Source organism: Pseudomonas capsici (genome assembly GCF_017165765.1).
GTDB classification, from domain to species: domain Bacteria; phylum Pseudomonadota; class Gammaproteobacteria; order Pseudomonadales; family Pseudomonadaceae; genus Aquipseudomonas; species Aquipseudomonas capsici.
Genome location: NZ_JAFGZD010000025.1, coordinates 1 through 56,908, shown reverse-complemented (window position 1 = coordinate 56,908; position 56,908 = coordinate 1). Strand labels below are relative to the sequence as shown.

Below are 56,908 nucleotides of genomic sequence, written 5' to 3'. Positions count from 1 at the left end.
CAAGTGGGCGACGGCTGGCTGCGCCTGCTGGACGACTATGTGCTCAAGGCCATGCTCGATCAGTTGGGAGCGACCACCGAAACCATCGAAGCGCCCTTCCAGCCGGAACACGGTGCCTATGGCGGCGGTCATCATCATTCCCGGCCCGGCGAGGAAGACTTCAATTACGCGCCTCGCCTGCACCAGTTCGGCGTACGCAAGTGAACCGTGCCTGGGCGCTTCTGCGTCTGGCCAGCCCCCAGCTTCCGATTGGCGGCTACAGCTATTCGCAAGGGCTGGAAATGGCCGTTGAGCAATCCATCGTCGTCGATCCGCACACCGCTGCGCGCTGGATCGGCGATCAGTTGCTGCTCAACCTCGCGCGTTTCGAGGCGCCCTTGATGCTCGCCCATTGCACAGCCGCCGTCGATGAAGACTGGGGCCAGTTGCTGCAACTGAGCGAGCAACACCGTGCCAGCCGGGAAACCCGCGAGCTGCATCTGGAAAGCCGGCAGATGGGTTATTCCCTGCAACAGCTGCTCAATGGCCTGCCGGAACTGGATCGCCCTGCCCGCCGCTTTCTGGAACAGACCGGCGAGCCGCATCTGGCCCTGGGCTGGGCGCTGGCCGCACGCGCCTGGCAAATCAGCCCTCAGGACGCGCTCGCAGCCTGGCTTTGGAGCTGGCTGGAGAACCAGCTGGCGGTACTGATGAAAACCCTGCCGCTGGGCCAGCAGGCCGCCCAACGACTGACCAGTGAACTGCTGCCCTTGTTGCAGCAGGCCCAACACAACGCCACTGCTCAAGACAGCCAACAGATCGGCAGCGCCGCCTTCGGCCTGTCACTGGCGAGCATGGCCCATGAACGTCAATACAGCCGGTTGTTCCGGTCCTAGAACCCATGGAGAACTCAATGAACAGCCAACCTCTGCGCGTCGGTATCGGTGGCCCGGTCGGTTCCGGCAAGACCGCACTGACTCTGGCTCTGTGCCTTGCCTTGCGTGAGCGCTACAACCTGGCGGTCGTGACCAACGACATCTATACCCGCGAAGATGCCGACTTTCTGGTACGCAACGAAGCCCTGGCCCCGGAACGCATCATTGGTGTGGAAACCGGCGGCTGCCCGCATACGGCAATTCGCGAAGACGCCTCCATCAACCTCGAAGCCGTTGACCAGCTCAATCGCCGCTTCGAAGGCCTGGACCTGATCCTTGTCGAGTCCGGTGGCGACAATCTTTCCGCAACCTTCAGCCCGGAGCTGTCGGACCTGACCATCTATGTGATCGACGTGTCGGCAGGCGACAAGCTGCCGCGCAAGGGCGGTCCCGGCATCTGCAAGTCCGACCTGCTGGTGATCAACAAGATCGACCTGGCACCATTAGTAGGCGCCTCTCTGGAAATGATGGATCGCGATACCCGGAAGATGCGCGGCGACAAACCGTTCGTGTTCAGCAATCAGAAAACCGGCCAGGGTCTGGAAGAGATCATTGCCATTATCGAGCGCCAGGGTCTGCTGACGATCAACGCCTGAATTCAAACCTCCAAGGAAACCTGTTCATGAATTACCAAAAAGTCCTCGGCACCCTCGCCTTGCTGCTTACCCCGACATTGGCTCTGGCGCATCCGGGCCATGGCGATAATGGCCTGATCGCGGGCCTCGGCCATCCGGTCGGTGGCCTGGATCACCTGCTGGCCATGCTTGCGGTCGGCTTGTGGGCCGCACAACAGCAAGGTGCCGCACGCTGGGCACTGCCTTGCACCTTCGTGGGCACCATGCTGATCGGTGGCCTGCTGGGCTTTGCCGGACTGGAACTGCCTGCGCTGGAAAGCGGCATCGCAGCTTCGGTACTGGCGCTGGGCCTGGCCGTTGCGCTGGCTGTCCGTCCTCCGCTGGCACTGGCTGTCGTGGCCACAGCCGTGTTTGCCATGTTCCATGGCGTGGCCCACGGTCTTGAACTGCCAGACATGTCCAGCCCATGGGCTTACGCGGCCGGTTTCGTAGCGGCGACGGCTGCATTGCATGCGGCTGGCTATGCGGTCGTGCGCGTATTGCCTCAGGCAGCTGCACCACTGGTGCGGATCGCAGGTGCTGCTTCTGCGGCAACGGGTGTCTGGTTGCTGGCGGGCTGACAGGGGTTACTTCGCATTGTTAAGTGTTGTGGTGTCTCTGGTACAGCGCTGGTAATGCTGTAGGAGGCAGCTTGCTGGCGACAACAGAAGTCGCCAGCAAGCTGCCTCCTACAATCAGAAGTGCCGTCTTCGCGAATGAATTCGCTCCTACTCTCATATCCGTTAGCATGACGACTTGTTTTCCGTGGAAACGGTCATGCCCGATATCCAGCGACTGGTGCTGCCCAATGGCTTGAACGTGGTGCTGTGTCATGCACCACGGCTCCGGCGCTGCGCGGCATCGCTTCGGGTCGCGGCCGGCAGCCATGATGTTCCCCAGGCGTGGCCGGGGCTGGCGCACTTTCTGGAGCATCTGTTTTTCCTGGGCACCGAGCGCTTCCCGGCCGACCAGAACCTCATGGCTTTCGTGCAGCGCCATGGTGGGCAGATCAATGCCAGCACCCGCGAACGGACCACAGACTTCTTCTTCGAGCTGCCACCCTCGGCATTCGCCCAAGGGCTGGAACGGCTGTGCGACATGCTCGCGCATCCACGCATGTCACTGCCCGATCAGTTGCGCGAGCGCGAGGTGCTGCATGCCGAGTTCATCGCCTGGACTCAGGATGCCAAGGCCCGCCAGCAGATCTGTCTGCTTGAGCCCATCAATCCGCAGCATCCGTTACGGGGTTTTCATGCAGGCAATCGTTACAGCCTGTCAGTGCCCAACCCGGCCTTTCAACAGGCGCTTCACGGGTTTTATCAGCACTTCTATCAAGCCGGGCAAATCACCCTCTGCCTGAGCGGTCCGCAATCGCTGGACGAATTGAAGGCACTGGCCACAGAGCATGGCGCAAGCTTCAGGGCAGCAGGCAAAGTCACACAGCAAACGCCACCGCGCCTGATCGATAAACAATCAGATCGCAAAACAGCCAATACGCACCTGCTCTTTGCCTGTGAAGGCTTGGCGGCGAATACCGAAGAGGCTGTCGCATTTTTCTGTCACTGGCTGATGGGGCCACAGGCTGGCGGGCTGGTTGCCGAACTGGTTGAGCGGGAGCTGGCCGAATCGCTCAAGGCAACGCCGCTGTATCAGTTCAATGGCCAGTTGCTGCTCGATATCGACTGCGTGGGCGCAGCGCCTGATTCGTCCGGCACCCTGGCCACGCTGTTTTTCGACTGGCTCGCTTTCTTCAAGATCCACTGGCCCGGGCTGATCGATGAATACCGTCGCCTGCAACAACGACGTCTGCAAACCTGTGGCGCCTTGGAGCTGGCACATCATTTTTGCCGCAATGCTTCCGCTGACGGCCTTCAGGCGCTGGGCGCAGTGCTCGACCAACTGAAGCCCGAAACCCTTCTCACCGCGCAGCCTGTGGATAACCCGGCCTGTGGACAAGTCGAATGGTGCCTGCCATCCGCCAATCCGCTGCTGGCGACCGAAAGCACTGACGGTTCTGAAGCCGCTTTCTTTCTGCGCTGGCAGTTACAGGCCGCACAACCCCGACTGTGGCGGATGCTAAATGGCAGCCTGCAGAACCTGATCGAACAGGCACGGCAAGCCGGTGTGGCCGTGTCTTTCAGCGCTTATGGCACTTATTGGGAGCTCGGACTGAAGGGCATTCACGAACCGATGCCCGCCATCGTCGAACACGCCCGGCAAGTGTTGCTGCATCCTGACCCTCGCCATGAGCAGGCGCTGAACGGGCCTGCGCTGATTCCGATCCGGGAATTGCTCAAGGCGCTTCCCGATCGACTTCTGAACCCTGCTGTGGAACACGGCAGCGATGATATTCAGACGGTCTGGGCCAACTCTCGGTGGATCAGCCTTGCCGTCGGTCTGCCCGAGCACAGCCTGGCGCTCATCAATGCTGCCTTGCAAGACATGCCTGGAGTGGCAGATGACGTGTCAGATGGTGCGCCTTCAGTACAACCCGGCAAGCACTGGCAGACACAGAAAACGGATTCACCGGAAGATGCCGTGCTGGTGTTCTGCAGCGCTCCCGGCCTGTCCATCGAAGATGAAGCGGCCTGGCGTCTGTTGGCGCATTTGATACAGGCTCCTTTCTATCAACGCCTGCGAGTCGAACTGCAACTGGGCTATGCCGTGTTCAGCGGTCTGAGGCAAATCGCCGGACGAACCGGGCTGCTGCTTGGCGTGCAATCGCCCACATGCAGCTCCGGGCAGATTGTCCGGCACATCGAGACATTCCTCGGGGAACTGCCGAACCTGATCAACGACGCCGACCTTAACGGCCTGCGGCAGGCACTGGCCGGGCAGTTCGATACAGCGACGATGCTCCATGAACAGACGGCAGAATTGCTGTGGCAGGCTCACCTGGCCGGGCGTGACGCGAACGGTCCGGAGCCCTTGCAGAAAGCACTGTTACATCTGGAAAAACACTCGCTACTCGCCGCCGCCGGTCAGCTGAACGATGCCAGCGCAGGATGGCTCATTCTGTCCAACCGCCCTGTTCCCGAGGCCTGGGCCGGCAACACCGGGTTGTGACAGGCATCTTTCATGAAACTCCCGACCTGCCAGATCGTTAAATTAAGTAAGATAGCTTCCTAAGCATCTGAACGTATGCGCGTGCGTACGCACTAAGATGTAGTCACCAACCGCTGCAATCATCTGAAGGAGTCTCTCATGTGGACCAAACCTGCTTACACTGATCTGCGTATCGGCTTTGAAGTCACCATGTACTTCGCAAGCCGTTGATACCCATGCGGTGCAAAGCCTCGGTTCGCCGGGGCTTTTTTTATTGGCCGGACCATTTTTATTTCAGCGTTTCAGATCACGCGGTATGGAGCTGACATGTACATCCAGATTCTAGGTTCCGCTGCCGGCGGTGGTTTCCCCCAGTGGAACTGTAATTGTGTGAACTGCGCAGGCTTTCGTGATGGCAGTCTCAACGCCAGGGCACGCACCCAATCGTCCATCGCAATTTCCGACGATGGCGTCAACTGGGTACTGTGCAACGCCTCGCCGGACATCCGGGCACAACTGCAAGGTTTCGCCCCGATGCAACCGGGACGAGCACTGCGCGATACCGGCATCAGTGCCATCGTGTTGATGGACAGCCAGATCGACCACACCACGGGACTGCTCAGCCTGCGCGAAGGTTGTCCGCATCAGGTCTGGTGTACGGATATGGTCCACGAAGACCTGAGCACTGGCTTCCCGCTGTTCGAGATGCTCAAGCACTGGAACGGCGGTCTGGTCTGGAACCGTATCGAGCTGCAAGGCAGTTTCGTCATTCCCGCCTGCCCCAACCTGCGCTTCACCCCCTTCCCGTTGCGCAGTGCGGCACCGCCCTACTCGCCGCACCGCTTCGATCCGCATCCCGGCGACAACATCGGCCTGATCGTCGAAGACCTCAGAACCGGCGGCAAACTGTTCTACGCACCCGGCCTGGGCAAGGTCGATGAGGCGCTGCTGGAAAAAATGCACGCCGCCGATTGTCTGCTGGTGGACGGAACACTGTGGGACGACGACGAAATGCAGCGCCGCGGCGTCGGCACACGCACCGGTCGGGAAATGGGCCATCTTGCCCAGAACGGCCCGGGCGGCATGCTGCAAGTGCTCGAAGGTTTCGAACAACAGCGCAAGGTACTTATCCACATCAACAACACCAACCCCATCCTCGACGAAGATTCCCCGGAGCGCGCCGAGCTGGCTCGCCGTAACGTCGAAGTGGCTTATGACGGCATGAGCATCGAACTTTAGGAGCCAAGATGAGCGAAGCTGCGCTGTCCCGCGCCGAATTTGAACAGGCACTGCGCGCCAAGGGCGCCTATTACCATATCCATCATCCGTTCCATGTGGCGATGTATGAAGGCCGGGCGACTCGCGAACAGATTCAGGGCTGGGTCGCCAACCGCTTCTACTATCAGGTGAATATCCCGCTCAAGGATGCCGCCATTCTGGCCAACTGCCCGGACCGCGAGATCCGCCGCGAGTGGATTCAGCGCCTGCTGGATCACGATGGCGCCCCCGGTGAAGATGGCGGTATCGAAGCCTGGCTGCGTCTGGGGCAGGCCGTCGGGCTGGACCCGGACCAGTTGCGCTCCCAGGAGCTGGTACTGCCGGGCGTTCGCTTCGCGGTGGATGCCTATGTGAATTTCGCCCGCCGTGCCAATTGGCAGGAAGCGGCCAGCAGCTCGCTGACCGAACTCTTCGCACCGCAGATCCACCAGTCGCGCCTGGACACCTGGCCCCAGCATTATCCGTGGATCGACCCGCAAGGCTATGAGTACTTCCGCACTCGTCTTGGCCAGGCTCGTCGCGATGTGGAACATGGATTGGCGATTACACTGGATTACTACACTACCCATGAAGGCCAGCAACGGATGCTGGAAATTCTGCAGTTCAAACTCGACATTTTGTGGAGCATGCTGGACGCCATGAGCATGGCGTACGAGTTGCACCGCCCGCCTTACCACAGCGTCACCAACAAGAACGTATGGCACAAGGGAATCAGCCTATGAGATTCGATCGACAGTTAGTCCCCACCTGGCGTCAGGGTTATCGCTTCCAGTACGAAGATGCTCAGAAGCGTTATGTGCTGCTCTATCCCGAAGGCATGATCCAGTTGAATGAAAGTGCCGGACTGATTGGCGCTCTGATAGACGGGCAACGCAATGTGGCGCAGATCATCGCATCGCTGCAGGAGCGCTTTCCGAACATTCCCGAACTGGGCACCGATGTCGAAGACTTCATGAGTGTCGCCCAGGAAAAGAGTTGGATCGACCTTGGCTGAGACAGGACAGAACGTACTCATTCCGCCAACGCCACCTGTCGGGCTGCCGCTGTGGCTGCTGGCGGAGTTGACCTATCGTTGCCCGCTGCAATGCCCGTATTGCTCGAACCCGCTGGACTTTGCCCGACAAGGCCAGGAGTTGAGCACCGAGCAGTGGTTCACGGTGATGCAGCAGGCACGCCAGATGGGCGCGGCCCAGATCGGCTTCTCCGGCGGCGAACCGCTGGTGCGTCAGGATCTGGCCGTGCTGATCGCCGAAGCCAGACGCCTGGGTTACTACACCAACCTGATCACCTCAGGGATCGGCCTGACCGAACAGAAGATCATCGATTTCAAGAAAGCGGGTCTGGACCATATCCAGATCAGCTTCCAGGCCAGCGACGAGCAGGTGAACAACATGCTCGCCGGTTCGAAAAAAGCCTTCGCCCAGAAACTGGAAATGGCGCGTGCCGTGAAAAGGCACGGCTATCCGATGGTGCTGAACTTCGTCACCCATCAGCATAACATCGACCGCATCGACCGGATCATCGAGCTGTGCCTGGCGCTGGAAGCGGACTTCGTGGAGCTGGCAACCTGTCAGTTCTATGGCTGGGCGCACCTGAACCGTGTGGGGCTGCTGCCGACCAAAGAGCAACTGGTGCGTGCAGAAGCCGTCACCAACCAGTACCGGGAAAAACTGGCGGCCGAAAAGCACCCCTGCAAGCTGATCTTCGTCACGCCGGACTACTACGAAGAACGTCCCAAGGCCTGCATGAACGGCTGGGGCAACCTGTTCCTGACCGTGACCCCGGACGGCACCGCACTGCCCTGCCATGGCGCGCGGCAATTGCCGGTCGAGTTTCCCAACGTGCGCGACCACAGCATGCAGCACATCTGGTACGACTCGTTCGGTTTCAATCGTTTCCGGGGTTACGAGTGGATGCCAGAGCCTTGTCGCTCCTGTGACGAGAAGGAAAAGGATTTCGGCGGCTGCCGCTGCCAAGCCTTCATGCTGACCGGCGATGCCGCCAATGCCGATCCGGTGTGCAGTAAATCCCCGCATCACGGCATGATTACCCAGGCCCGTGAAGACGCTGAAACAGCGACCCAAACCATCGAAGAACTGGCCTTTCGCAATGAACGAAACTCACGCCTCATCGCCAAGTCCTGAACTGTTCAGCGCCGCCCAGGCCGTAGCAGCCGGCGTCGACTTCGCCGAGCTGGCGGCCAGTCCGGCAGGCCTGTTCTGGAGCGAGTTTCGTCCACAGGATGCGGCCAGCCGGATCTGGCACTGGTCTGCAGGCCAAGTCCGTTGTCTGACGCCCGAGGGTTTCAGCGTGCGCAGCCGGGTGTACGAGTACGGCGGCGGAGCCTTCTGCATTGCCGACGAGGCCGTGGTCTTCGTCAATGAACGCGACCAACAGCTCTATCGGCAAGCGTTGCACAGCAGCACGCCCGTGCAGTTGACCCATGGCGAGCGGCGCTATGGGGCGGTGCATTTCGCTGACGGGCAGATTCTGGCAGTAGAGGAAGAACACGACATTCATCGGCTGGTGGCGATTGATCTGACTGACGGCCAGCGTCATCTGCTGGCCGAAGGCGCGGACTTCTATTCATCTCCCATCCTCAGCCCGGACAGACAGCGGCTGGCCTGGATTGAATGGCAACGCCCGCACCAACCCTGGACCTGCACACAGTTGATGTGTGCCGAACGGCTGAGCAATGGTGGCTGGTCGTCGGCACGCTGCGTGGCGGGCAGTGGCCCGGAGCAGGAATCACTGCAACAACCGCGCTTCGATGCAGAAGGAAGACTGTGCTGCCTGACGGACCGCGATGGTTTCTGGCAGCCTTGGGGTGAAACCCCTTCAGGTTTCGCGCCTTTCCCTGCCGTTGCTGCCGACCACTCGCCAGCGCCATGGCAACTGGGCGGTTGCACCTGGTTGCCGGTAGACAGCGGCTACCTGGCCAGTTGGTCGCAAGACGGCTTTGGCGTATTGGGTTTGCGTCATGTAGATGGCTCGGTAGAAGCATTCAGCGGCGATTACACCCGGTTCCGCAGCCTGGCCATTGATGAGCAGTTCATCTATTGCATCGCGGCATCGGCGGTCAGCCCTTCTGCCGTGCTGGCCATTTCCCGCAAGGACCGCACTACGCAAATATTGGCAGGAGGTGTGGCCCCCTTGCCGCCCGAGCGCATCAGCCGTCCGCAGTCGCTGTGTTACGCCAGTGGCGGTGCCGAGGCGCATGGTTATTTCTATCCGGCCATGGACGGCACCGAAAAACCGCCGCTGGTCGTATTCATCCATGGAGGTCCCACTTCGGCCTGCTATCCGGTGCTGGACCCGCGCATTCAATACTGGACCCAGCGCGGTTTCGCCGTCGCCGATCTCAACTATCGGGGCAGCACGGGCTATGGCCGTGCCTATCGACAAAGCCTTCACTTGAACTGGGGTGTCGCGGATGTGGAAGATGCCTGTGCGGTCGTGGAGCATCTGGCACAGCAAGGCCTGATCGACAAGGACCGGGCGTTCATCCGTGGAGGAAGTTCAGGCGGCTATACGACACTCTGCGCCCTGGCCTTCCACAAGGTATTCCGCGCCGGAGCGAGTCTCTATGGCGTCAGCGATCCCATAGCCCTGGGCAAGGCGACTCACAAGTTTGAAGGGGACTATCTGGACTGGCTGATTGGCGATCCGGTGGAGGATATCGAACGCTATCAGGCAAGAACGCCCGTGCTGCATGCGCAGAACATCAGCGTGCCGGTGATTTTCTTTCAGGGAGAGCTGGATGCCGTGGTAGTCCCGGAGCAGACACGCGCCATGCTCAAGGCCTTGCAGGACAACGGCATCCCGGCTCAGGCGTATTTCTATCCCGACGAACGCCATGGTTTTCGCAAGGCAGAGAACCTGGCGGATGCACTGGAGGCTGAATGGCGGTTTTATCGGGATGTGGTTCGCGAATGAGTCCGCTATGGGAGCGAATTCATTCGCTAAGGACAGAAATCACTTACGGCTGGCGATGATGTATACCGCATGCACGATGCCCGGAATATAGCCCAGCAGCGTCAGCAGGATATTCAGCCAGAAGGCCCCCGCGAAGCCGACTTGCAGGAAAACGCCCAGTGGAGGCAGCAGAATAGCGAAGATGATACGAATGATGTCCATGGGCAAGCTCCTATTGGATGACCTTTTGCAGGCCTGGTAGCTAATCGACCCTGGGCATCAACAAGGGTTCCACGCGGTCTGGCACACAGCCATTATTAAATCGCGGGCACAAAGAAAACCCCGCCTAAGCGGGGTTTTCCAGACTGTTTCCCTGATATCCCTTTCGTCCCGCCGTCCTGGCAGGTATCCCTTCGTGTCCCTGTTATGTCTTATTGCGCATCCTGCGCTACGTCCATGGATTTAGAGTAACTTTGGATCCATTTTTAGGGAAGAGGCAAAAAGCCAACACGTCATGTAAGCAAATGCTTACAGATCATGACTTCAAAATTGTGAAGCCTCCATCAGGAACAAGGATTCGCTACCCGCCCGCACACTGGCATCGAGGGAATGGATACGCGGCAGCAAACGGGCGAAGTAGAAACGCGCAGTACCCAGCTTGCTGGCATAGAACTCTTCCTGCCCTTCCTTGCCCAGCGCCGCCTTGGCCATCTTCGCCCACATGTAGGCATAGGCGGTGTAGCCGAACAGGTGCAGATACTCCACCGAAGCTGCGCCGATTTCGTTGGGGTTGGAGCGCGCACGGTCCATGACCCAGCGAGTGAGTTCATTGAGCATGTTCAGCGCGGCCCCCAGAGGCTTGGTGAACTCGGCCAGTGAGCTGTCGGATTCGCTGATGAACGCCTGCACTTCGTCGGCGAACAACTGATAGAACGCACCGTTCGATCCGACAATCTTGCGGCCCACCAGATCCAGCGCCTGGATACCGTTGGTGCCTTCGTAGATCTGGGTGATGCGCACATCGCGTACCAGTTGCTCCTGGCCCCATTCGCGGATGTAACCATGGCCGCCGAACACTTGCTGACCGTGAACCGTGGTTTCCAGGCCGATATCGGTCAGAAAGGCCTTGGCGACCGGCGTGAGCAGTGCGACCAGATCATCGGCACGCTGACGAGCCGCCTCGTCTTCGCTGAACTTGGCGATATCCAGTTGCAGGGCCACATAGCTGGAGAAGGCCCGGCCAGCTTCATTGAAGGCTTTCATCGTCAGCAGCATGCGACGCACGTCAGGGTGAACGATGATCGGGTCCGCCACCTTGTCCTTGTTCTGCGCACCGGTCGGCGCACGGCTTTGCAGGCGGTCGCGGGCATATTCCACGGCGTTCTGATAGGAGCGCACGCCGGAAGCCAGACCCTGGATACCGACCCCCAGGCGCTCGTAGTTCATCATGGTGAACATGGCCGCCAGGCCCTTGTTGGGCTCGCCGATCAGATAACCGACGGCATCGTCGAAGTTCATCACACAGGTAGCCGAAGCCTGGATACCCATCTTGTGCTCGATGGAGCCGCAACTGACGGTGTTGCGCTCGCCCAGGCTGCCGTCCTCGTTGACCATGAACTTGGGCACCAGGAACAGCGAAATGCCTTTGGGTCCTGCAGGTGCATCCGGCAGTTTGGCCAGTACCAGATGGATGATGTTCTCGGTCAGGTCGTGCTCGCCACCGGTGATAAACACCTTGCTGCCGGTGATCTTGTAGGAATTGTCTGCCTGAGGCACGGCCTTGGTGCGGATGATGCCAAGGTCGGTACCGGCATGGGCTTCGGTCAGGCACATCGAGCCGCACCAGATACCTGAGTACATGTTCGGCAGGTAGATCGCCTTGAGTTCTTCGCTCGCGTGAGTATTGATCGAGACGCAGGCACCGGTGGTCAGCATCGGATACAGCCCGAACGCCAGGCTGCCGGAGTTGAGCATTTCCTCGACCTGGGCCGACACCACCTTGGGCATGCCCATGCCACCGAAATCCGGGTTACCGCCAACGCCGACCCAGCCGCCTTCGGCGTAGGTCCGATAGGCCTCGGGGAAACCTGCCGGAGTGGTGACAACGGTATCGTTCCAGTGGCAACCCTCTTCGTCGCCGTTACGGCTGAGCGGGGCGATGGTTTTACTGCAGACCTTGCTGGCCTCTTCGAGGATCGCATCGACCGTCTCGGCGTCGACTGTTTCAGCAAGCGCGGGCAACTGAGCCCAGAGTCTGGAAACCTCGAACACTTCATTGAGGACGAAACGCATATCGCGCAACGGCGCTTTGTAGTCAGCCATGGCAAACCTCACAAGCAGGGAGCAAGAAAAAACCTGAAAGAAGATCCGGACATGCTGCATGCCTGGAATCAGGTGGCAATGAACAAGAGTCTAACCGAACAACGATTCAGAGACATAGGGTCATGGCGTGACTATAAACAAATTAAAAGTCACAAACACATCTGACAGACGAAATGACACGACGCATCCGACAGCCTGCGCCGCTCATTGTCTGTCCGTCCAGCTCAGCTTACGGCGTCAGCGGTACGTACCGCTCCGCGCTTGTTGTGCTGACCGTGGGATATGACGCAGTTACGTCCGGCCCCCTTGGCGGCGTACAGCGCCTGGTCGGCACATTTGAGAACTTCCTCGGGAGTGCGGTGCTCCGGCTGACGCTCGGCAACGCCGATACTGACCGTTACCGAAACACTGTTGGAAACAGTCGCTCCGCGCTTCTGCCGACCTTGCTGATCGTCCTTGGGGCGGCTGTCCTTGTTGCGCAGCAGGATTTCGTAATTGGCGATGCTCTCGCGAATGGCCTCCAGATGCGGCAGGCACTCTTCCAGGGTCTTGCCCGCGAAGACAATGGCGAACTCTTCACCGCCATAGCGATAGGCCTTGCCGCCACCATTGGTGATTCTCGACAGTTTGCTGGCCACCAGACGCAGCACCTGATCGCCCACATCATGACCGTGCGTGTCATTGAATTTCTTGAAGTGATCGACATCGCTCATGGCCAGCACGTAATTGCGCCCGAGGCGCTGCATGCGCTCATTGAGCGCCCGACGTCCCGGCAGCCCGGTGAGTTCGTCGCGGAACGCCATCTGATAGGCCTCATGGGCGACGGCTGCGGCAATCATCAGCATCACCTGGCTGCACATGATATTCAGGGTGAACGGCAGGATGAAGGTTTTGGGCAGCGCCCAGAAAAGTCCCAGCAAGCCAACGATCTGCGCCGCATGCAAAGGCCGTGGCTTTTCCAGGTATTGCCAGATCAACAGGCCGAACGAGCCCAGGAACATCGCATACGACAGCTGAATCAGGCTCATCCACGAGCCATGCAATGCCGGCCAGCGAATATCCGCCAGCCAGGTCTGCACGGCTTCGGGATAGCTTTGCTCAAGCCCGAACGCAACGCTGCCCACGGCAATCAGCACGGCAACCCGCGCCACCAGATCCTGAAACAGATGGGTGCGCTCTTCCCAGGCTGCATACAGCCCGAACAGCAACGGCAACAGCAGGCAGACAAGATGGAACACCACGGCCGCATCTTCGCGAACCTTGCCATGATCGCGGTAATAATCGGTCTGGGTATCGAGCAGAAAGTAGGCGATATAGACGGTGATCATCAGAAACAGCTCGCGCTGACGCCGATACACACCGCAATACGCACCGCCCAGCAACAGCACCAACGTCGGCAGCACGTTGAACAGGGAGGTGAAGAAGACGTTCAGGTCTTTGACGTAGGCAGCCGCCAGCCCTGCAAATAACAATGCTGCAGAAGGGAGAAAATGACTCAATCGTGCAGCAGATGGACGCAACAAGGGGGATATCTCCTACTCGGCATCGGAGTGAATATCTGGAGTGATGGCATTGTGCCCTTCTCCAGCGAACAATGCATACAGCAGGATTGATAGCTGGCTACTTTTCTGTAACGGCAGGAGATCGAAAAGGTTTATTGATTGCTTGAGCAAAGAAAGCGCTTTTTCAAGCTTTTTCATCAACCTACGAAAAAGCCGCCTGACCCGAAGGGCCAGACGGCTTTGAACAACGACCGGATTTATCAGTAAGCCAGGCCGAAGTCTTCCTCTTTCATGTCCATCAGGTTGCCCGCACCGGAAAGGATGGCGGCAACATGAGTACGGGTACGCGGCAGGATGCGCTGGAAGTAGAAACGCGCAGTCTGCAGCTTGGCGGTGTAGAAGGCCTGCTCGGACGTACCGGCTGCCAGCTTCTCGGCCGCCAGACGCGCCATGTCGGCCCAGAAGTAAGCCAGGCAGGCATAGCCGGAGTACATAAGGTAATCCACCGAAGCGGCACCGACTTCTTCACGATCCTTCATGGCAGCCATGCCCACTTTCATGGTCAGCTCGCCCCACTCCTTGTTCAGAGCAGCCAGCGGCGTCACGAATTCCTGGACGCTTTCGTTGCCTTCGTTGGCCTGGCAGAACTTGTGCACGATCTTGGTGAAGCCCTTGAGCGCTTCGCCCTGGGTCATCAGAACCTTGCGGCCCAGCAGGTCCAGCGCCTGGATACCGGTGGTGCCTTCGTACAGCATCGAGATACGGCTGTCGCGGACGTTCTGCTCCATGCCCCACTCGGCGATGAAACCGTGGCCACCATAGATCTGCACGCCATGGTTGGCAGCCTCGAAGCCCACTTCGGTCATGAAAGCCTTGGCAATCGGCGTCATGAACGCCAGCAGTGCGTCGGCGGCTTTCTTCTGGTCTTCGTCTTCGCTGTACTTGACGATATCGACCTGCTTGGCGGTGAAGTACACCATGGCCCGCGTACCTTCGGCGAATGCCTTCATGGTCAGCAGCATGCGGCGCACGTCAGGGTGAACGATGATCGGGTCAGCGGCCTTGTCGGGCGCTTTCGGGCCGGTCAGCGAGCGCATCTGCAGACGGTCGCGAGCGTATTTCAGGCCACCCTGGAACGCGACTTCGGCGTGCGCCAGACCTTGCAACGCAGTCCCCAGACGAGCCGTGTTCATGAAGGTGAACATGCAGTTCAGGCCCTTGTTCGGCGGACCGATCAGGAAGCCTTTGGCCGAGTCGAAGTTCATCACGCACGTGGCGTTGCCGTGGATGCCCATCTTGTGTTCGATGGAACCACAGGTCACGGCGTTGCGCTCACCGATGCTGCCGTCGGCAGCAGGCAGGAACTTGGGCACGATGAACAGCGAAATACCCTTGGTGCCCGCCGGAGCATCCGGCAGACGCGCCAGCACGATATGGACGATGTTGTCGGCCATGTCATGTTCGCCAGCGGAAATGAAAATCTTGGTGCCGGTGACCTTGTAGGAACCATCGGCCTGAGGCTCGGCCTTGGTGCGCAGCATGCCAAGGTCAGTACCGCAGTGAGGTTCGGTCAGGCACATGGTGCCGGTCCATTCGCCGGACACCAGTTTGGTCATGTAAGCCTCTTGCTGCTCAGGCGTACCGTGCTCGGAAATGGTGTTCATCGCGCCATGAGACAGGCCCGGGTACATGCCCCAGGACCAGTTGGCCTCGCCAACCATCTCGCTGACGGCCAGACCCAGAGACTCGGGCAGACCCTGACCGCCGTGATCGACGTCATGGGCCAGGCTCGGCCAGCCGCCTTCGACGAATTGCTTGTATGCCTGTTTGAAGCCGGTCGGCGTCTTCACGCCCGACTCGCTCCAGGTACAGCCTTCGGTATCGCCGACCCGATTCAGGGGAGCCAGTACCTGTTCGCAGAACTTGGCACCTTCCTCAAGAATGGCATCGACCATGTCTGGCGTTGCGTCCTGGCAAGCCGGCAGACTCTGATAGTGCGCCTCATAACCGAGCAGCTCATCACGAACGAAACGAATATCACGCAAGGGGGCCTTGTATTCAGGCATAGCGATAAACCTCTGCTGATGAATCCTGGAACGAATGACCGGGCGGTCGCCGGGAGCATACTCCCAGGCACCAGACAATCTCGTATGCCTTACGGTCAAACAGGTGTTTGAAACATACGTTTACGCCTAAATCTTGTCAATAGCGCTTCACACACCGTTTGTCATCGATGCAGTACAGACCGCGCACGCAAAGGCATACAGCGCCGAGAAAACGATACTGTGAGTCTAGGTGAGGGAAAAGAGGTTGAGCAGGCGATACAGGCTGCTGATAAGGGGAAATTCAGAAAATGACGCCGTGCACGGAAGGCACGGCGCGGGGAGATCAGGCGTAAGTGTCGATCAGTGTACCCAGCGCTTCATCGCTGGCTTTCTGTGCGGCCAGACCCGCCTGGATCTGTTCTTTGCCAACCGCCAGCTCAACGATGTTGGCAGGCAGATCGGAACGCTGACTGCGGTCGACCGAGCGCAGGTTCTCGAGCTGGAAATCAGAAGACTGGCTTCTGCCGGAAATTTCGATATTGGTGCTGGCGATCTGGGTGGCCGCCTGATCGACACGCTCCTGCCCAACCTGAATCGCGCTCAGGCCTGGATAGAGAGTATTGTTCATGGTGATTTGCATAAGCCGGTCCTCAGTTCAAATAGCGAACAGGTGCTATTGAACCAGTAAATGCAGCGGAATACTCGACAAAAAGACTAATGGCACATAGCCGGATAATAGGTTATGCCTTGAGCCGGGCAAAAGCGCCTTGTGTATCAGCGACATAGTGAATGTGTTTCAAAATCAGTCGAGCAGTTCCAGATGCAGGTGTTCCGCAACGGCTTCTGCACTCGCTTTCTTGAGACGCGGTACACGCCCGATGCAAGGCGCTGGCAGACGCTCGGACAGGGTCGCAAGGTTTTCTTCCAGCCGCGAGGTCTTGGGATCGACGATGTTGGCAACCCAGCCCGCCAGTTGCAGCCCGTCCTGAGCGATGGCTTCGGCAGTCAGCAGCGCATGATTGATACAGCCCAGGCGCACACCTACCACCAGAATGACCGGCAACCCCAGGCCCATGGCCAGGTCGGAAAGATTGCTCTGATCCGCCAGCGGAACACGCCAGCCACCCGCTCCCTCAATCAAAGTGAAATCGGCGTTTCGCTCCAGCAAGCGACGCATGGGCTGCTGCAGGGCATTGACCGTCAGCGACACACCGGCTTCCCGCGCCGCCAGATGCGGCGCGATGGCGGGCTCGAAGGTAAACGGGTTGATGTCGTCGTAGCCAAGCTCCAGCGAACACTCGGCCTGCAAGGCCAGGGCATCGGCATTGCGCAGCCCTTGGGGAGTGATGGCACTGCCGGAAGCGACAGGCTTGCCTGCCGCCGTACTCAGTCCGGAAAGTCGGGCAGCATGCAACAGACCCGCGGCGACAGTGGTCTTCCCCGCATCCGTATCGGTTCCAGTGATGAAATACGCAACACTCATCTCGGCATCCTTCCCTTGTCTCGCAAGCCCATCAGTTTTTTTCCAGTACCCCGTAGACCACTTGATAAGTCGCGGGCAACCCTGGTGCCTGACGGAACCTTTCGTAAGCCTCGACCAGACCGCGAATCCGCGCCCTCCCCGTCAGACCGCCGGGACGTCCGGGATTGAGATTGTGTGCACCCAGGGCCTTGAGCTCATGGGTCAGGCTGCGCACATCCGGGTAATACAACACATGGGGCCGAACCTCAAGACTGCGCACCCGCAAACCACTGGCAGCACACAACTGCCGATAGTCATCCCGCTCGCGGAAGCGATTGACGTGTACCAGACCATCGACGCTCTGCCAGCTTTCCCGCAATTCCTGAAGTGTGCCGACACACAGACTGGAAAACGCAAAGACACCGCCGGGCTGCAGGACGCGACTGGCTTCAGCGAGCACGGCAGCAAAGTCTGCACACCATTGCACCGCGAGACTGGAGAAAACCAGTTCACAACTGTGCGCCTGCAACGGCATGCGCTCGGCATCGCCTGCCACGAAATAACGTGCACCGCCCAGTGGGCGAGCATGACGCAACATGCCTTGGGCGATATCCAGTGCAACGCCTTCGCCTTGCGGGAAAGCCTGCCCCAGCACGCGGCTGAAATAACCCGTGCCGCATCCCAGATCCAGCCAGCGCGAGGGGTTCAGCGTTTCAGGCAGGCGAGCGAACAGTTCATGACCGACAGCCCGCTGCAAATCGGCCACGCTGTCGTAGCTGCCGGCAGCACGGGAAAACGATTCGGCCACCTGACGCTTGTCAGGCAGGCTGCCCGGTAATTTGACATGGGAAAGATCAGTCATCGCCCGACTCATGCAAGAAAGCCTGGATCGCCGCAGCCACTCCGTGGGGGTTTTCCAGGATGAAGGCATGGCTGGCCTGTTCAATCAGACCAACTTCAATATCCGGCAACAAGGCCAGCAGATCGCCCGCAGCCTCGGCCGGCACGAACGCATCGTGCCCCGCGAACAGATGCAATTGCGGACCACGATAAGTCTGCAGGGCACTGCGGGTATCGAGTTGCCCCAGGACTTTCAGGCCATCGACCAGCGTATGGGTCGACGTCTGGGGCGCACCGGCCTTGAGCAGCCGTGACAGGCCGCGCGGGTCTTCAGCGCCCTGGGTACATAGCAGACTGAAGCGTTTCAAGGTGGCATCGGAATCCGCAGAGCAACCGGCCAGAAAAGCCGAAAATTCGCCCTCCGCCATCGCATTGGGCCACGCACCACGGGTCACGAAACTGGCATTGCTGGCCAGCGTCAGCAGTCCGCAGCAATCGTCGCCGCGTCGCGCCGCCAGTTCAGCAGCCAGCATGCCGCCCAGCGACCAGCCGCCCAGCCAGACACCGCTCGGGATGTTGGCGTCCAGTTCGTCGAGCCATTCCTGAACGTCGCAGCTGTCGATATCCGGCAAAGGCTCGATCTCGACCCGCAGATGCTCGTCCAGCCCGCGCAACGCGGCCGCCAGAGGTTCAAGTGGCGAGACACCAAGGCCCCAACCGGGTAGCAGGATCAAACGATCACGCATGCTCGGACTCCATCGATTCACTTGCGCCCAGCAGCGGGTAACACTGCTCCAGTGCATTCAACAATAGCTGCACTTGCTCGGCACTGTGCGCGGCAGACAGCGTCACCCGCAAACGGGCGCTGCCAGCAGGCACGGTCGGTGGACGAATCGCCGTGACCAGCAAGCCCCGCTCGCGCAGCATCTGCGAGAGACGCAAGGCACGGTCGGAATCGCCAATAACGATCGGCTGGATCGGCGTGAAGCTGTCCATCAGTTGCAGACCGAGCTGCTCGGCGCCACGGCGAAACTGCTGGATCAAGCGCCCCAGATGCTCGCGACGCCAGTGTTCGGTACGCAGCAGCTCCAGGCTCTTGAGGGTGGCGCAGGCCAGCGCGGGCGGCTGGCTGGTTGTATAGATGTAGGGCCGGGCGAACTGGATCAGGGTTTCGATCAGTTCCTCGCTACCCGCCACAAAGGCACCCGACGTGCCGAACGACTTGCCCAGCGTGCCGACCAGCACCGGCACCTCTTCGATGCCCAGCCCGAAATGCTCAACGATACCGGCCCCGTTGGCCCCCAGCGGTCCGAAGCCATGGGCGTCGTCCACCATCAGCCAGGCGCCTCTGGCTTTCGCGGCCTGCGCCAGCGCGGGCAGGTCGGCGATATCGCCATCCATGCTGAAAACGCCATCGGTCACCACCAGCGTATCGCCGACGGCTTTTTCCAGCCGGGCACGGAGGCTGGCCACGTCGTTGTGCAGATAACGGGAAAAGCGCGCACCGCTGAGCAGGCCGGCATCCAGCAATGACGCATGATTGAGGCGGTCTTCCAGCACCGTATCGCCCTGCCCCACCAGCGCCGTGACGGCACCGAGGTTGGCCATGTAGCCATTGGAAAACAGCAGCGCTCGCGGGCGGCCGGTCAGTTCGGCCAGGGCTTCTTCCAGTTCGTGATGCGGGCCGCTGTGGCCGATCACCAGATGCGATGCTCCACCACCCACGCCCCAGCGCGCAGCCCCCGCCTGCCAGGCGGCGATCACCTCGGGATGATTGGCCAGGCCCAGGTAATCGTTGTTGCAGAAAGCTACGAACGCTTGGCCATCGACCGTTACCTGCGGACCTTGCGGGCTTTGCAGCAGCGGGCGCTGGCGGTAGAGGTGTTCGGCGCGACGAGCCTCAAGGCGCGTGCGGAGATCGAAAGACATGCAAGCCCCGGTCTTCGAAAAGAGGATTCAAACCGGGCCGCTCGCAAACGGCCCGGTCACGAGGATCAGGCAGACGCTGCGTCGTAGAACATGGCACTGCTCTTCTGCTCGACCAGCGCCTGCTCGATGGCCGCCTGATGCACTTCATCGGCATGCTCTTCGCGGGCTTCGGGCTTGATACCCAGGCGCGAGAACAACAGCATGTCCTTGTCGGCCTGCGGGTTGGCGGTGGTCAGCAGCTTCTCGCCGTAGAAGATCGAGTTGGCACCGGCGAAGAACGCCAGAGCCTGCATCTGCTCGTTCATCGCCTCGCGACCGGCCGACAGACGAACATGGGACTGCGGCATCAGAATCCGGGCTACGGCCAGCATGCGGATAAAGTCGAACGGATCGACTTCTTCGGCATTCTCCAGCGGCGTACCCGCGACCTTCACCAGCATGTTGATCGGCACCGATTCCGGGTGCTCTGGCAGGTTGGCCAACTGGATCAGCAGCCCGGCGCGGTCATCCAGAGATTCGCCCATGCCCAGAATCCCGCCCGAACAGATCTTCATCCCGGCATCGCGCACATACGCCAGCGTTTGCAGGCGTTCGCTGTAGGTGCGGGTGGTGATGATGTTGCCGTAGAACTCCGGCGAGGTGTCCAGGTTGTGGTTGTAGTAATCCAGACCGGCCTGGGCCAGCGCCTCGGTCTGATCCTGATCCAGACGCCCCAGGGTCATGCAGGTTTCCAGGCCCATGGCTTTGACGCCTTTGACCATTTCCAGCACATAAGGCATGTCCTTTGCCGATGGATGCTTCCAGGCAGCGCCCATGCAGAACCGGGTCGAACCGATGGCCTTGGCCCGAGCGGCCTCTTCCAGAACCTTCTGCACTTCCAGCAGCTTTTCCTTTTCGAGACCGGTGTTGTAATGACCGGATTGCGGACAGTACTTGCAGTCTTCGGGGCAGGCGCCGGTCTTGATCGATAGCAGGGTGGAAACCTGAACGCGGTTGGCGTCGAAGTGAGCGCGGTGCACGGTCTGCGCCTGAAACAGCAGGTCATTGAATGGCTGTAAAAACAGCGCCTTGACCTCGGCTAAAGTCCAGTCGTGACGCAGAGTGGCGGTGGTGCTGGCGCTCATCGGGCGGCTCCTTGGTTTTATTCAGGGCAGTGCGCCAAGGCGAGGAAAGCCCACAAGCGCTACACGGATGTTCGGCATATTTAAGGAAGAGCCATGCCCTGTCAACCCGATTGCAAACACGAGGTTTACATCTGGTTAAAAAACAAACAAACCTGTTTATTGTGCGATGAACACAGCGATGGTCCTCTTCCCGTTTGCGTGGCTTGTGAAACCGAATTGCCCTGGCTTGGCGATCACTGTCTGCAATGCGCCCTGCCGCTTCCGGCCCATGGACTGAGTTGCGGCCAATGCCTCAAACGGCCTCCAGCCTTCACGGAGGTCATCGCGCCCTGGCTGTACGACTTTCCGGTGGACAGCCTGATCACGCGCTTCAAACACCAGAGCCAATGGCCCATGGGCCGCTTGCTGGCGGAGCTGGCCGGGCAATTTCTGCAACACCGCTTCGACGAGGGCCTGACTCGGCCCGATTGTCTGTTGCCGGTTCCTCTGGCCACCCGGCGTCTGCGCCAGCGCGGCTACAACCAGGCAGGCATGCTGGCCGCCTGGCTGGGCAAAACCCTGAATCTGCCCGTGGACGATCGCCAGTTACTGAGGGTTCGCGAGACAGCGGCCCAGCAAGACCTGGATGCGAAAAGCCGCAAACACAATCTGAACGGTGCCTTCAAGGTGGTCGATGCAGCCTGGGTGCAAGGCAGGCATCTGGCCCTGGTCGATGATGTACTGACCACCGGCTCCACAGCCGATGTGATTGCCCGCACGTTGCTCAGGAGCGGGGCGCGGCGGGTGGATGTCTATTGCCTGGCCAGAACGCCCAGGCCGGAGGACTGATCCGCTTCTGGACCCCGACTTGCCTTACACTCCCCCTTCCCATCAGCCACACACCCAGTCGCCATGCCCTTACCGACTCTGCTGACGCAACACATGGTCCGCCGCCCACAGCGCATCGAGTTGCTGCAACACATCGCCGAACAAGGCTCGATCACACGGGCCGCCAAGAGCGCGGGCCTGAGTTACAAGGCGACCTGGGATGCCATCGATGAACTGAACAATCTGGCGCAAAAACCTCTGGTCGAGCGCAGTGTCGGCGGGCGTGGTGGGGGCGGTGCAAAACTGTCTGCCGAAGGTGAGCGTGTGCTGCGTCTCTATCAGCGATTGCAGGCACTTCAGGCCCAGGTGCTGGAAGCGACCGAAGAAAGCACAGACCTTGATCTGCTCAGCCGCCTGACCCTGCGCACCAGCGCTCGCAACCAGTTGCTTGGCCGCATCGTGAGCATTACGCGGCATGGGCACAACGACCATATTCGTCTGCGAATGGCCGACGAGGTATTCATCGAAGCGCAGATCACCCATGACAGCACCCAGCGTCTGGATCTGCAGATCGATACCGATGTCGTAGCCCTTATCAAGGCGGGCTGGCTTGAGCTGTACCCTCCCGAGCACCGAGAAACAAATGGAAACAATTGCCTGTTCGGGCTGATCGACAGCATTCTCGAAGCCGAGGACGGCCCCTGCGAAGTGCGCATCAATCTGCCCGGAGGCCAGACGCTGTGCGCCTTGACGCCCTCCGGGCAGCTTCGGGCCCATGGGCTGGAAACAGGCAGTCGGGTACAGGTGCGTTTCGCCCCGTCACAGGTCTTGCTGGGCACGCCTTTGTAAGCGGCTGTGTCGTCATTCCTGCGACACAATTTCGTCATATACGGCAATTATCGTGGCTGCCACCTCTGTGGGAGCCGTGATGATGAAACTATTAGAAGAAAATCAATCCACCGACCTCGAAAAGATGGTCGGCCTCACTCGCCGTGGATTCATCAGCGCAGGCGCCCTGTGCGGTGCAGCGATGTTTCTGGGCGGCAACCTGCTGACTCGCAGCGCACTGGCCAGCAGCGTCAGCGCCGCATCGAGCAAACTGCTGGGCTTTGAAAGCATCCCGGTCTCGACCGCCGACACCATCAGCCTGCCGCCGGGCTACAAATCCTCGGTTCTCATCAGTTGGGGCCAGCCCTTGCAGGCAGGCGGTCCGGCCTTCGACCCGAGCGGCAAAGGTACTGCCAAAGCGCAGGAAGTACAGTTCGGTGACAACAACGACGGCATGAGCCTGTTCCCGATGCCCGGTCACAAGGATCGGGCACTGATGGCGATCAACAACGAATACACCAACTACCGCTACCTCTTCGATCACGGCAAGGAGCCGCAATCGGCCGAAGAAGTACAGAAGGCATTGGCTGCCGAAGGCGTATCGGTCATCGAAGTCCAGAACAGGAACGGCCAGTGGCAGTTCGTGCAGGACTCCAGGTACAACCGCCGTATTCATGGCAACACGCCTATCGACCTGAGCGGCCCGGCTGCCGGTCATGAATGGCTCAAGACCGATGCCGACAAGACGGGCCGACATGCCCTGGGCACATTCCAGAACTGCGCCAATGGCAAGACGCCGTGGGGCACTTACCTGACCTGCGAAGAAAACTTCACCGACTGTTTCGGCAGCAGCAACCCGGAACAGAAATTCGATGCAGGCCTCAAGCGCTACGGCGTCGTGGCTGCCAGCAAGGACATCAACTGGCACCAGCACGACCCGCGCTTCGACGTCGCCAAAAACCCCAACGAGGTCAACCGTCATGGCTGGGTGGTCGAGATCGATCCGTTCGATCCGAAATCCACACCGGTCAAACGCACCGCGCTGGGCCGCTTCAAGCATGAAAACGCCGCACTGGCCGAAACCAAGGGCGGTCGTGTCGTGGTGTACATGGGCGACGACGAACGTGGCGAGTTCATCTACAAATTCATCAGCCGCGACAAGATCGATCACCAGGACCCCAAGGCCAACCGCACTCTGCTGGACCACGGCACACTGTATGTGGCGCAGTTCGATGGTGGCGACAACAACCCGGACCGCCCGAAAGGCAAGGGCCAGTGGATCGAGTTGACCCATGGCAAGAACGGTCTGGATGCCGCAGCCGGTTTCAACAATCAGGCCGAAGTGCTGATTCATGCACGTCTGGCCGCCAGCGTGGTGAAAGCCACACGCATGGACCGCCCGGAATGGATCGTGGTCAGCCCGAAAGACGGCCAGGTCTATTGCACCCTCACCAACAACGCCAAGCGCGGCGATGACGGCCAGCCGGTTGGCGGCCCGAACCCGAGGGCCAAGAACCAGTACGGGCAGATCCTGCGCTGGAAAGAAGCCGGCGATAATGCCTCGGCCATGGAGTTCGAGTGGGATCTGTTCGTGGTCGCGGGCAACCCGGTGGTGCATGCCGGTACGCCGCAAGGCGGGTCGAGCAACGTCAATGCCGGGAACATGTTCAACAGCCCGGACGGCCTGAGCTTCGACGAAGCCGGTCGCCTGTGGATACAGACCGACGGCGACTCCAGTAACAAGGGCGACTTCGCCGGCATGGGCAATAACCAGATGCTCTGCGCCGACCCCGACAGCGGCGAGATCCGTCGCTTTATGGTCGGACCGATCGGTTGCGAAGTCACCGGCATCAGCTTCGCGCCGGACTACAAGACCCTGTTTGTCGGCATTCAACACCCCGGCGAAAACGGCGGCTCCACCTTCCCCGAGCACCTGCCCAACGGCAAGCCCCGCTCTTCGGTGATGGTGATTACCCGGGAAGATGGCGGCATCATCGGCGCCTGATACATATCAGCCGTGGGAGGCGGCTTGCCGGCGACAGCCAGTGAGTCCGCCTCCACATCCCCTGTCGATCAATCGATCAACCCATTGGCATCATAAAACGGGTACGGCCCGTCATAATCGCCGAACACCGCGTTATGGGTCATCAGACCGTCTTGCGGATGCCAGCGATGCAGCAGGTAGCCGGCAGGCTCCAGGTTGAAATGCGCCGGGGCACTCTCTGCAAGATCGAGCACGATCTGGTGTGAAGTACCGGGGCAAACGCACACCATACTGCCGCCAAACCGGCGCTGCATAGGCCGGTGCAGATGTCCGCAGAGCACCCGCTCAACTTGCGGATGCAACGCAATCATCTCTTCCAGCGCGGCCGCATTGCCAAAAGGCTGCTGGTCCATATGGCCGATACCGCTGATAAAAGGCGGATGGTGCAGGATCAGAATCGTCGGCACATCGGGTCGACGCGAGAGTTGCCTGTGCAACCAGTCGATCTGCCCATAATCCAGCCGCCCGCCATGTTCGCCCACGATAGTGGAATCCATGCCGATCAAACGTACCGGATACTGTTCGACCACCCAGTCCAGTGGCGCATCTGCGGACAAGGGCAGATACAGGTGGTCGGCAAAAGCCGCCAGCAGATGCTCACGATCGTCATGGTTGCCAGGCACCAGATAGAACGGCATATGCAGACGCTCCAGCTCGGGCTTGAGCACGGCGTATTCGTCGGCGCGGCCAAAATCCACCAGATCACCACTGACGACCACAATATCGGGGCGGGGTTGGCTGGCATTGATATGTTCGACCGCTCGACGCAGCGCGCCCAGCGTATCGACGACACCATAGGTCAGGCGCCCACCGGCCTTGAGGTGCAGGTCGCTGATTTGAGCAATAAGAAAAGGACGATTCACAATGTTCTCTCGGCTGAAACAGTATTACGACGACAGGGCAAACAGCGCCTTTGGCTCGACGCTCAAGGCAATCGGGGCCCCAGCGGCATGAATGATCGGGTCGGAACTGTCCACCAGTAACGGTTGGGGACCTCCCACATCCACCAGCAGACGGCTTTGCGCCCCCTGGAAAAACTGCCCTGCCAACCGGCCTTGCAGATGCCCGCCAGCGGACATCACGCGCAGGTGCTCCGGGCGGCAATAAACGATGCTCGGGGCCTGATCGGCACTCCAGGGCAGCTCACCGCCATTGACTTTCAGGCCAAGCGACGTACGCCCAAGCACGCTGAAAGCGTTGAGATTGCCGACAAAACCGGCCACGAAGGCATTGGCAGGCTGCCGATAGATTTCCCGCGGGGTAGCCAGTTGTACGACCCGGCCTTTTTCCATGACCAGAATGCGATCTCCCAGGGCCATAGCTTCGCCCTGATCGTGAGTGACAAACACGGAGGTGATTCCCAGCCCTCGCAGCAGTTGATCGAGTTCGCTGCGCAAACGCTCACGCAACTGGGCATCCAGCGCAGCCAGTGGTTCATCGAGCAGCAGCACGCGGGGGCGAGGTGCCAGAGCACGGGCCAATGCCACACGCTGGCGTTGTCCGCCGGACAGTTCGTGAATGCTGCGCTTGCCATGATCGTGCAGCCCCACCAGCTCCAGCAGTTCGTCGCAACGCTTGTTGCGCTCGGCGGGCGACATGCCGCGAATCTTCAGGCCATAAACGATATTGCCGGCCACATCGAGGTTGGGAAACAGCGCATAGTTCTGGAACACCATGCCCACATCGCGCCGTTCGATAGGCAAGCGCGTGACATCCTGATTGTCGAACAGCACTTGCCCGGTATCCGGTCGCTCAAGCCCGGCGATCAACCGCAAGGTGGTGGTCTTGCCGCAGCCGGAAGGCCCGAGAATCGCCAGGGTTTCGCCAGGCTCGATAGTGAGGTTCAGATCATGTACAGCGACCGTGCCATCAGGAAATGCCTTGCGGCAACCTTGCAGGCGTATGGTTGTTCCGCTCATCGGCTTTCTCCACGGGCAAGACGGGCACTGATGGCCTGCAGCGCAATGAGCAACGGCACGATCAGCAACAGAAACAGAAGGGTGTAGGCGCTGGCGACTTCCAGACGCGCCGAGGCATAGCTGTCGGCCAGACCGACAGGCAAGGTCTTGGTCATGGGGGTGTGGAGCATCCAGGTCAGGTTGAACTCACCCAGGGACAAGGTCACGACCATCAGCACACCCGCGAGAATCCCGGCCCGGCAATTGGGGACCACCACACTGAAAAAACGCTTGAGCGGCCCGGCCCCCAGGCTGGCCGCCGCCTCTTCGAGAATCGGCAGTTGCTGACGCTGCATCACCGCCATCACCGGCCGAACCAGAAACGGCAGAGTGAATAAAACGTGGCCCACCAGAATGAACAGCCAGCTCCCTCGGAAGCTGCCGAACTGGCCATAGGTCAGTAACAATGCCAGAGCGCTGGCCAGTCCGGGCATGGCAACGGGCAAGACCATCAGTTCCTCGAAAGCGCGGCTGAACCGGTTATTCATTCGCACCAGCGCATAGGCCGCTGGCACACCGATCAGGCACACGCACAAGGCACAGGCCACAGCCAGTTGCAGCGACAACCAGACCGTCGGTGAATAGGCCTGCCAGACTTGCAGCAACCAATCGAAAGTCAGGCCGCTGGACAAGCCCTGGAAATAATTACGTGTCAGACCGGCCAGTAGCGACAACACCACCGGAACCAGCATGAAGGCACACACCAACAGGGTAAAAAGCAGTTGCACGACAAACAGTCTGGAACGTTTCACAGCGCAACTCCTGACGTCTTGACCAGGCGACGAGCCAGCAGCAACACAGCCCAGGTCACAGCACCGAGAATGACCGACAGCGCAGCGGCCACGGTGAAGTTGGCGTAGTTGGTGAAGACGTTGTAGATCGCGACCGGCGTGACGTTCAGCCGGGTCCCGAGCGTGAAGGCAGTCCCGAAGGCCCCCATCGACGTGGCGAAACAGATCGCTCCACAGGACACCAGCGCCGGGGTCAGGCCCGGAACGATGACATCGCAGACCACCCGCCAGTGACCGGCTCCCAGAGAGTGCGCGGCCTCTTCCGGGCTACGGTCCAGACTTTCGCAGGCCGCCATCACCGTGAGGATCACCCGCGGGATCGAGAAGTACAGATAACCAATGAACAGGCCGGTGAGCGAATAGGCGAAGATCCAGCGCTCCCCCGCCAGCTCAAGCCCGAGCGCGGCAAAGATCCCCTGGCGTCCGGCCAGCAGGATCACCAGAAACCCCACCACCACTCCGGGAAAAGCCAATGGAAAGGTCAGCAAGGCCACCAGTGCCGAGCGGCCGAAAAAGCGCTGTCGGGCAAGAAACACACCGCTGATACCACCTACCAGCAAAGCGGCAAGCGTGACTACCACAGCCAACAGACAGGTCTGCGCCAGACTGCCCAGATACTGGGCGCTGCTCAGTATCTGCCAATACCCGCTGCCGACGCCCTCGGGATTTTGCCCGCCCAAAATGATCAGGTGCGCAAGCGGCAACAGCCAGAAGGCCAGCAGCACCGCCATTGCCGGGGCAAGTGCCACGGCAGCGCTCGGGCGCAGGCTGAACCTCGGGAATCTGCCCGGCCGCACAGTGCTCGCATGCTCCAGCGAGGCGGTCATTACTTCACCTCACGCAGATAGCGGGCTGCGAACGCTTCCTGCACTGCGGCCATTTGCTCGTAATCCACAACACCGGCACGGGCGTAATCGCTGTCCGGCAGGAACTGAGCGGCCACCTCGGCCGGGATTTTCGAACGCACAGGACGCAGATACGCCTTGGCCCAGAGCGCCTGCCCTTCATCGGACAGCACAAAATCCAGCACCTTCTCGGCATTGGCGCGATGCGGAGCCTTGTTGATCATGCTCATGACATAGGGCACGCCGATGGTGCCTTCCCGAGGAATCACGAACGCGACGTTGGCCTTGTCCTTGTAACGGGCGCGGTAGGCATTGAAGTCATAGTCGATCAGGATCGGCAGCTCGCCGGACAGCACCCGCGCATAGGCGGTCTGCTTGGGCACGATCGGTGAGTTCTTCGCCAGTTTCTGGAAGTAGTCGATGGCTGGCGTGAAGTCATCCAGCGAGCCCCCCATGGCCCGGTTGATGGCCACTGCCGAGACATAACCGACAAACGCACTGGACGGATCGAGATAACCGACCATGCCCTTGTACTCGGGCTTGAGCAGATCCGACCAGCTCTGAGGAACAGGCAGACCGCCCAGAGCATCGACGTTGACCATGATACCAAGCGTGCCGGAATGAATCGCGAACCAGTGACCGGCCGGGTCTTTCAGGCCTGCCGGAATATCGTCCCAGTGCCTGGGTTTATAGGTATCGACTACACCGGCCTTCTGCGCCTGCAGGCCGAAGGTCACGCCGTAATACACCACGTCGGCCACAGGCGCAGCCTGCTCGGCGACAATCTGTGCCAGTGCCTGACCGGAGTTCTTGTTGTCCAGCGGGACCTGCACGCCCGTTTTGTCGGCAATCGCCTTGAGCTGAGTCCCCCAGTCGGCCCACTCAGGCGGGCAGTTGTAACAAATGGCGGTTTCAGCAGCCTGAACCAGACTTGCCGCACCACAGAGCAGCAAAGCCGCCAGGGTTTTACCGAGACTGAGCATGAAGCATCTCCTCATGGGGCTGGGTACTTTCGCCGGGCCGGATATGGCACGGCAGACAATGGGAAACAGGGGACGCGCCACAGATCCGGGCCAGTAACTGGTCGATGACGATCTGTGCCAAAGCGGCAATCGGTTGAACAACGCTGCACAAGGTCGGGTGCATCTGGGTGCCCAGGGCGATGCCATCGAACCCGATCACCGAGAATTGCTCGGGCACACCTAGGCCGTTACGGCGCAACTCGGCAATCAGACTGATGGCCAACAGATCGTTGGAGCAGACCAGCGCTGTCGGCGCATGCGGGTCATTCAAGAAAGGCATCAAGGCGCAAAAGTCGGCACGGGTGTGATCAGGCATCTCAATGACCGGCAGCACATCGAGGCCCCGCTCGGTCATGGCATCGCAATACCCGGCATAACGCAGGCGTGCCCGGTCGGACTGCATGGCCGGGCCGGCCACCATGCCGATACGCCGATGACCGGCATCCAGCAGATAACGGGTCGCCAGGGCCATGCCTGCACGGTTATCCACAGACACGGCGCTGTAATCGGGGTTGTCGGTCTGGTGATAAGCCAGGACGAAAGGTGTGTCTTCACTGGCAAGCTTTTGCAGAACGAGATTGCACTCGGCATCGGTCACGGTCAGCACCAGGCCGTCGACCCTCTGGCGCAGCAATTTTCGACCACTTCGCTTTCACGCTCGCTGGCGTAGTCAGTGGTCGCCAGCAGCAGGTTGTATCCCCGCGCACGGGCTGCCCGTTCCATGGCCTGAAACTGTTCGGCAAATACCGGGTTGAGCAGATTGGGTACCACCACGCCGAGCAGATTGGTGGTTTGCAGACGCAACTGACGCCCCAGGCGGTTGGGACGAAAACCCAGCTCGCTGGCCGCCGCGAAGACCTGATCACGGGTGGCCGGGCGCACCATGTCAGGTGTCGCGAAGGTGCGTGCCGCTGTGGCCCGCGATACCCCTGCGCGTTGTGCAACTTCTTTCAGGTCAGTCATGGTCACTCGCTTGAGATCGATCTCATTGGCGGCGACACTAATCGACGGACATGGCTATGCGACGACCAAACGATGACCGTTGTGTGACGTTTATGAAAAAGCGGATCGGCTTAGCGAACCACAGTCACTCTGCGTTAACATCAGCAGTCCAACGCGGCGACTTGCTGCGCGCAGGAGTCAGCATGGCCCACCCGTTTGCAACACTCACCCCCGATCTCGTTCTCGACGCCGTCGAAAGCATCGGCTTTCTCAGTGATGCCCGCGTCCTGGCCCTCAACAGTTATGAAAACCGGGTCTACCAGGTCGGCATCGAAGACGAACAGCCCTTGATCGCCAAGTTCTATCGCCCGCAACGGTGGAGCAACGAAGCGATTCTTGAAGAGCACAGCTTTACCTTCGAGCTGGCAGCGGTCGAAGTGCCAGTGGTTGCTCCGCTGGTACACAACGGGCAGACCCTGTTCGAGCACAGCGACTTTCGCTTCACGCTGTTTCCGCGTCGCGGCGGACGAGCCCCGGAGCCGGGCAACCTCGATCAGCTTTATCGTCTGGGCCAGTTGCTGGGGCGTATTCATGCTGTGGGCGCAACCCGACCGTTCGAGCATCGCGAAGCCCTGGGCGTGAAAAACTTCGGCCATGACTCCCTCGACTATCTGCTGAGCAACGACTGCATCCCACGCAGCCTGCTCCCGGCCTACGAGTCAGTCGCCCGGGACCTGCTCAAGCGTATCGAGGATGTCTACGCGGCAACGCCCCACAGCAATATCCGCATCCATGGCGATTGCCATCCCGGCAACATGATGTGCCGCGACGAAATGTTCCACATTGTCGATCTGGACGACTGTCGCATGGGACCTGCCGTACAGGACATCTGGATGATGCTGGCAGGTGATCGTCAGGAATGCCTGGGACAATTGTCGGAACTGATGGACGGCTACAACGAATTCCACGACTTCGATCCCGCCGAGCTCGCGCTCATCGAACCGTTGCGCGCTTTGCGCCTGATGCACTACAGCGCCTGGCTGGCGCGACGCTGGGACGATCCGGCCTTCCCGCGCAGCTTTCCGTGGTTCGGCACCGAGCGTTACTGGGGCGACCATATCCTGGCCTTGCGCGAGCAATTGTCGGCACTGAACGAAGATCCTCTGAAACTGTTCTGACCCGTCTCGTGCGCCACACGCTCACAGCCTGTGGCGCACGCGTACCACCCAAAACACCTGCTGTTGAGTACAAGGAAGCTACATGCAAGCTGCCAACCCACGCCGTGGATATATTCTTGGCCTGAGTGCTTACATCATCTGGGGCCTGTTCCCGATGTACTTCAAACTTCTCGCGGCGGTTCCCGCCCTTGAGATCATCATTCACCGGGCAATCTGGTCGGCATTGTTCGGCTCCCTGCTGCTCCTGTTCTGGAAACACCCCGGCTGGTGGCGCGAACTGCGGGAAAACCCGCAACGGCTGGCGGTGCTGGCGCTCAGCGGCAGCCTGATCGCCTGTAACTGGATGGTTTACGTCTGGGCCGTGAACAACGGACGCATGGTCGAAGCCAGCCTGGGTTATTACATCAACCCGCTGGTCAACGTGCTGCTCGGGATGTTGCTGCTGGGCGAGCGCCTGCGACGCCTGCAATGGCTGGCAGTGCTGCTGGCGACAGCCGGAGTTGCCCAGCAGGTCTGGCACGTTGGCAATCTGCCGTGGGTGTCACTGCTACTGCCGCTGACCTTCGGCTTCTACGGCCTGATCCGCAAGAAAGCCCCGGTGGCCGCCCTGCCCGGTCTGGTGGTGGAAACCTGGATGCTGGTCCCGCTGGCCCTGGCCTGGCTGCTGCTCAACCCCATGGCCCAGACAGCACAGCCCGAGTTCTGGACCACCAGCCAGGCGCTGTGGCTGGCAGCCGCAGGCCCGGTGACGCTGGTGCCTCTGGTGTGCTTCAACGCCGCCGCCCGCCACTTGCCCTACACCGCACTGGGCTTTCTGCAATACGTCGCGCCGACCCTGGTCCTCGCCCTTGCGGTCCTGCTCTATGGCGAGCACCTGAACACCAGCACCATCATCACCTTCGTCTGCATCTGGGCAGGGCTGGCAATCTACAGCGTCGATGCCTGGCTAAGTCTGCGCCGCCGTCGCTGATCAAAAAACATACAACCCTTTGCAAGCCACGATTCATATGGCCTGCAAAGGGTTCTCCAACGGTTATCCACAGGCAGGTTCACCTTATTTGTGCACAAGCCATTGAAACTGCTGGTTTTTTGATCAAACCTCGCAAAGCCACGTCCACCGTGGCGCACAAGGCCATCTCCCCAGGTTATCCACAGGCGGGTGCACGGTTAACTTGGATAACATGAGATTGTCTACAGCTTGCTCAGGCCAAACGTTTTCTTTGGGGCACTTTTGAACTCCTGCATCACCGATCTTCGCGGGTATGCCACAGACGCAACAGGTAAATAGTGGAATCCTTTATTTCATAGCGCAGCTCGTAGTGCCCGATCAGGATTCGACGCACATCACGAGGCTCAAACTCTTCCAGATATTCCCCAATACGTGGGTTAGTCAGCAAAATGGTTGGAGCAGCAGTGAGTTGTTGAACCGTATGGGCAGCAGCAGGCTGATTCACAGCAGCAAGAAATTCGTACAGTCTGGCAATGTCGGAGAGCGCTTTGCTTGTCCACTTCAACTCCATCAGCGCGGCACCGGTAACGGAGTCTCGGTGCTGAGGCTATCCGCCCATGCCTGAACAGCCTGATGCTCAATAACGCGGCCAGCGTCCACATCTGCCAAGGCTTCTCGAGTCAAGCGGCTGCGCTCTTCCTCCTGATCAATCCAGGCACAAAGAGCCTGTTTGACGATCCAGTTTCTTGAACGCTCCAGACGCTCAGCCATCATGTCGATTTTCTCAGCCAGGTGGACTGGCACGTGAGCGGTGACAGATCGAGTTTTAGTGGTAGTTGTCATGATGGATTCACCTCTGTGTAACCATGCAGCAATTAGATTTAAAGTTAATCATATTGAATAACTATTCATCGTCAAGCGGAGCCAGAGCAAACGGTATGTGGAGTTCTGGGACGTGCAGCGATAGCACAGCAAGAAGAACGAGTGGCACTCCAGGGCGCCTCTCGTCTTTACATGAGGCACTCCCCCTCAACTCTCCGTCTTCAACACCAACTCCACCATCAGATCGTCCGCCAGGGTTTCGAGCCGGGCCTGCAGATCGTCCAGTGACAGGTTCAGGGGTACGCCCAGTACGGCGTCGGCATGGAACAGCAGTTCACTGCTCATGGGTGCCGGGGTGATGTCGGTGATCAGGCTTTCGACATTGACGCCCTGCCCGGTCAGCAAGCGGGTGATATCGCGCACGATGCCGGGTCGGTCATTGCCCACCAGTTGCATGCTGATGGTTTTCCAGGAGCCGAGGGCTTCGGCGGTGCTTTCGGCCAGTTGCACATGAATGCCGTGGACCGTCAGCACCCGCAGGGCCTGGATCAGTTCATCATGGTTTTCAGCCGGGACACCGACCCGCAGGATGCCGGCGAACTGCCCGGCCATGCGCGACATGCGGCTCTCCAGCCAGTTGCCGCCATGATCGGCGATGCATTGGGCGATACGCTCGACCTGACCCGGTTTGTCGGGTGCAACCACAGTGACTACGAGATGATTCACAGGTGACTTCCTCTGCTTTCAAAAAGGCGCCGTCAGACCCGGCGGATGTCGCAAAAGTATAGGCAAGGTTCACACAGGCACTGCAACGCGCAGAACGTGTACCGTTTTGATAATTATCTGGAACAATCGCCGTCATTTTTGAGAACATCCGGGTCGGCAGCGTGACTGGTCGTGAAACTTCAGTCGTTTGGTGACATATTCATCCCTCATCGCTGCTGCTCATGTAGTATTCCGCGGCGCGCACTACATAACACCGAAACCAATAACAGAGCGCTCCTTGAGTGAGCTCGACCTGCTGAGCAGAGTGAGGCAAGTGCAATGACTGAGTACGTTCAAGTCGGTGACCTGCAGGTCGCCAAAGTCCTGTTCGACTTCGTGCAGAACGAAGCCACCCCAGGAACCGGCATAGATACCACAGCGTTCTGGGCCGGGGCTGACAAACTGATCCATGAGCTTGCGCCAAAGAACAGAGCCCTGCTCGCCAAACGTGATGACTTGCAGGCAAGAATCGATGCCTGGCACCAGTCCAATGCCGGACAGGCCCACGACGCCTCGGCTTACAAGACTTTCCTTCAGGAAATCGGTTATCTGCTGCCAGAAGCGGCGGACTTCCGGATCACGACGCAAAACGTCGATGAAGAAATCGCCACCATGGCAGGCCCGCAACTGGTCGTGCCGGTAATGAATGCCCGCTTTGCCCTCAATGCCTCCAATGCCCGCTGGGGTTCGCTGTACGACGCGCTCTATGGCACAGATGCCATCAGCGAAGAAGGCGGAGCCGAAAAGGGCAAGGGCTACAACAAGGTCCGCGGCGACAAGGTGATTGCCTTCGCCCGCACCTTCCTGGACGAAGCCGCGCCACTGGCGGCCGGCTCTCACGTCGACTCGACGGCTTATAAGCTGATCGATGGCAAACTGGTCATCAGCCTCAAGGGCGGCAGCAATACCGGCCTCAAGGATGACGCCCAACTGATCGGTTTCCAGGGCGACCCTTCCGCACCGCTGGCCATTCTGCTCAAGCACAACGGTCTGCACTTCGAGATCCAGATCGATGCATCCAGCCCGGTCGGCCTGACGGACCCGGCAGGTGTGAAAGACATCCTGATGGAAGCCGCACTGACCACCATCATGGACTGCGAAGACTCCATTGCCGCAGTCGATGCCGACGACAAGGTGGTGGTATACCGCAACTGGCTGGGCCTGATGAAAGGCGATCTGGCCGAAGAAGTCTCCAAGGGCGGCGAAACCTTTACCCGTACCATGAACCCGGATCGCGTCTACACCACTCCTGAGGGGAGTGAAGTCACGCTGCATGGCCGCTCGTTGCTGTTCATCCGCAACGTGGGCCATCTGATGACCATCGACGCCATTCTGGACAAACACGGCAACGAAGTGCCCGAAGGCATTCTCGACGGCCTGCTGACCAGCCTTGCGGCGATCCATAACCTCAACGGCAATACGTCGCGCAGCAACAGCCGCAGCGGTTCCGTATACATCGTCAAACCCAAGATGCATGGCCCGGAAGAGGCGGCATTCACCAATGAACTGTTCGGCCGTATCGAGCAGGTTCTGGGGCTGGCGCGCAACACGCTGAAAGTCGGGATCATGGACGAGGAACGCCGCACCACGGTCAACCTCAAGGCCTGTATCCAGGCGGCGAGCGAGCGTGTGGTGTTCATCAACACCGGTTTCCTGGACCGCACGGGCGACGAGATCCATACCTCCATGGAAGCGGGTCCCGTGGTGCGCAAGGCGCAGATGAAAGCCGAGAAGTGGATCGGCGCCTACGAGAACTCCAACGTCGATATCGGCCTCAAGTGCGGTCTACAGGGCAAGGCACAGATCGGCAAGGGCATGTGGGCCATGCCGGACCTGATGGCCGCCATGCTGGAGCAGAAAATTGCCCATCCGCTGGCGGGTGCCAACACCGCCTGGGTGCCTTCGCCTACCGCTGCCGCCCTGCACGCCTTGCATTATCACAAGGTCGACGTGTTCGCCCGTCAGGCCGAACTGGCGCAGCGCGTGCCCGCTTCGGTGGACGATATCCTCACCATCCCGCTGGCACCGCAGGTCAACTGGACGCCGGAAGAGATCCGCAACGAGCTGGACAACAATGCCCAGGGCATTCTGGGCTACGTCGTACGCTGGATCGATCAGGGCGTGGGTTGCTCGAAAGTGCCGGACATCAATGACATCGGCCTGATGGAAGACCGTGCCACGCTGCGCATCTCCAGCCAGCACATGGCCAACTGGCTGCGCCATGGCGTGGTCACCGAAGCCCAGGTACTGGAAAGCCTCAAGCGCATGGCTCCGGTGGTGGACCGCCAGAATGCCAACGACCCGCTATACCGCCCGCTGGCCCCGGATTTCGATAGCAATATCGCCTTCCAGGCCGCCGTCGAACTGGTGATCGAAGGCACCCGACAGCCGAACGGCTACACCGAGCCGGTGTTGCATCGCCGTCGTCGGGAGTTCAAGGCTCAGAACAGGTAGTGGGGTTTCGCGACTGAATTCGCGCCAGCACGCGGCAGGCGCGAATTCATTCGCGAAAGCTGAAAGCCTCAAGCTACAAGAAGCGGCAAGTCAAAAGCACAGCGCATACACCGCCCGCTTTTCTTGCAGCTTGAAGCTCAGAGCTTGCAGCTCAATTACCCATACCTCTCCTGCGCGCACTGAGAGCAACTTCAGGCTCAGACCATCCCCAATTCACGCTTCACCAGCCTCACAAGCTGCTTGGTATTGAGCGGCTTGAGCAGGAAGTCCACGACACTCAAATGCATGGCATCGATGGCATCTCGCACGTTGGCGTCACCTGAAACGATGATGATCGGCATGGCGGCGCGCTCGGAGTCGCGGACCCGCCGAATGAGGTCCAGTCCGTCGCAAGGCGCCATGCGCAGATCGGTGATCAGCAGGCCTATGGACTGACGGGTTTCCAGCAGTTCCATGGCGCTGTTGCCACCACCGGCCGTCAGGCAACTGATGTCATTGAGACTAAGAATTTCGGCCAGCAACTCACGGGCATCGCTGTCGTCATCGACGATCAGGACACGTTGCGGCAAGTCACGATTGGACTGGAGCATGACCTCTGTAAGGGCGTCGCGCTCTTCATCGCTCAAGATGTCGTGGTCACTCATTACCGTCTCATCATTCCCTGGACTAATTCCTACAGCAGATCAGGTTGAACCTGCAGCGCACTTTACGGGCCTCCCAGCCGGGTATTCGAGCGCGATCCCATGCGTTCGTCAAAACAGTTCTACAGGAACATGCATATCGGGGCACTATCCATCAGCGTAAGACTTACGTCCAATGGGCACTGCGCCGGAAGCGGTCGACCATGACAACCAATAACAAAAAACGCGGTACAGGTCATGAGCAAAGCCGACGCTTTCACCCAGGCAGGCAAAACAGCGGTGTTGCAGAACATCCACGGCACCATGCAGTTCCTGCAAAGATTTCCGCCGTTCAACCAGATGGAAAACGCACACCTTGCGTACCTGGTCGAGCAATGTCAGCTCCGTTTTTACGCCTGCGACGAGAGCATCATCAAGCCAGCCGATGGTCCAGTAGAGCACTTTTATATCGTTAAGCAAGGCCGAGTGGTAGGGGAACGACCACATTCGGCAAAAGGCGGCACCGAAACCACCTTTGAAATCACCACCGGTGAATGCTTCCCGCTGGCAGCCCTGCTGGGCGAACGGGCAACACGTACCGAACATCTGGCAGCCGAAGATACTTTTTGTCTGCAACTGAACAAACAGGCGTTCATCAAGCTGTTTGCATTGTCCACCACCTTCCGGGACTTCGCCTTGCGCGGCGTCAGCAGTCTGCTGGATCAGGTCAATCATCAAGTCCAGCAACGCGCCGTGGAAACCCTGGGTACTCAATACTCGCTGAATACCCGCCTCGGCGAACTGGCCATGCGCCATCCAGTGATGTGCGACCCCGAAACGCCGATGCGCGAAGCCGTCAGGATGATGCATGAGCAGCAAGTGGGCAGCATCGTGATTGTCGATGAGCAGCAGGCGCCCCTGGGAATCTTCACGCTGCGGGACTTGCGCGAGGCGGTTGCCGACGTGAATGCCGACTTCAGCCAGCCCATCAGGCACACCATGAGCCCGGCACCCTTTCACCTGAGCCCGGACGCCAGCGCCTTCGATGCCGCCATCGCCATGACCGGCCGCCATATTGCCCATGTCTGTCTGGTCAAGAACGGACGCCTGTGCGGCGTGGTATCGGAGCGCGATCTGTTTTCCCTGCAGCGTGTGGATCTGGTGCACCTGGCCCGCACCATTCGCAATGCACCGCGTATCGAATCACTGACCAATCTGCGCGGCGATATTGTGCAACTGGTCGACCGCATGCTGGCCCACGGTGCCTCTTCGACCCAGATCACCCAGATCATTACCCTGCTCAACGACCACACCGTCTGCCGGGTCATCGAATTGACCCTGGAAGAAAAAGGCGACCCCGGCGTGCCCTTCAGCTGGCTGTGTTTCGGCAGTGAAGGACGGCGCGAGCAGACGCTGCACACCGATCAGGACAACGGCATCCTGTTCGAAGCCAGCGATGCCGTGCAGGCAGCGGAAATACGCACGCTGCTGCTGCCCATCGCCGAACGCATCAATCAGAGCCTTGCCCAGTGCGGTTTCAGCCTGTGCAAAGGCAATATCATGGCCAGCAATCCCGACCTGTGCCTGTCCCGCAGCGAATGGTCCAGACGCTTCTCGGCCTTCGTTCGCGAGGCCACGCCCGAGAACCTGCTGGCATCGAGCATCTACTTTGACCTGCGAGTGGTCTGGGGCGACGAAACCGGGTGCGAGCAATTACGCCGCGGCATTCTCGATCAGGTGGCAGACAATCGCCTGTTCCAACGCATGATGGCCGACAACGCTCTGCGGCAGCGCCCACCGGTCGGACGCTTCAAGGATTTCGTGCTGGCGCGCAAGGGCAGCGACAAGGACACACTGGATCTGAAAACCGAAGGCCTCACGCCGTTTGTCGATGGTGCACGCTTGCTCGCCCTGGCCAACGGTATCGGTGCCAACAACACCCTGGAACGACTGCGACAACTGGTGGAACGCGAGGTCATCGACCCGCTGGACGGAGCCGCCTATGAAGAGGCTTACCACTTCATCCAGCAGACCCGCATGCTGCAGCATCAACTGCAAAGCCGTCAAAATCTGCCCTACTCCAATCGCATCGATCCGGACACACTCAACCACCTGGACCGCCGAATCCTGCGCGAATCGTTTCGCCAGGCACAGCGCCTGCAAACCAGCCTGACCATGCGTTACCAACTATGAATCTGTTCGAGTGGCTGCGACCACGCCCGAAAAAGACACCACTTGATAGCCTGCACCTGCAGCGTCTGGCACAACTGCCACCCTTCGCGCCACTGAGCGAGCAGTCGTTGCGCAAGCAGCGCTGGGTCGTGCTGGATCTGGAAACCAGCGGCCTGAACATGAACCGTGATCAGGTTCTGTCCATCGGTGCCGTGGTCATCGAAGACGGTGCCATCGATCTGGGCCAGCAGTTCGAGCGCACGATTCTGCGCGTCGATCACAAGGTCAGCCCGGCGGTTCTGATTCATGGCCTGGCACCCAGCACCATCGCTGCCGGTAGCGAGCCGGTGGAGGCTTTTCTGGACTTTCTGGAGTTCACGGGCTCAAGTCCGGTGTTGGCGTTCCATGCACCATTCGACCAGCACATGCTGTCTCGCGCGCTGAAGGACAGCCTGGATTATCGCTTGCAGCATCCGTTCTTCGATGTGGCTGAAATCGCCCCGATGCTCTGCCCCAACGCCAATTTGCGTCAGGCCGGGCTGGACGACTGGACGAACTTTTTCGGCCTGCACGCCGAAGAGCGCCACCATGCCAGCGCCGATGCACTGGTCACGTCCGAACTGGCCTTGATCCTGTTCAGCCATGCCCGCCGCCAGGGCATCGACAGTCCCGCACGGCTGGAAGAGTCTCTTGGACAATGGCGCAGACGCCAGCAGAACCACTCGTTTTAATTCCTCGCATTCCCCCTTCCTTCCTGGCATTCACTACTGCCGTCACGGCCAAGGCCTCTCCCACCAATAATATTCTGTGTGGCAGGGGCCTTGGTCGCGCTTGCTTTTTCTATGTGAACTTTTGTTAAAAATAAAAAATACTTCACATTATCAACTCACTGATTCACTATCGGATTCACAGATCAGAACAATATCGCCCGTTTGCCGGCTCCACAGGCATCGGCACTGACTTGAGGATGACTTCATGACTACGAAGAATGTTGGCGTTATCGGCCTGGGTGCCATGGGTCTGGGCATTGCCCGTTCGCTGCTGCGCAATGGCTTCAATGTGCATGCCTGCGATGTACGCACCAGCGTGACCGAAGCGTTCGCCCAGGAAGGCGGTGTTGCCTGTGACTCGCCAGCCAGCATGGCGGCCGCCTGCGACGTGATCATCACCGTCGTCGTCAACGCCGAGCAGACTGAAACGGTCCTTTTTGGCGAGAACGGTGCCATCGGCGCACTGCGTCCCGGCAGTCTGGTCATCGGCTGTGCCACCGTCGCTCCAACCTTCGCAGTCGAACTGGGCCAGCGTCTGGTCGATCAAGGCCTGCTGTACCTCGACGCACCGATCTCCGGCGGCGCAGCCAAGGCCGCGGCGGGTCAGATGACCATGATGACTTCCGGCCCTGCCGAGTCCTATGCCAAGGCAGAAGCCGTGCTCAACGGCATGGCCGGCAAGGTCTATCGTCTGGGCGACGTTCATGGCCTGGGCTCGAAAGTCAAAATCATCAACCAGCTGCTGGCCGGCGTGCATATCGCGGCAAGTGCCGAAGCCATGGCTCTGGGTCTGCGCGAAGGTGTCGATGCCGACGCCCTGTACGAAGTGATCACCAACAGCGCCGGTAACTCGTGGATGTTCGAGAACCGAGTGCCGCACATCCTCAACGCGGATTACACCCCGCTCTCGGCCGTGGACATTTTCGTCAAGGATCTGGGCCTGGTGCTGGATACCGCTCGCACCAGCAAATTCCCGCTGCCGCTGTCGGCCACCGCGCATCAGATGTTCATGCAGGCTTCCAGCGCCGGTTTCGGTCGCGAGGACGACTCGGCGGTGATCAAGATTTTCCCGGGTATCGAACTGCCCAAAGCCAAACCGGAACAAGCCTGAGGAACGCACCATGACTTCGACTTCCTCTCGCCCGTTGCTCGGCTGCATCGCCGATGACTTCACCGGCGCCACCGACCTGGCCAACATGCTGGTGCGCGGCGGCATGCGTACCGTACAAAGCATCGGCATCCCGAGCGCCGAAATGGCGGCCGGTCTTGATGCCGACGCCATCGTGATCGCCCTCAAGTCACGCACCACGCCAACCGCCGAAGCCATCGATGAATCCCTGGCTGCACTGGAGTGGCTGCGCGAACGCGGCTGTGAGCAGATCTTCTTCAAATACTGCTCGACCTTCGACTCGACTGCCGCCGGCAACATCGGCCAGGTCAGCGAAGCCCTGCTGGAAAAACTCGGCAGCGGCTTCACTCTGGCCTGCCCGGCCTTCCCGGAAAACGGTCGCACGATCTTCCGTGGCCATCTGTTCGTTCAGGACCAGTTGCTCAACGAATCCGGCATGCAGAACCACCCGCTGACGCCAATGACCGATGCGAATCTGGTGCGCGTCCTGCAGGAGCAGACCCGCAAGAAAGTCGGCCTGTTGCGCTACGACACCGTCGCCAAAGGCGTGGAAGCCGTGCGCAGCAGAATCGCCGAGCTGCGCGCCGAAGGCGTGGGCATGGCCATTGCCGATGCCGTGTCCGATGCCGATCTCTATGTGCTGGGCGAAGCCTGTGCCGATCTGCCGCTGCTGACCGGTGGTTCGGGTCTGGCGCTGGGCCTGCCGGGCAACTTCCGCAAGGCAGGCAAACTGCGCGATATCGATGCGGCAAAGCAAACCGCCGTCAGCGGTGGCGAAGTCGTCCTGGCTGGCAGCGCTTCGGTGGCCACCAACGGTCAGGTCGCGGCCTGGCTGGAACACAACCGCCCTGCCCTGCGCATCAATCCGCTTGATCTGGCGGCTGGCAAGCCGGTGGTCGAGCAGGCTCTGGCTTTCGCCCGCGATGCCGGGCAAACCGTGCTGATCTACGCCACCAGCACGCCGGATGAAGTCAAGGCCGTGCAAAAGGAGCTGGGTGTAGAGCGCTCCGGTGCCATGGTCGAAGAGGCCCTGGGGCAGATCGCCAAAGGCTTGCTGGAATCGGGCGTACGTCGCTTTGTCGTCGCCGGTGGCGAAACGTCGGGGGCGGTGGTTCAGGCGCTTGGCGTGCAACTGCTGCAGATCGGCGCACAGATCGATCCGGGCGTTCCGGCGACTGTCAGCAGCGGCGCACAACCGCTGGCGCTGGCACTCAAGTCCGGTAACTTCGGTGCTCGTGACTTCTTCGCCAAAGCCCTCAAGCAACTGGCGGGAGAAGCCTGATGAGTAGCGAAAAAGCCCTGCGCGAAGAAATCTGCGATGTCGGCAGGCTGCTTTATGGCCGTGGCTACACGGTAGGCAGCGCTGGCAACATCAGTGCCCGCCTCGACGACGGCTGGCTGATCACCCCGACCGATGCCTGCCTTGGCCGTCTGGACCCGGCGGATATCGCCAAGGTCAATCTGGCGGGCGAATGGGTGTCCGGCAACAAGCCGTCCAAGACCCTGGCCCTGCATCGCGAGGTCTATGACCGCAACCCGGAAGTAGGTGGTGTGGTGCATACCCACTCGACGCATCTGGTTGCTCTGACACTGGCTGGCGTCTGGAAAGAAGACGACATCCTGCCGCCACTGACGCCGTATCAGGTCATGAAAGTCGGGCATATCCCGCTGATTGGCTACGAACGCCCGGGCTCACCGAAAGTCGCCGAACGCGTCGCACAACTGGCCAACAGTGTGCGCGGCGTGATGCTGGAGCGACTGGGCCCGGTGGTCTGGGAAAGCTCGGTCGCAAAAGCCTGCTACGCCCTGGAAGAACTCGAAGAAACCGCTCGCCTGTGGCTGATGACCAACCCCAAGCCTGCGCCACTGGACCCGGCAGCCCTTGAAGAGCTGCGTCAGGTCTTCGGCGCGAAGTGGTAACTCGCAAGCATTGATCGGGAGTTGCCTGGCGACTCCCGACCGACGACAGCATCACCACACACAATAACAACAGGACTCAAGAGCATGAATCATCCCTATCTCGCTTTTGTCAGCTATTGCTCAGCGTTTGTCTCGCTCAACCTCTGCGGGAGTGCACAGGCATGACTCCTTTCATGTTGATGGCTATTGCGGGTGCAGGTATCGCACTGCTGCTGTTTCTGGTTCTCAAATACAAATTCCAGCCTTTCGTGGCCCTGATGCTGGTCAGCATCATCGTGGCGCTGGTGGCCGGTGTGAAACCGGCCGATCTGGTCGCAACCATCGAAGGCGGCATGGGCAAGACCCTTGGCCACATCGCGATCATCATTGCCCTGGGCGCGATGATCGGGCGCATCATCGAGCTGTCGGGAGGCGCAGAAGCACTGGCCAGAACGCTGATCGACCGCTTCGGTAACAAGCGCACGCCACTGGCACTGACAGTCGCGGGCTTCATGGTCGGTATCCCGGTGTTCTTCGAAGTCGGCGTGATCATTCTCATGCCACTGGCCTATGGCGTGGCACGTGCCGCACGCAAACCGCTGCTGATCTTTGCCCTGCCGATGTGCGCCGCATTGCTGGCCGTGCATGCCTTCCTGCCGCCGCATCCGGGCGCCGTGGCCGCTGCCAGCCAGTTGGGCGCAGACCTGGGTCGTGTCTTGATGCTGGGTATTCCGATGGTCGCGGTGCTGTGCATCATCGGTTACTTCGTGGCCGGGCGCATGACCCGCAAGACCTATCCGATGACCGACGATATCCGTAGCGAAGTCTACGGTCCGCATGTCACCAACGAAGACCTGGAAGCCTGGGCGCGCAACGACTATTCCACCGTTCGCGAAACGACTCAGGCCAAGACGCTGGGCGGCGAAGAAAGCGCCAGCAGTCTGGCAAGCAAACTGCCGCCAGCCCCTGCACCGGGTTTCGGGCTGATCATTGCGCTGATTCTGCTGCCTATCGTGCTGATCCTGCTGGGTACACTGGCCACCACCATGCTGCCCGCAACGTCCACGTTGCGCAGCATTCTGACCGTCCTCGGTGCGCCACTGGTTGCGCTGCTGATCGATACCCTGCTGTGCGCCTGGTTGCTGGGCACACGTCGCGGCTGGAGCCGTTCCCAGGTGTCTGACGTGATCGGCTCGGCACTGCCGGGCGTGGCCATGGTGATCCTGATCGCCGGTGCCGGTGGCGTGTTCGGTAAAGTGCTGGTCGATACCGGTATCGGTGCGGTGGTTTCCGAAGCCTTGCGCAATACCGGCCTGCCGGTTCTGGCTCTGGGCTTCCTGCTGACCATGCTGCTGCGTGCCGTCCAGGGTTCCACCACTGTGGCGCTGGTCACCACCGCCGGTATCCTCAGCCCGCTGATCGCCACGCTGGATCTGAGCGCCAACCATCTGGCCTTGCTCTGCCTGGCAATGGGCGGTGGCGGTCTGGCCATGTCGCACATCAACGATGCGGGTTACTGGATGTTCACCAAGCTGGCGGGCCTGAACGTCGCCGACGGCTTGCGCACCTGGACCGTACTGGTCACGCTGCTGGGTACATTGGGCTTCGTCCTGACCCTGCTGCTCTGGCCCTTCGTCTGACCTTTAGAGACTGGAGTTAACATGCCTCGTTTTGCCGCCAACCTCAGCATGCTGTACCCCCAGCATGATTTTCTTGAGCGCTTCGCCGCAGCCGCTGCCGATGGTTTCGGCGCGGTCGAGTATCTGTTTCCCTACGACTACAGCCCCCAGGAGCTCAAGCAACGCCTGAGCGACAACGGTCTGGTGCAGGCGCTGTTCAATGCTCCACCGGGAGACTGGGCAGCCGGTGAACGAGGCATTGCCACACTGCCGGGCCGCGAAGCTGAATTTCGCAGTGGCATCGAGCGTGCGCTGGAATACGCTCAGGTACTGGGCAATGACCGGATTCACGTCATGGCAGGCCTGCTGCCCAGCGAAGACCTGCGTCAGCGCCATCAGGCGGTGTATCTGGAAAACCTGGCGTTTGCCGCTGAACAGGCCAGGGCGGCCGGCATCACCGTGCTGATCGAGCCGATCAATACCCGCGACATGCCGGGCTTCTTCCTCAATCGTCAGGATCAGGCACAGGATATCTGTCGTCAGGTGGGTGCCGACAACCTCAAGGTCCAGTTCGACTGCTACCACTGCCAGATCGTCGAAGGCGACCTGACCGCCAAACTGCGTCGTGACTTTGCAGGCATTGGCCATATCCAGATCGCTGGCGTGCCGGATCGCCACGAACCGGATCTGGGCGAGCTGAACTACGCGCACCTGTTCGAGGTGATCGACCAGTTGGGCTATAAAGGCTGGATCGGTTGCGAATATCGTCCGAAGGGCGATACCAGTGAAGGTCTGGCGTGGCTGCGCCAACTGCAGGGCTGACCACCTGCCGTCCTGCCTCAAGCCCTTGAGGCAGGACGCCTCTCTTTATTCTTCCGGGATGTCGAACTGATCCTTGATGTAGCGGATTTCAGTACGGCCATGGGGCGCAGGCAATCCGTCGTCGCCCAGGTTGACGAACACCATCTTCTCTACCGTCAGGATGCTCTTGCGAGTGATCTTGTTACGGACCTCACACATCAGAGTGATCGAAGTACGCCCGAACTCGGTGGCAGTAATTCCCAGCTCGATGATGTCGCCCTGGCGCGAAGCACTGACGAAGTTGATTTCCGAGATGTACTTGGTCACCACACGCTGATTGCCCAACTGGACGATGGCGTAGATCGCAGCCTCTTCATCGATCCAGCGCAGCAGACTGCCGCCAAACAGCGTACCGTTGGGGTTGAGGTCTTCGGGCTTGACCCACTTGCGGGTGTGGAAATTCATATTCACTCCTGAGCAACTGTCAATGGATGCCTGTCTTGACGGCAGCATACCTAAAAACCCCGTGTCCGGGATTTCACCGATAGAAAACCTTGGGAAGAATCGTCAGCGCAGCTATACTGCCAACCGTTTCAAAACGGTCATCTTCACTTGATACCGTTCCCGCCACCTGTCCGAGGGGCGCTGCAGCAGGTTTTCCCTGTCAGGCTCGGATGGGGCGTTGTTTGACCGGTCCACTGGTCAAGCCTTAAACGCACAACGGCGCCCATTCGCATTTTTATGGAATGGAGACTCTCAATGAGTGCTGTAATCACGCCTGCAGAATTCAACGATTTCAAAGTGGCCGATATTTCCCTGGCTGCCTGGGGCCGTCGCGAAACCATCATCGCCGAGTCCGAAATGCCAGCCCTGATGGGGCTGCGCCGCAAGTATGCGGGTGAACAACCGCTCAAGGGCGCGAAGATCCTCGGCTGCATCCACATGACCATCCAGACCGCCGTGCTGATCGAAACCCTGGTCGCACTGGGCGCTGAAGTTCGCTGGTCGTCGTGCAACATTTTCTCCACCCAGGATCAGGCCGCTGCCGCCATCGCCGCTGCCGGCATTCCTGTGTTCGCCTGGAAAGGCGAGACCGAAGAAGAATACGAGTGGTGCATCGAGCAGACCATCCTCAAGGATGGCCAGCCATGGGATGCCAACATGATCCTCGACGACGGCGGCGACCTGACCGAGATCCTGCACAAGAAATACCCGCAGATGCTCGACCGCATCCATGGCGTGACCGAAGAAACCACCACTGGCGTACACCGTCTGCTGGACATGCTGGCCAAGGGCGAGCTGAAAATCCCGGCCATCAACGTCAACGACTCGGTCACCAAGAGCAAGAACGACAACAAGTACGGCTGCCGTCACAGCCTGAACGACGCCATCAAGCGTGGTACCGATCACCTGCTGTCCGGCAAACAGGCACTGGTCATCGGCTACGGTGACGTGGGCAAGGGCTCTGCTCAGTCCCTGCGTCAGGAAGGCATGATCGTCAAGGTCACCGAAGTCGACCCGATCTGCGCCATGCAAGCCTGCATGGACGGTTTCGAAGTGGTTTCGCCGTTCATCAACGGTGAAAACGACGGCACCGAGGCCAGCATCGACAAGGCCCTGCTGGGCAAGATCGACCTGATCGTGACCACCACCGGCAACGTCAACGTCTGCGACGCGAACATGCTCAAGGCGCTGAAAAAACGCGCTGTGGTGTGCAACATCGGTCACTTCGACAACGAAATCGACACCGCTTTCATGCGCAAGAACTGGGCATGGGAAGAAGTGAAGCCACAGGTTCACAAGATCCACCGCACCGGCGCTGGCTCTTTCGATCCACAGAACGACGACTACCTGATCCTGCTGGCCGAAGGCCGTCTGGTCAACCTGGGCAACGCCACAGGCCACCCGAGCCGCATCATGGACGGCTCGTTCGCCAACCAGGTTCTGGCCCAGATCTTCCTGTTCGAGCAGAAGTACGCCGACCTGTCGCCAGCCCAGAAAGCCGAGCGCCTGACCGTTGAAGTACTGCCGAAGAAACTCGACGAAGAAGTGGCCCTGGAAATGGTCCGCGGCTTCGGCGGCGTCGTGACCAAGCTGACCAAGACCCAGGCCGACTACATCGGCGTGACCGTCGAAGGTCCGTTCAAGCCACACGCTTATCGTTACTAAGTAGCGGCAAGCTTCAAGTCTCAAGCAGCAAGTAAAAGCATTTCGCTTGCTTGCTGCCTGGGCCTGAAGCCTGCTCCTTTTATCGCTATCATGCAGCCGTGAGCTGTAAGCTCCAGACTCTTGAGACCGGCGCACAGCCCTCTTGCAGCCTGGAGCTTGAAGCTTGCCGCTGGAGGCTCCCTCCATCATGTCCCAAGACCGTCGCTTCAGCTTCGAGTTCTTCCCGACGAAGACCGATGCTGGACATGAAAAGCTGCTGACCGTTGCCCGTCAGCTGGCCAGCTACAACCCCGATTTTTTCTCCTGCACCTACGGTGCCGGTGGTTCTACCCGCGACCGCACGATCAATACCGTGCTGCAGCTGGAAAACGAAGTCAGAATCCCTGCCGCACCGCACCTGTCGTGCGTGGGTGACAGCAAAGCCGAATTGCGCGAGCTGCTGACCCAGTACAAGAATGCCGGTATCAAACGCATCGTCGCCCTGCGCGGTGACCTGCCATCCGGCATGGGCATGGCCAGCGGTGAACTGCGCTATGCCAGCGACCTGGTTTCCTTCATCCGTGAAGAAACCGGCAGTCACTTCCATATCGAAGTGGCGGCGTACCCGGAGATGCACCCTCAGGCTCACAACTTCGAAAGCGACCTGAAAAACTTCGTGCACAAGGCCAATGCCGGTGCAGACAGTGCGATCACCCAGTACTTCTTCAATGCCGACAGCTACTTCCACTTCGTGGAGCGCGTGCAGAAGAAAGGCGTGAACCTGCCGATCGTGCCGGGCATCATGCCTATCACCAACTACAGCAAGCTGGCGCGTTTCTCGGATGCCTGCGGTGCGGAAATCCCGCGCTGGGTTCGCAAGCAACTGGAAGCCTATGGAGACGACATCCAGAGCATCCAGGCGTTTGGCGAGCAGGTCATCACCGAAATGTGCGAACGCCTGCTCGAAGGCGGCGCACCGGGCCTGCACTTCTATACGCTCAACCAGGCAGAACCGAGCCTGGCCATCTGGAACAACCTGAAGCTGCCACGCTGAAAGGGTCATCTCCAGGCAGGATCTTTCGGCATCCAATATCCGAAAGGTCCTGCAGCAAAAACCGTTGGGCAGCATGACAGCAGCGCAGCGCGTTTGCTCTGTTATACTCCAGCCTTCCCGCCAGGCTTACGCCCGGACGCTCGGTCTTGCAGAAGCCATCTCGATCACGAAAACAGCGCATTTCCAACACGCGCCGATGACCCGAGATGAATCAAAGACCCCGCAGGACCGGACGGGATCGCGTCTTCTCAGTCTCTGTACACAAGGTCGGCAATCAAGCGATTGGCCGCTTCTACAAGAGCTGAACGTCATTCGCGCCAGGCAGACTATCCCTTGAGCTCAGCTCCAACAGAACAGGATTACTCATGTCCTTTGCTTCCCTCGGTCTCTCCGAGGCTTTAGTCCGCGCCATCGAGGCAGCGGGCTATACCCAGCCTACTCCGGTGCAACAGCGGGCCATTCCCGCCGTGTTGCAAGGTCGCGACCTGATGGTTGCGGCACAGACAGGTACTGGTAAAACCGGTGGCTTCGCCCTCCCGATCCTGGAGCGGTTGTTCCCCAACGGTCATCCGGACAAATCCCAGCGTCATGGCCCGCGCCAACCGCGCGTACTGGTCCTGACCCCGACCCGCGAACTGGCTGCCCAGGTGCATGACAGCTTCAAGCTGTATGCCCGCGACCTGAAGTTCGTCAGCGCCTGCATCTTCGGCGGTGTCGGCATGAACCCGCAGGTCCAGGCCATGGCTCGTGGCGTGGACGTGCTGGTGGCCTGCCCGGGCCGTCTGCTCGACCTGGCCGGACAAGGCAGCGTCGATCTGTCCCACGTTGAAATCCTGGTGCTCGATGAAGCAGACCGGATGCTCGACATGGGCTTCGTCCACGATGTGAAGAAGGTCCTTGCCCGCCTGCCGGCCAAGCGCCAGAACCTGCTGTTCTCGGCGACCTTCTCCAGCGACATCACTGCCCTGGCCGGCAAGTTGCTGCACAACCCCGAGCGCATCGAAGTCACGCCACCGAACACCACGGTCGAGCGCATCGAACAACGGGTTTTCCGCCTGCCAGCCAACCACAAGCGTTCGCTGCTGGCGCACCTGATCACTCAGGGTGCATGGGAACAGGTTCTGGTTTTCACCCGCACCAAGCACGGCGCAAACCGTCTGGCCGAGTACCTGGACAAGCACGGTCTCAGCGCTGTCGCGATCCACGGCAACAAGAGCCAGAACGCCCGCACCAAGGCCCTGGCCGACTTCAAGGCCGGTGATGTACGTATCATGGTCGCCACCGATATCGCCGCCCGCGGCCTGGATATCGATCAGTTGCCGCACGTGGTCAACTTCGAGCTGCCCAACGTCGATGAAGACTACGTGCACCGCATTGGTCGTACGGGCCGTGCAGGCCGCACCGGCGAGGCCATCTCGCTGGTTGCGCCGGACGAAGAGAAACTGCTCAAGAGCATCGAGCGTATGACCCGTCAGAAAATCCCTGACGGCGACCTGATGGGCTTCGACATCAATGCAGTCGAGGCTGAAAAGCCTGAAGTTCGTGAGCGTCCGGACGTTCGCAACCCACGCGCACCTCGTGCGCCACGTGGCGAAGGCGAAAAGAGCAGCAACAACGGCGGTCGTCGCGACAAGGGCAAGGACAAAGGCAAGGAAAAACCGGCGGCTGCAGCTGCAGCATCCGGCGAACGTCCGGCACGCCAGCCACGCGAAAGAAAGCCTCGTGAAGGTACGCCACGCGAGCAACGCCAGTCGCAACCACCGCGCCCGGCTGCCGATCGCGCCCCCGACGAGTTCCTGGATGACGATGTGGATAACTTCGGCAACCGCGCTGATTATGTAAGCCCTTATCAGGGCAAGAATCAGGGCCGTGGCCGTCGTCCGGGAGCACCTGCTGCACCGGGCGCTACGCCCGCTGGAGCTGGTCGTCCGCAGGGCTCAGGCCGCCAGGGTAACCCTCGCAGTTCGGGCAGCGGCGCTCCAGCCAAACGCAATGGCTCGGGTTCCGGCCAGCGCAATGGCAGCGGCAGTGCCCGTGACGGTCAGCAACGCAACCGCCGTCCGCCACGTGACGATCGTCAGGAGCCAGCCGTTCGCGGTCCTCGTGAAGGCCAGCAGTCTCAGCCGAAGATCATGCACAAGGAATCGAAAATCGACCGGTTCCCTTCTGCCGAGCAGCTCGATCAGTTGCCAAGCCGCCCACGCGGTGAAAAGCCGGCCCTGCTGACTCGTAATCGCGAGAGCTGACAGCACGGCTGAAACAGAAACGCCCCGACTGGTTCGGGGCGTTTTTGTATGCATCGCAAAAACAGGAACGCCGACACAAGGCCGGCGTTCCGTCGATCAGGTAACCCTTACTTCTTCTGGATACCTTCGAAGGTAATGTCCAGGTTCAGCGTCTGGGAAGTCGGACCTGGGCCTTTGATGCCGAAGTCGTTCAGGTTCAGAGTGCTGGTGCCGTTGAAGCCGGCACGGTAGCCGCCCCATGGATCCTTGCCTTCGCCGTTGAAGGTCGCCTTGATCACGATCGGCTTGGTGACGCCGTGCAGGGTCAGGTCGCCAGTGACGTCAGCGGTTTTCTCGCCAGTGGATTTGACGCTGGTGGAAACGAACTTGGCCTCTGGGTATTTGCCAGCGTCCAGGAAGTCCTTGCTGAGAATGTGCTTGTCGCGCTCGGCATGGTTGGTGAACAGGCTGGCGGTTTTCAGCTCGACAGCGATCTTGCTGGCTTCAGGCTTGGCAGCATCGAAGCTGAAAGTACCGTCCCAATCCTTGAAAGTGCCATGGATGAAGCTGTAGCCCAGGTGGCTGATCTTGAAATCGATGAAAGCGTGCTGGCCTTCCTTGTCGATCACGTAATCGGCAGCCATCGCCTGACCGGCAGACAACAGAGCAGTACCAAGAGCCAGAGCAGCGAGAGACTTCTTCAACATGTTTTTATTCCCATTCCCGTTTTGGTTGAACAATCAGTTACGACCCAACATACGTTTTAAGGTCACGTCACGATCGATGAAGTGGTGTTTCAGTGCAGCCAGACCATGGAACCCCGCAAAAATCACGATGGTCCATGCCAGATAAAAGTGAATCCAGCCCGCAGTCTCCGACTGGCCGGGCAGACCACTGATCAACGCTGGAACCTCGAACAGACCGAAGACCGGAATTCCCACGCCATCGGCCGTGGAAATCAGGTAACCGGCGAACATCACGGCAAACAGAGCGACATACAGAAACAAGTGACCGAATGCAGCACCGATGCGCGTCAGCTTACTGTAGCTGGCCAACGGCGCAGGCGGCGGGCTGAGCAGACGCCAGACCACACGGAACAGCATCACGGCAAACAGCGTGATGCCGATGCTCTTGTGCAGATCGGGCCCGGCCTTGCGCCAGCTATCGTAATAATCCAGCCCCATCATCCATAGCCCAAGCCCAAACAACCCGAAGACCACAACAGCCACGCCCCAATGCAGCACCATGCCGACCAGACCGTAGCGAGAGGATGAATTACGTAACTGCATCGCAAATACCCTGTGATAAGTGTTACCAGACTAGCTTTTTATCTATCGAATGAAAGCGCAAAATTTTGCTCTGAAATATCGAAAAACATGATGAGTATTTTTCTACCTTCGAGCTTTCGATTCTCGACCCGAACCCTTTTCGATGATCTCGGGCCGTTCTGCTGGCGCAGCATCTCGATAAATTAAGCTCAGTAACACTGTGCCATGACCGTCGGCATTTCGATGGCGATGAACGGCACTATTCCGAAAGTTCCACTACACAGCCGGTTTATAGAGAACGAATCGAGCGCGCATAAAAAAAGGCGCGGTATCTATCCGCGCCTCTTCTGTCAGCGATGGCTGCGTCAGTTCTTGACGTCGGCCGGTGCCGCTTCGGTTTTGGCCGGTGTCTTGGGGGCTGCAGCCGGTTTGGCAGGCGCCTTTTCCTTCGCAGGCTCCTTCTTGGCAGCCTCTTTTTTCACTGGCTCCTTTTTTGCGGTTTCCTTGGCCGGTGCCTTTTTGGCTGGCTCGGTCTTGGCCGGAGCCTTCTTGGCGGGCTCGGCTTTGGCAGGCGTCTTGGCTGGCTCGGCCACTGGCGCAACCACCGGCGCGGCCGGGACAGGCGCAGGTGCAGGCGTCGGGGCAGGCGCTGGCTCAGGTGCTTTCTCCACCGGCTTCTCGGCAGGTTTTTCTGCAGGTTTGTCGGAGGAATCACCGAAACCGAACAGATTGCTGAAGAAACCACCTTCCGGCTTCTTCACCGCAGGAGCAGGCGCCACTGGCGGAACCACCTTGACCGGCTCGAACGATTTGCCAGCCGCCAGATCCTGCACCTGACTGGCTGCACGCTGACCGCTGCGCAGAGCGCCTTCCAGTGTGCCCGGGTACAGAGCATCGGTGTGCTCACCCGCAAAAGCTACACGCTGTACGGGCTTTTCCCACAGACGCCAGTATTTGCTGATCTGGCCGGGACCAAATGCCAGATAAGAACCGCCGGTTGATGGATCGATGCTGTAGCGACGGATTTCATAACCGGTGTAGGCACCACGCGCCTGTGGATAAAACGTGTGCAGACGAATCAGCACCTGATCGACCAGTTGCTTGTCGCCAAATGCCTGCATGATCCGGGCATTGTCGCCAGACAGGTTGATCACCACATTCGCACCGCCCTTGAGCGCTGGCTCGATCCACAGCATGCCCAGGCCGGTATTGCTGAACACCTCGCCCGACATGCGCGCCTTGCTGTCCCAGACCGGCGTCTTGAACTTGAGCATGATCTGGTCGCGCCAGCCATAGTTGGTGCCCTTCAGAGCGCCCAGGTGCCGGGCATCCAGTGCCGGGGTCATCTGAATGTTGCCCAGCGAGCGCAAAGGCACGGCCAGCACCACATAATCGGCGCTGTAGCCGACAGTACCGACCTTGACCGTGACGCTGTCCTTGTCCTGCACGATGGCCGAGACCGCAGAACTGGTCTTGATGGTCTTGAGCTGCTTGACGAACGCCTGGGCCAGCACCGCACTGCCGCCGGGCAGGCGTGCAGCGCGCTGATCGCGCTCGTCCACGCCACGGTAGACCCGCGACTGCTGAGCGAAATACAGCAGCGACAGGCGCGAAGGTTCGTCATAGCGGGTGCGGATCTGCTGGTTGATCAACTGGCGCGCCGTCGCAGGCAGATTCAGACGATCCAGCCAATTGGCCACGTTGATCTGGTCCAGGGCGAACAGCGTGCTGTTGGCAGCCGGGTTTTCCGGGTCTTCGATGGAGCGAGCCAGGTTGTCCAGGGTTTCCTCGTAGCGCTTGATGGCCTCGGCAGTCGCCGGTTGCTTGAGCGCCAGATCGGCCTGGGTGAAATGCACGCCATCGATCAGGTAGCTGGGAGTACGCACGAACTCGGGAGCCGGCACGCTCTGGATCTTGAAGCTGTCCAGATAACGGTTCAGCACCGGCTGCGCCTTGGCATTGCCGATCCACTCGCTGGTGGCCAGACCGGAACGGCCACCGATATTGGGGCGGGCCTCCAGCAACGTGACCTGCCAGCCTTTGTTCTGCAACTCATACGCCGCCGTCAGGCCTGCCAGCCCGCCTCCGACAACAATGGCCGTACGTTGTTTTTCATTGGCGAACGTCGAAACGCTGACCAGACCTATCACCATCAGCGCACACGCGCGCAGCCACCCAGAAAGCATTCCGCGAACTCCGAAAACGTGGGGAAAATTGCCAGAAACAAAGAAGAGGCGCGCAGCATACGCCAGCCATAAAATGCCCGCCAGCGATGTTCAAACGATACAAATGGTTGTCCCACAGCCGGGCATTGCATAGGCTTGCGCGATTGTTCGCCCTCGCGTCATGCGAGTCGTTACCCGGAGATTGCCAATGGGCCTGAATGACCAGTGGATGCAACGTGACCTCAAGGTCCTGTGGCACCCCTGCACGCAGATGAAAGATCACGAAAACCTGCCACTGATCCCAATCAAACGCGGTGAAGGCGTCTGGCTGGAAGACTTCGAAGGCAAGCGTTATCTGGATGCCGTCAGCTCCTGGTGGGTCAATGTGTTCGGTCATGCCAACCCGCGCATCAATCAGCGGATCAAGGATCAGGTCGACCAGCTTGAGCATGTCATCCTGGCAGGCTTCAGCCATCAGCCGGTGATCGAGCTGTCCGAGCGACTGGTCAAACTCACGCCCGAAGGGCTGACACGCTGCTTCTACGCCGATAATGGTTCGTCCTGTATCGAAGTCGCGCTGAAAATGAGCTTTCACTACTGGCTCAACCGCGGCAAGCCGGACAAGAAACGCTTCGTGACCCTGACCAACAGCTATCACGGCGAAACCATGGCCGCGATGTCGGTGGGCGACGTACCGCTGTTCACCGAAACCTACAAGGCGTTGCTGCTCGATACCCTCAAGGTGCCGAGCCCGGACTGCTATAACCGTCCGCAAGGCATGAGCTGGGAAGAACACTCGCGCAATATGTTCGCCGCCATGGAGCAGACCCTGGCCGAACATCACGACAGCGTGGCGGCAGTGATCGTCGAGCCGCTGATCCAGGGTGCAGGCGGCATGCGCATGTATCACCCTGTCTATCTCAAACTGCTGCGCGAGGCCTGTGACCGCTACGGCGTGCATCTGATTCACGATGAAATCGCCGTGGGCTTCGGTCGTACCGGCAGCATGTTTGCCTGCGAACAGGCCGGGATCCGCCCGGACTTCCTGTGTCTGTCCAAGGCACTGACCGGCGGTTATCTGCCACTGGCCGCCTGCCTGACCACCGACGAAGTGTACGACGCCTTCTACGACGACTACCCGACACTGCGCGCCTTCCTGCATTCCCACAGCTACACCGGCAACCCGCTGGCCTGTGCGGCGGCGCTGGCGACCCTCGATATCTTCGAGCAGGACAATGTCATCGAGAACAACAAGGCGCTGGCACAGCGCATGGCCACTGCCACGGCGCATCTGGTGGATCATCCCCATGTAGCCGAAGTGCGCCAGACCGGCATGGCGCTGGCCATCGAGATGGTCCAGGACAAGGCAACCAAGACCGCCTATCCGTGGCAGGAACGCCGTGGCCTGCAGGTTTTCCAGCACGCACTGGAACGCGGCGCGCTGTTAAGGCCACTGGGCAGCGTGGTGTACTTCCTGCCGCCGTACGTGATCACCCCCGAGCAGATCGACTTCCTGGCCGAAGTCGCCAGCGAGGGTATCGACATCGCGACCCGCAGCAACATCAGCGTGGCCGTGCGCGAGAACTTCCATCCGGACTTCCGGGATCCGGGATAGGGGCATTCGCGGGCAAATCCCCTCCCACAGGAACCCTGTGGATCTGGTGGGAGAAGGCTTGCCCGCGACAACTCAAATTCCAGAATCCAGACGTTTACATCACCGAACACCGAGAACCACCATGAGACTGTCCCGCTTCTTCACCGACGCCACCCTGAGCCTGGGCGAACACGAATTGCCCGAGGCTCAGGCGCACTACATCAGTCGCGTCCTGCGCATGACCGAGGGCGATGCGCTGCAACTGTTCGACGGTTCGGGCACGGAGTTTCGCGGCACGCTGGTGGAAGTCGGCAAGAAACGCGTGCGTGTCCAGCTCTCTGAAAGCCTGGCCGGACAGATCGAATCGCCACTGCGCATTCATCTGGGCCAGGGCCTGTCGCGTGGCGAGCGGATGGACTGGGCCATCCAGAAAGCCACGGAGCTGGGTGTCAGTGAAATCACCCCTATCGTCAGCGAACGCTGCGAAGTCCGCCTCAAGGACGAACGAGCAGAAAAGCGTCAGGCGCACTGGCAACAGATCGCAATCAGCGCCTGCGAGCAATGCGGCCGTTCGGTGGTGCCGGTGATTCATGCGCCGATGACGCTGGCCGACTGGCTCAAGCAGACCGAGGCCGACCTCAAGCTGGTCCTGCACCCGGTCGCCGAAGCCCTGACCAGCCATGATAAACCGACGACCCTGGCCTTCCTGATCGGCCCGGAAGGCGGTCTGAACGACGCGGAAGTCGAGCAGGCCAAAGCTGCCGGCTTCCACGCCGCCCGCCTCGGCCCGCGCGTGCTGCGCACCGAGACAGCGCCGGTGGTGGCGCTGAGCGTGGCGCAGCAGTTGTGGGGGGATTTCTAAGGCACCGCTGGTGATGTGGGAGATCACCCGCCGCCGCGCTGTCGCGCAGCAAACAGGTGTCATGTATTGCGGATGAGGGTTCGGCCCCGCCTGACGGCGGGGTTACTTCGCCAACGTCGCGTTCTGCGGTGCTCTCACGACCGCGGCAAAGAGCTTTTCTGCTTTTGCTTGTGCTTTTATGAACCGA

The 56,908-nt window shown here is 60.0% G+C and carries 53 protein-coding genes, 1 pseudogene and 1 riboswitch (1 of these 55 cut by a window edge); of the genes and pseudogenes, 29 read left to right on the top strand and 25 right to left on the bottom strand.

Features of this window, described 5'->3' with window-relative positions:
- The 11 genes from ureE to JSY17_RS23170 all read left to right on the top strand — a co-directional run.
- Nucleotides 1-204 carry the final stretch of an urease accessory protein UreE gene (gene ureE, locus JSY17_RS23220; RefSeq protein WP_206403105.1) on the top strand. 297 nt of this gene lie to the left of the window's left edge, so 204 of the gene's 501 nt are visible here — the last part of the coding sequence; its start codon lies off the left edge, out of view; the stop codon is at nt 202-204.
- Nucleotides 201-875 carry an urease accessory protein UreF gene (locus JSY17_RS23215; RefSeq protein WP_122369672.1) on the top strand — a complete coding sequence of 225 codons (675 nt, stop codon included), beginning with the start codon at nt 201-203 and terminating at the stop codon, nt 873-875. Before ureE ends, JSY17_RS23215 begins: the two co-directional genes overlap by 4 nt.
- A 17-nt stretch (nt 876-892) precedes the next feature.
- Entirely contained in the window at nt 893-1,510 is a 618-nt protein-coding gene (ureG, locus tag JSY17_RS23210; protein WP_117165488.1) for an urease accessory protein UreG, read from the top strand.
- Nucleotides 1,511-1,536: 26 nt separating this feature from the next.
- Nucleotides 1,537-2,109, top strand: coding sequence for a HupE/UreJ family protein (locus tag JSY17_RS23205; RefSeq protein ID WP_122369674.1), 573 nt, complete (start codon nt 1,537-1,539; stop codon nt 2,107-2,109).
- Nucleotides 2,110-2,305: 196 nt separating this feature from the next.
- Complete coding sequence (gene pqqF / locus JSY17_RS23200; protein WP_206403104.1) at nt 2,306-4,594, top strand: pyrroloquinoline quinone biosynthesis protein PqqF; 2,289 nt, start codon at nt 2,306-2,308, stop codon at nt 4,592-4,594.
- Between the two features lie 138 nt (nt 4,595-4,732).
- Nucleotides 4,733-4,804: a pyrroloquinoline quinone precursor peptide PqqA gene (pqqA, locus tag JSY17_RS23195; RefSeq protein ID WP_008365141.1), complete on the top strand. Its 72-nt coding sequence runs from the start codon at nt 4,733-4,735 to the stop codon at nt 4,802-4,804.
- Between the two features lie 96 nt (nt 4,805-4,900).
- Nucleotides 4,901-5,812 carry a pyrroloquinoline quinone biosynthesis protein PqqB gene (gene pqqB, locus JSY17_RS23190; protein WP_117165485.1) on the top strand — a complete coding sequence of 304 codons (912 nt, stop codon included), beginning with the start codon at nt 4,901-4,903 and terminating at the stop codon, nt 5,810-5,812.
- A gap of 8 nt (nt 5,813-5,820) precedes the next feature.
- Nucleotides 5,821-6,573 carry a pyrroloquinoline-quinone synthase PqqC gene (pqqC, locus tag JSY17_RS23185; protein ID WP_117185357.1) on the top strand — a complete coding sequence of 251 codons (753 nt, stop codon included), beginning with the start codon at nt 5,821-5,823 and terminating at the stop codon, nt 6,571-6,573.
- Complete coding sequence (gene pqqD, locus JSY17_RS23180) at nt 6,570-6,845, top strand: pyrroloquinoline quinone biosynthesis peptide chaperone PqqD (protein WP_117165483.1); 276 nt, start codon at nt 6,570-6,572, stop codon at nt 6,843-6,845. Before pqqC ends, pqqD begins: the two co-directional genes overlap by 4 nt.
- Nucleotides 6,838-7,995, top strand: a complete 1,158-nt coding sequence (gene pqqE / locus JSY17_RS23175; protein WP_232849610.1) for a pyrroloquinoline quinone biosynthesis protein PqqE — start codon at nt 6,838-6,840, stop codon at nt 7,993-7,995. Before pqqD ends, pqqE begins: the two co-directional genes overlap by 8 nt.
- Complete coding sequence (locus JSY17_RS23170) at nt 7,961-9,787, top strand: S9 family peptidase (RefSeq protein WP_200978619.1); 1,827 nt, start codon at nt 7,961-7,963, stop codon at nt 9,785-9,787. The genes pqqE and JSY17_RS23170 overlap by 35 nt, the downstream gene beginning before the upstream one ends.
- A gap of 39 nt (nt 9,788-9,826) precedes the next feature.
- Here the strand turns inward: JSY17_RS23170 and JSY17_RS23165 are convergent, their stop codons facing one another.
- The 11 genes from JSY17_RS23165 to bioB form a co-directional block, all read right to left on the bottom strand.
- A complete protein-coding gene (locus tag JSY17_RS23165) occupies nt 9,827-9,988 on the bottom strand; it encodes a YqaE/Pmp3 family membrane protein (protein WP_038400070.1) in 162 nt (53 codons plus the stop codon).
- A gap of 321 nt (nt 9,989-10,309) precedes the next feature.
- Nucleotides 10,310-12,088: an acyl-CoA dehydrogenase C-terminal domain-containing protein gene (locus JSY17_RS23160; protein WP_117185416.1), complete on the bottom strand. Its 1,779-nt coding sequence runs from the start codon at nt 12,086-12,088 to the stop codon at nt 10,310-10,312.
- A gap of 224 nt (nt 12,089-12,312) precedes the next feature.
- Nucleotides 12,313-13,611, bottom strand: a complete 1,299-nt coding sequence (locus JSY17_RS23155; protein ID WP_117183393.1) for a GGDEF domain-containing protein — start codon at nt 13,609-13,611, stop codon at nt 12,313-12,315.
- Nucleotides 13,612-13,623: 12 nt separating this feature from the next.
- Nucleotides 13,624-13,788: a hypothetical protein gene (locus tag JSY17_RS23150; RefSeq protein WP_183133891.1), complete on the bottom strand. Its 165-nt coding sequence runs from the start codon at nt 13,786-13,788 to the stop codon at nt 13,624-13,626.
- A gap of 62 nt (nt 13,789-13,850) precedes the next feature.
- The gene (locus tag JSY17_RS23145; protein WP_117165478.1) at nt 13,851-15,656 is read right to left on the bottom strand and encodes a phenylacyl-CoA dehydrogenase; all 1,806 of its coding nucleotides are present in this window, start codon (nt 15,654-15,656) and stop codon (nt 13,851-13,853) included.
- A 322-nt stretch (nt 15,657-15,978) separates the two neighbouring features.
- Entirely contained in the window at nt 15,979-16,275 is a 297-nt protein-coding gene (locus JSY17_RS23140) for a pyrroloquinoline quinone biosynthesis protein PqqE (protein ID WP_206403103.1), read from the bottom strand.
- A gap of 162 nt (nt 16,276-16,437) precedes the next feature.
- Nucleotides 16,438-17,118: a dethiobiotin synthase gene (bioD, locus tag JSY17_RS23135; RefSeq protein WP_122369679.1), complete on the bottom strand. Its 681-nt coding sequence runs from the start codon at nt 17,116-17,118 to the stop codon at nt 16,438-16,440.
- A 31-nt stretch (nt 17,119-17,149) separates the two neighbouring features.
- Nucleotides 17,150-17,959, bottom strand: coding sequence for a malonyl-ACP O-methyltransferase BioC (bioC, locus tag JSY17_RS23130; protein WP_117183395.1), 810 nt, complete (start codon nt 17,957-17,959; stop codon nt 17,150-17,152).
- Nucleotides 17,952-18,683: an alpha/beta fold hydrolase gene (locus JSY17_RS23125; RefSeq protein ID WP_200978620.1), complete on the bottom strand. Its 732-nt coding sequence runs from the start codon at nt 18,681-18,683 to the stop codon at nt 17,952-17,954. The genes bioC and JSY17_RS23125 overlap by 8 nt, the downstream gene beginning before the upstream one ends.
- Nucleotides 18,676-19,866: an 8-amino-7-oxononanoate synthase gene (gene bioF / locus JSY17_RS23120; RefSeq protein WP_206403102.1), complete on the bottom strand. Its 1,191-nt coding sequence runs from the start codon at nt 19,864-19,866 to the stop codon at nt 18,676-18,678. Before bioF ends, JSY17_RS23125 begins: the two co-directional genes overlap by 8 nt.
- A gap of 65 nt (nt 19,867-19,931) precedes the next feature.
- The gene (bioB, locus tag JSY17_RS23115) at nt 19,932-20,990 is read right to left on the bottom strand and encodes a biotin synthase BioB (RefSeq protein ID WP_117184437.1); all 1,059 of its coding nucleotides are present in this window, start codon (nt 20,988-20,990) and stop codon (nt 19,932-19,934) included.
- 93 nt (nt 20,991-21,083) lie between these two features.
- On the opposite strand from bioB, the gene JSY17_RS23110 reads away from it, so the two are divergent.
- From JSY17_RS23110 to JSY17_RS23100, 3 genes are all read left to right on the top strand, one after another.
- Complete coding sequence (locus JSY17_RS23110) at nt 21,084-21,818, top strand: ComF family protein (protein WP_206403101.1); 735 nt, start codon at nt 21,084-21,086, stop codon at nt 21,816-21,818.
- A 63-nt stretch (nt 21,819-21,881) separates the two neighbouring features.
- A complete protein-coding gene (locus tag JSY17_RS23105) occupies nt 21,882-22,646 on the top strand; it encodes a TOBE domain-containing protein (RefSeq protein ID WP_206403100.1) in 765 nt (254 codons plus the stop codon).
- Nucleotides 22,647-22,728: 82 nt separating this feature from the next.
- Nucleotides 22,729-24,630 carry a PhoX family protein gene (locus JSY17_RS23100; protein ID WP_206403115.1) on the top strand — a complete coding sequence of 634 codons (1,902 nt, stop codon included), beginning with the start codon at nt 22,729-22,731 and terminating at the stop codon, nt 24,628-24,630.
- A gap of 68 nt (nt 24,631-24,698) precedes the next feature.
- On the opposite strand, the gene JSY17_RS23095 is transcribed toward JSY17_RS23100, so the two are convergent.
- The 6 genes and pseudogenes from JSY17_RS23095 to JSY17_RS23070 form a co-directional block, all read right to left on the bottom strand.
- A complete protein-coding gene (locus JSY17_RS23095) occupies nt 24,699-25,532 on the bottom strand; it encodes a phosphodiesterase (RefSeq protein WP_117165469.1) in 834 nt (277 codons plus the stop codon).
- 24 nt (nt 25,533-25,556) lie between these two features.
- Nucleotides 25,557-26,588 carry an ABC transporter ATP-binding protein gene (locus JSY17_RS23090; RefSeq protein ID WP_206403099.1) on the bottom strand — a complete coding sequence of 344 codons (1,032 nt, stop codon included), beginning with the start codon at nt 26,586-26,588 and terminating at the stop codon, nt 25,557-25,559.
- Nucleotides 26,585-27,379, bottom strand: coding sequence for an ABC transporter permease (locus tag JSY17_RS23085; RefSeq protein ID WP_117165467.1), 795 nt, complete (start codon nt 27,377-27,379; stop codon nt 26,585-26,587). Before JSY17_RS23085 ends, JSY17_RS23090 begins: the two co-directional genes overlap by 4 nt.
- Nucleotides 27,376-28,245, bottom strand: coding sequence for an ABC transporter permease (locus JSY17_RS23080; protein WP_206403098.1), 870 nt, complete (start codon nt 28,243-28,245; stop codon nt 27,376-27,378). The genes JSY17_RS23085 and JSY17_RS23080 overlap by 4 nt, the downstream gene beginning before the upstream one ends.
- Nucleotides 28,245-29,246: an ABC transporter substrate-binding protein gene (locus JSY17_RS23075; RefSeq protein WP_117184432.1), complete on the bottom strand. Its 1,002-nt coding sequence runs from the start codon at nt 29,244-29,246 to the stop codon at nt 28,245-28,247. The genes JSY17_RS23080 and JSY17_RS23075 overlap by 1 nt, the downstream gene beginning before the upstream one ends.
- Nucleotides 29,230-30,248, bottom strand: a pseudogene (locus JSY17_RS23070) (substrate-binding domain-containing protein). Before JSY17_RS23070 ends, JSY17_RS23075 begins: the two are co-directional and overlap by 17 nt.
- A 182-nt stretch (nt 30,249-30,430) precedes the next feature.
- Between JSY17_RS23070 and JSY17_RS23065 the strand changes: the two are divergent.
- Nucleotides 30,431-31,405 (top strand): serine/threonine protein kinase, encoded by a 975-nt coding sequence (locus JSY17_RS23065; RefSeq protein ID WP_117184430.1) that lies wholly within the window; start codon nt 30,431-30,433, stop codon nt 31,403-31,405.
- Between the two features lie 82 nt (nt 31,406-31,487).
- On the top strand, nt 31,488-32,375 hold the full coding sequence (rarD, locus tag JSY17_RS23060) for an EamA family transporter RarD (protein ID WP_117184429.1): 888 nt from the start codon (nt 31,488-31,490) through the stop codon (nt 32,373-32,375).
- Nucleotides 32,376-32,649: 274 nt separating this feature from the next.
- Here the strand turns inward: rarD and JSY17_RS23055 are convergent, their stop codons facing one another.
- The 3 genes from JSY17_RS23055 to JSY17_RS23045 all read right to left on the bottom strand — a co-directional run bounded on the left by JSY17_RS23055 (nt 32,650) and on the right by JSY17_RS23045 (nt 33,902).
- Nucleotides 32,650-32,925, bottom strand: coding sequence for a type II toxin-antitoxin system RelE/ParE family toxin (locus JSY17_RS23055; protein WP_117184428.1), 276 nt, complete (start codon nt 32,923-32,925; stop codon nt 32,650-32,652).
- Complete coding sequence (locus tag JSY17_RS23050; RefSeq protein WP_117184427.1) at nt 32,925-33,197, bottom strand: CopG family ribbon-helix-helix protein; 273 nt, start codon at nt 33,195-33,197, stop codon at nt 32,925-32,927. Before JSY17_RS23050 ends, JSY17_RS23055 begins: the two co-directional genes overlap by 1 nt.
- 186 nt (nt 33,198-33,383) lie before the next feature.
- Nucleotides 33,384-33,902 carry a glycine cleavage system protein R gene (locus tag JSY17_RS23045; protein WP_117184426.1) on the bottom strand — a complete coding sequence of 173 codons (519 nt, stop codon included), beginning with the start codon at nt 33,900-33,902 and terminating at the stop codon, nt 33,384-33,386.
- A gap of 318 nt (nt 33,903-34,220) precedes the next feature.
- Between JSY17_RS23045 and JSY17_RS23040 the strand changes: the two genes are divergently transcribed.
- Nucleotides 34,221-36,395: a malate synthase G gene (locus JSY17_RS23040; protein ID WP_206403096.1), complete on the top strand. Its 2,175-nt coding sequence runs from the start codon at nt 34,221-34,223 to the stop codon at nt 36,393-36,395.
- A 197-nt stretch (nt 36,396-36,592) separates the two neighbouring features.
- On the opposite strand, the gene JSY17_RS23035 is transcribed toward JSY17_RS23040, so the two are convergent.
- Nucleotides 36,593-37,039 (bottom strand): response regulator, encoded by a 447-nt coding sequence (locus JSY17_RS23035; protein WP_117165457.1) that lies wholly within the window; start codon nt 37,037-37,039, stop codon nt 36,593-36,595.
- 234 nt (nt 37,040-37,273) lie between these two features.
- Between JSY17_RS23035 and JSY17_RS23030 the strand changes: the two genes are divergently transcribed.
- From JSY17_RS23030 to otnI, 7 genes are all read left to right on the top strand, one after another.
- Entirely contained in the window at nt 37,274-39,208 is a 1,935-nt protein-coding gene (locus JSY17_RS23030) for a putative nucleotidyltransferase substrate binding domain-containing protein (protein ID WP_117184424.1), read from the top strand.
- Nucleotides 39,205-39,918, top strand: a complete 714-nt coding sequence (locus JSY17_RS23025; protein WP_206403095.1) for a 3'-5' exonuclease — start codon at nt 39,205-39,207, stop codon at nt 39,916-39,918. Before JSY17_RS23030 ends, JSY17_RS23025 begins: the two co-directional genes overlap by 4 nt.
- Nucleotides 39,919-40,162: 244 nt before the next feature.
- Nucleotides 40,163-41,068 carry an L-threonate dehydrogenase gene (ltnD, locus tag JSY17_RS23020; protein ID WP_117165455.1) on the top strand — a complete coding sequence of 302 codons (906 nt, stop codon included), beginning with the start codon at nt 40,163-40,165 and terminating at the stop codon, nt 41,066-41,068.
- Between the two features lie 10 nt (nt 41,069-41,078).
- Nucleotides 41,079-42,368 (top strand): 3-oxo-tetronate kinase, encoded by a 1,290-nt coding sequence (gene otnK, locus JSY17_RS23015; RefSeq protein ID WP_206403094.1) that lies wholly within the window; start codon nt 41,079-41,081, stop codon nt 42,366-42,368.
- Complete coding sequence (otnC, locus tag JSY17_RS23010; protein ID WP_025262219.1) at nt 42,368-43,006, top strand: 3-oxo-tetronate 4-phosphate decarboxylase; 639 nt, start codon at nt 42,368-42,370, stop codon at nt 43,004-43,006. Before otnK ends, otnC begins: the two co-directional genes overlap by 1 nt.
- A gap of 161 nt (nt 43,007-43,167) precedes the next feature.
- Nucleotides 43,168-44,625 (top strand): GntT/GntP/DsdX family permease, encoded by a 1,458-nt coding sequence (locus tag JSY17_RS23005; RefSeq protein ID WP_117184421.1) that lies wholly within the window; start codon nt 43,168-43,170, stop codon nt 44,623-44,625.
- Nucleotides 44,626-44,646: 21 nt separating this feature from the next.
- Nucleotides 44,647-45,426 (top strand): 2-oxo-tetronate isomerase, encoded by a 780-nt coding sequence (otnI, locus tag JSY17_RS23000; protein ID WP_200998724.1) that lies wholly within the window; start codon nt 44,647-44,649, stop codon nt 45,424-45,426.
- A gap of 45 nt (nt 45,427-45,471) precedes the next feature.
- Here otnI and JSY17_RS22995 read toward each other — a convergent pair whose 3' ends face one another.
- A complete protein-coding gene (locus JSY17_RS22995) occupies nt 45,472-45,870 on the bottom strand; it encodes an acyl-CoA thioesterase (RefSeq protein WP_025262222.1) in 399 nt (132 codons plus the stop codon).
- A 166-nt stretch (nt 45,871-46,036) separates the two neighbouring features.
- Nucleotides 46,037-46,141, top strand: a riboswitch (S-adenosyl-L-homocysteine riboswitch).
- Nucleotides 46,142-46,164: 23 nt separating this feature from the next.
- Between JSY17_RS22995 and ahcY the strand changes: the two genes are divergently transcribed.
- The 3 genes from ahcY (at nt 46,165) to JSY17_RS22980 (ending at nt 50,853) form a co-directional block, all read left to right on the top strand.
- Nucleotides 46,165-47,574, top strand: coding sequence for an adenosylhomocysteinase (gene ahcY / locus JSY17_RS22990; RefSeq protein ID WP_117165451.1), 1,410 nt, complete (start codon nt 46,165-46,167; stop codon nt 47,572-47,574).
- A gap of 187 nt (nt 47,575-47,761) precedes the next feature.
- Nucleotides 47,762-48,607: a methylenetetrahydrofolate reductase [NAD(P)H] gene (gene metF, locus JSY17_RS22985; RefSeq protein WP_117165524.1), complete on the top strand. Its 846-nt coding sequence runs from the start codon at nt 47,762-47,764 to the stop codon at nt 48,605-48,607.
- Nucleotides 48,608-48,972: 365 nt separating this feature from the next.
- Complete coding sequence (locus JSY17_RS22980) at nt 48,973-50,853, top strand: DEAD/DEAH box helicase (protein WP_117165450.1); 1,881 nt, start codon at nt 48,973-48,975, stop codon at nt 50,851-50,853.
- Nucleotides 50,854-50,960: 107 nt separating this feature from the next.
- Here JSY17_RS22980 and JSY17_RS22975 read toward each other — a convergent pair whose 3' ends face one another.
- The 3 genes from JSY17_RS22975 to JSY17_RS22965 all read right to left on the bottom strand — a co-directional run bounded on the left by JSY17_RS22975 (nt 50,961) and on the right by JSY17_RS22965 (nt 54,286).
- Nucleotides 50,961-51,539 carry a YceI family protein gene (locus tag JSY17_RS22975; RefSeq protein ID WP_117165449.1) on the bottom strand — a complete coding sequence of 193 codons (579 nt, stop codon included), beginning with the start codon at nt 51,537-51,539 and terminating at the stop codon, nt 50,961-50,963.
- A 33-nt stretch (nt 51,540-51,572) separates the two neighbouring features.
- A complete protein-coding gene (locus JSY17_RS22970; protein ID WP_122370692.1) occupies nt 51,573-52,121 on the bottom strand; it encodes a cytochrome b in 549 nt (182 codons plus the stop codon).
- Between the two features lie 344 nt (nt 52,122-52,465).
- The gene (locus JSY17_RS22965; protein WP_206403093.1) at nt 52,466-54,286 is read right to left on the bottom strand and encodes an FAD-dependent oxidoreductase; all 1,821 of its coding nucleotides are present in this window, start codon (nt 54,284-54,286) and stop codon (nt 52,466-52,468) included.
- A 187-nt stretch (nt 54,287-54,473) separates the two neighbouring features.
- Here JSY17_RS22965 and JSY17_RS22960 point away from each other — a divergent pair, with 187 nt between their 5' ends.
- Nucleotides 54,474-55,880, top strand: coding sequence for an adenosylmethionine--8-amino-7-oxononanoate transaminase (locus JSY17_RS22960; RefSeq protein WP_117184418.1), 1,407 nt, complete (start codon nt 54,474-54,476; stop codon nt 55,878-55,880).
- 121 nt (nt 55,881-56,001) lie between these two features.
- Nucleotides 56,002-56,721, top strand: a complete 720-nt coding sequence (locus JSY17_RS22955; protein ID WP_117184417.1) for a 16S rRNA (uracil(1498)-N(3))-methyltransferase — start codon at nt 56,002-56,004, stop codon at nt 56,719-56,721.
- The last annotated feature ends 187 nt before the right edge of the window (nt 56,722-56,908 follow it).

What these genes read in the sequence shown, in the direction of transcription:
- otnC (WP_025262219.1), top strand. Translation starts at nt 42,368, where the DNA reads ATGAGTAGCGAAAAAGCCCTGCGCGAAGAAATCTGCGATGTCGGCAGG.
- bioC (WP_117183395.1), bottom strand. Translation starts at nt 17,959, where the DNA reads ATGACTGATCTTTCCCATGTCAAATTACCGGGCAGCCTGCCTGACAAG.
- pqqB (WP_117165485.1), top strand. Translation starts at nt 4,901, where the DNA reads ATGTACATCCAGATTCTAGGTTCCGCTGCCGGCGGTGGTTTCCCCCAG.
- pqqC (WP_117185357.1), top strand. Translation starts at nt 5,821, where the DNA reads ATGAGCGAAGCTGCGCTGTCCCGCGCCGAATTTGAACAGGCACTGCGC.
- JSY17_RS23140 (WP_206403103.1), bottom strand. Translation starts at nt 16,275, where the DNA reads ATGCAAATCACCATGAACAATACTCTCTATCCAGGCCTGAGCGCGATT.
- JSY17_RS23110 (WP_206403101.1), top strand. Translation starts at nt 21,084, where the DNA reads ATGCCCTGTCAACCCGATTGCAAACACGAGGTTTACATCTGGTTAAAA.
- JSY17_RS22970 (WP_122370692.1), bottom strand. Translation starts at nt 52,121, where the DNA reads ATGCAGTTACGTAATTCATCCTCTCGCTACGGTCTGGTCGGCATGGTG.
- JSY17_RS23160 (WP_117185416.1), bottom strand. Translation starts at nt 12,088, where the DNA reads ATGGCTGACTACAAAGCGCCGTTGCGCGATATGCGTTTCGTCCTCAAT.
- JSY17_RS22955 (WP_117184417.1), top strand. Translation starts at nt 56,002, where the DNA reads ATGAGACTGTCCCGCTTCTTCACCGACGCCACCCTGAGCCTGGGCGAA.
- JSY17_RS23150 (WP_183133891.1), bottom strand. Translation starts at nt 13,788, where the DNA reads ATGAAAAAGCTTGAAAAAGCGCTTTCTTTGCTCAAGCAATCAATAAAC.
- JSY17_RS23125 (WP_200978620.1), bottom strand. Translation starts at nt 18,683, where the DNA reads ATGCGTGATCGTTTGATCCTGCTACCCGGTTGGGGCCTTGGTGTCTCG.
- JSY17_RS23165 (WP_038400070.1), bottom strand. Translation starts at nt 9,988, where the DNA reads ATGGACATCATTCGTATCATCTTCGCTATTCTGCTGCCTCCACTGGGC.
- ureG (WP_117165488.1), top strand. Translation starts at nt 893, where the DNA reads ATGAACAGCCAACCTCTGCGCGTCGGTATCGGTGGCCCGGTCGGTTCC.
- bioF (WP_206403102.1), bottom strand. Translation starts at nt 19,866, where the DNA reads ATGTCTTTCGATCTCCGCACGCGCCTTGAGGCTCGTCGCGCCGAACAC.
- JSY17_RS23035 (WP_117165457.1), bottom strand. Translation starts at nt 37,039, where the DNA reads ATGAGTGACCACGACATCTTGAGCGATGAAGAGCGCGACGCCCTTACA.
- JSY17_RS23055 (WP_117184428.1), bottom strand. Translation starts at nt 32,925, where the DNA reads ATGGAGTTGAAGTGGACAAGCAAAGCGCTCTCCGACATTGCCAGACTG.
- otnI (WP_200998724.1), top strand. Translation starts at nt 44,647, where the DNA reads ATGCCTCGTTTTGCCGCCAACCTCAGCATGCTGTACCCCCAGCATGAT.
- JSY17_RS22975 (WP_117165449.1), bottom strand. Translation starts at nt 51,539, where the DNA reads ATGTTGAAGAAGTCTCTCGCTGCTCTGGCTCTTGGTACTGCTCTGTTG.
- otnK (WP_206403094.1), top strand. Translation starts at nt 41,079, where the DNA reads ATGACTTCGACTTCCTCTCGCCCGTTGCTCGGCTGCATCGCCGATGAC.
- JSY17_RS23105 (WP_206403100.1), top strand. Translation starts at nt 21,882, where the DNA reads ATGCCCTTACCGACTCTGCTGACGCAACACATGGTCCGCCGCCCACAG.
- rarD (WP_117184429.1), top strand. Translation starts at nt 31,488, where the DNA reads ATGCAAGCTGCCAACCCACGCCGTGGATATATTCTTGGCCTGAGTGCT.
- JSY17_RS23145 (WP_117165478.1), bottom strand. Translation starts at nt 15,656, where the DNA reads ATGCCTGAATACAAGGCCCCCTTGCGTGATATTCGTTTCGTTCGTGAT.
- bioD (WP_122369679.1), bottom strand. Translation starts at nt 17,118, where the DNA reads ATGAGTGTTGCGTATTTCATCACTGGAACCGATACGGATGCGGGGAAG.
- JSY17_RS23170 (WP_200978619.1), top strand. Translation starts at nt 7,961, where the DNA reads ATGAACGAAACTCACGCCTCATCGCCAAGTCCTGAACTGTTCAGCGCC.
- JSY17_RS23075 (WP_117184432.1), bottom strand. Translation starts at nt 29,246, where the DNA reads ATGCTCAGTCTCGGTAAAACCCTGGCGGCTTTGCTGCTCTGTGGTGCG.
- metF (WP_117165524.1), top strand. Translation starts at nt 47,762, where the DNA reads ATGTCCCAAGACCGTCGCTTCAGCTTCGAGTTCTTCCCGACGAAGACC.
- JSY17_RS23090 (WP_206403099.1), bottom strand. Translation starts at nt 26,588, where the DNA reads ATGAGCGGAACAACCATACGCCTGCAAGGTTGCCGCAAGGCATTTCCT.
- JSY17_RS22965 (WP_206403093.1), bottom strand. Translation starts at nt 54,286, where the DNA reads ATGCTTTCTGGGTGGCTGCGCGCGTGTGCGCTGATGGTGATAGGTCTG.
- JSY17_RS23005 (WP_117184421.1), top strand. Translation starts at nt 43,168, where the DNA reads ATGACTCCTTTCATGTTGATGGCTATTGCGGGTGCAGGTATCGCACTG.
- JSY17_RS23025 (WP_206403095.1), top strand. Translation starts at nt 39,205, where the DNA reads ATGAATCTGTTCGAGTGGCTGCGACCACGCCCGAAAAAGACACCACTT.
- JSY17_RS22995 (WP_025262222.1), bottom strand. Translation starts at nt 45,870, where the DNA reads ATGAATTTCCACACCCGCAAGTGGGTCAAGCCCGAAGACCTCAACCCC.
- JSY17_RS23065 (WP_117184430.1), top strand. Translation starts at nt 30,431, where the DNA reads ATGGCCCACCCGTTTGCAACACTCACCCCCGATCTCGTTCTCGACGCC.
- JSY17_RS23030 (WP_117184424.1), top strand. Translation starts at nt 37,274, where the DNA reads ATGAGCAAAGCCGACGCTTTCACCCAGGCAGGCAAAACAGCGGTGTTG.
- JSY17_RS23080 (WP_206403098.1), bottom strand. Translation starts at nt 28,245, where the DNA reads ATGACCGCCTCGCTGGAGCATGCGAGCACTGTGCGGCCGGGCAGATTC.
- ahcY (WP_117165451.1), top strand. Translation starts at nt 46,165, where the DNA reads ATGAGTGCTGTAATCACGCCTGCAGAATTCAACGATTTCAAAGTGGCC.
- pqqD (WP_117165483.1), top strand. Translation starts at nt 6,570, where the DNA reads ATGAGATTCGATCGACAGTTAGTCCCCACCTGGCGTCAGGGTTATCGC.
- JSY17_RS23205 (WP_122369674.1), top strand. Translation starts at nt 1,537, where the DNA reads ATGAATTACCAAAAAGTCCTCGGCACCCTCGCCTTGCTGCTTACCCCG.
- JSY17_RS22960 (WP_117184418.1), top strand. Translation starts at nt 54,474, where the DNA reads ATGGGCCTGAATGACCAGTGGATGCAACGTGACCTCAAGGTCCTGTGG.
- pqqF (WP_206403104.1), top strand. Translation starts at nt 2,306, where the DNA reads ATGCCCGATATCCAGCGACTGGTGCTGCCCAATGGCTTGAACGTGGTG.
- JSY17_RS23100 (WP_206403115.1), top strand. Translation starts at nt 22,729, where the DNA reads ATGAAACTATTAGAAGAAAATCAATCCACCGACCTCGAAAAGATGGTC.
- JSY17_RS23040 (WP_206403096.1), top strand. Translation starts at nt 34,221, where the DNA reads ATGACTGAGTACGTTCAAGTCGGTGACCTGCAGGTCGCCAAAGTCCTG.
- bioB (WP_117184437.1), bottom strand. Translation starts at nt 20,990, where the DNA reads ATGAGCGCCAGCACCACCGCCACTCTGCGTCACGACTGGACTTTAGCC.
- JSY17_RS22980 (WP_117165450.1), top strand. Translation starts at nt 48,973, where the DNA reads ATGTCCTTTGCTTCCCTCGGTCTCTCCGAGGCTTTAGTCCGCGCCATC.
- ltnD (WP_117165455.1), top strand. Translation starts at nt 40,163, where the DNA reads ATGACTACGAAGAATGTTGGCGTTATCGGCCTGGGTGCCATGGGTCTG.
- JSY17_RS23050 (WP_117184427.1), bottom strand. Translation starts at nt 33,197, where the DNA reads ATGACAACTACCACTAAAACTCGATCTGTCACCGCTCACGTGCCAGTC.